The 46,187-nt window shown below is 63.8% G+C and carries 45 protein-coding genes and 1 pseudogene (1 of these 46 cut by a window edge); 20 read left to right on the top strand and 26 right to left on the bottom strand.

What is annotated here, in order from left to right; all coding sequences use genetic code 11:
- From ACFWZ3_RS15520 to ACFWZ3_RS15545, 6 genes and pseudogenes are all read left to right on the top strand, one after another.
- Window positions 1–1,406, top strand: the 3' portion of a protein-coding gene (locus tag ACFWZ3_RS15520; protein ID WP_439708583.1) for a DUF802 domain-containing protein. The gene continues 691 nt to the left of window position 1, outside the view; 1,406 of the gene's 2,097 nt are visible here — the last part of the coding sequence; the start codon falls outside the window, past its left edge; its stop codon occupies window positions 1,404–1,406.
- A 124-nt stretch (window positions 1,407–1,530) separates the two neighbouring features.
- On the top strand, window positions 1,531–2,184 hold the full coding sequence (locus tag ACFWZ3_RS15525) for an OmpA family protein (protein ID WP_439708584.1): 654 nt from the start codon (window positions 1,531–1,533) through the stop codon (window positions 2,182–2,184).
- On the top strand, window positions 2,174–2,692 hold the full coding sequence (locus ACFWZ3_RS15530) for a DUF2894 domain-containing protein (RefSeq protein ID WP_439708585.1): 519 nt from the start codon (window positions 2,174–2,176) through the stop codon (window positions 2,690–2,692). The genes ACFWZ3_RS15525 and ACFWZ3_RS15530 overlap by 11 nt, the downstream gene beginning before the upstream one ends.
- A gap of 58 nt (window positions 2,693–2,750) precedes the next feature.
- Window positions 2,751–3,023 (top strand): annotated as a pseudogene (locus ACFWZ3_RS15535) (alpha/beta hydrolase); the annotation flags it as partial.
- An 82-nt stretch (window positions 3,024–3,105) separates the two neighbouring features.
- Window positions 3,106–3,258, top strand: a complete 153-nt coding sequence (locus ACFWZ3_RS15540) for a hypothetical protein (protein ID WP_439708628.1) — start codon at window positions 3,106–3,108, stop codon at window positions 3,256–3,258.
- A 207-nt stretch (window positions 3,259–3,465) separates the two neighbouring features.
- Window positions 3,466–4,038 carry a hypothetical protein gene (locus tag ACFWZ3_RS15545; RefSeq protein ID WP_439708586.1) on the top strand — a complete coding sequence of 191 codons (573 nt, stop codon included), beginning with the start codon at window positions 3,466–3,468 and terminating at the stop codon, window positions 4,036–4,038.
- Window positions 4,039–4,402: 364 nt separating this feature from the next.
- Here ACFWZ3_RS15545 and ACFWZ3_RS15550 read toward each other — a convergent pair whose 3' ends face one another.
- Window positions 4,403–4,891 (bottom strand): SRPBCC family protein, encoded by a 489-nt coding sequence (locus tag ACFWZ3_RS15550; RefSeq protein WP_439708587.1) that lies wholly within the window; start codon window positions 4,889–4,891, stop codon window positions 4,403–4,405.
- Complete coding sequence (locus tag ACFWZ3_RS15555; protein ID WP_439708588.1) at window positions 4,888–5,229, bottom strand: ArsR/SmtB family transcription factor; 342 nt, start codon at window positions 5,227–5,229, stop codon at window positions 4,888–4,890. The genes ACFWZ3_RS15550 and ACFWZ3_RS15555 overlap by 4 nt, the downstream gene beginning before the upstream one ends.
- 564 nt (window positions 5,230–5,793) lie before the next feature.
- Between ACFWZ3_RS15555 and ACFWZ3_RS15560 the strand changes: the two genes are divergently transcribed.
- Entirely contained in the window at window positions 5,794–6,891 is a 1,098-nt protein-coding gene (locus tag ACFWZ3_RS15560; protein ID WP_439708589.1) for a right-handed parallel beta-helix repeat-containing protein, read from the top strand.
- A 171-nt stretch (window positions 6,892–7,062) separates the two neighbouring features.
- On the top strand, window positions 7,063–7,302 hold the full coding sequence (locus ACFWZ3_RS15565) for a hypothetical protein (protein WP_439708590.1): 240 nt from the start codon (window positions 7,063–7,065) through the stop codon (window positions 7,300–7,302).
- A 196-nt stretch (window positions 7,303–7,498) separates the two neighbouring features.
- On the opposite strand, the gene ACFWZ3_RS15570 is transcribed toward ACFWZ3_RS15565, so the two are convergent.
- Both ACFWZ3_RS15570 and ACFWZ3_RS15575 read right to left on the bottom strand, forming a co-directional pair.
- On the bottom strand, window positions 7,499–7,915 hold the full coding sequence (locus ACFWZ3_RS15570) for a VOC family protein (protein WP_439708591.1): 417 nt from the start codon (window positions 7,913–7,915) through the stop codon (window positions 7,499–7,501).
- Between the two features lie 184 nt (window positions 7,916–8,099).
- On the bottom strand, window positions 8,100–8,375 hold the full coding sequence (locus ACFWZ3_RS15575) for a hypothetical protein (RefSeq protein WP_439708592.1): 276 nt from the start codon (window positions 8,373–8,375) through the stop codon (window positions 8,100–8,102).
- A gap of 326 nt (window positions 8,376–8,701) precedes the next feature.
- Between ACFWZ3_RS15575 and ACFWZ3_RS15580 the strand changes: the two genes are divergently transcribed.
- On the top strand, window positions 8,702–9,187 hold the full coding sequence (locus ACFWZ3_RS15580; RefSeq protein ID WP_439708593.1) for a DUF805 domain-containing protein: 486 nt from the start codon (window positions 8,702–8,704) through the stop codon (window positions 9,185–9,187).
- A gap of 154 nt (window positions 9,188–9,341) precedes the next feature.
- On the top strand, window positions 9,342–9,839 hold the full coding sequence (locus tag ACFWZ3_RS15585) for a hypothetical protein (RefSeq protein ID WP_439708594.1): 498 nt from the start codon (window positions 9,342–9,344) through the stop codon (window positions 9,837–9,839).
- 114 nt (window positions 9,840–9,953) lie between these two features.
- Here ACFWZ3_RS15585 and ACFWZ3_RS15590 read toward each other — a convergent pair whose 3' ends face one another.
- Complete coding sequence (locus ACFWZ3_RS15590; protein WP_439708595.1) at window positions 9,954–10,325, bottom strand: hypothetical protein; 372 nt, start codon at window positions 10,323–10,325, stop codon at window positions 9,954–9,956.
- 182 nt (window positions 10,326–10,507) lie between these two features.
- Window positions 10,508–11,845, bottom strand: coding sequence for a hypothetical protein (locus ACFWZ3_RS15595; protein WP_439708596.1), 1,338 nt, complete (start codon window positions 11,843–11,845; stop codon window positions 10,508–10,510).
- Window positions 11,846–12,091: 246 nt separating this feature from the next.
- Between ACFWZ3_RS15595 and ACFWZ3_RS15600 the strand changes: the two genes are divergently transcribed.
- Window positions 12,092–12,814: a hypothetical protein gene (locus ACFWZ3_RS15600; protein WP_439708597.1), complete on the top strand. Its 723-nt coding sequence runs from the start codon at window positions 12,092–12,094 to the stop codon at window positions 12,812–12,814.
- A gap of 119 nt (window positions 12,815–12,933) precedes the next feature.
- On the opposite strand, the gene ACFWZ3_RS15605 is transcribed toward ACFWZ3_RS15600, so the two are convergent.
- From ACFWZ3_RS15605 to ACFWZ3_RS15615, 3 genes are all read right to left on the bottom strand, one after another.
- Window positions 12,934–13,512: a hypothetical protein gene (locus tag ACFWZ3_RS15605; RefSeq protein ID WP_439708598.1), complete on the bottom strand. Its 579-nt coding sequence runs from the start codon at window positions 13,510–13,512 to the stop codon at window positions 12,934–12,936.
- Window positions 13,513–14,027: 515 nt separating this feature from the next.
- Entirely contained in the window at window positions 14,028–14,453 is a 426-nt protein-coding gene (locus ACFWZ3_RS15610) for a hypothetical protein (protein ID WP_439708599.1), read from the bottom strand.
- A 29-nt stretch (window positions 14,454–14,482) separates the two neighbouring features.
- Window positions 14,483–15,187: a hypothetical protein gene (locus ACFWZ3_RS15615; protein ID WP_439708600.1), complete on the bottom strand. Its 705-nt coding sequence runs from the start codon at window positions 15,185–15,187 to the stop codon at window positions 14,483–14,485.
- 436 nt (window positions 15,188–15,623) lie between these two features.
- On the opposite strand from ACFWZ3_RS15615, the gene ACFWZ3_RS15620 reads away from it, so the two are divergent.
- A complete protein-coding gene (locus ACFWZ3_RS15620) occupies window positions 15,624–16,841 on the top strand; it encodes a PQQ-dependent sugar dehydrogenase (protein ID WP_439708601.1) in 1,218 nt (405 codons plus the stop codon).
- A gap of 59 nt (window positions 16,842–16,900) precedes the next feature.
- Window positions 16,901–17,155 (top strand): hypothetical protein, encoded by a 255-nt coding sequence (locus tag ACFWZ3_RS15625; protein WP_439708602.1) that lies wholly within the window; start codon window positions 16,901–16,903, stop codon window positions 17,153–17,155.
- A 152-nt stretch (window positions 17,156–17,307) separates the two neighbouring features.
- Here ACFWZ3_RS15625 and ACFWZ3_RS15630 read toward each other — a convergent pair whose 3' ends face one another.
- Together ACFWZ3_RS15630 and ACFWZ3_RS15635 are read right to left on the bottom strand one after the other, a co-directional pair.
- On the bottom strand, window positions 17,308–17,556 hold the full coding sequence (locus tag ACFWZ3_RS15630; RefSeq protein ID WP_439708603.1) for a hypothetical protein: 249 nt from the start codon (window positions 17,554–17,556) through the stop codon (window positions 17,308–17,310).
- A 174-nt stretch (window positions 17,557–17,730) separates the two neighbouring features.
- Window positions 17,731–19,122: a gamma-glutamyl-gamma-aminobutyrate hydrolase family protein gene (locus ACFWZ3_RS15635; RefSeq protein WP_439708604.1), complete on the bottom strand. Its 1,392-nt coding sequence runs from the start codon at window positions 19,120–19,122 to the stop codon at window positions 17,731–17,733.
- Between the two features lie 646 nt (window positions 19,123–19,768).
- Here ACFWZ3_RS15635 and ACFWZ3_RS15640 point away from each other — a divergent pair.
- The gene (locus ACFWZ3_RS15640; RefSeq protein ID WP_439708605.1) at window positions 19,769–20,842 is read left to right on the top strand and encodes a TolB family protein; all 1,074 of its coding nucleotides are present in this window, start codon (window positions 19,769–19,771) and stop codon (window positions 20,840–20,842) included.
- Between the two features lie 87 nt (window positions 20,843–20,929).
- Here ACFWZ3_RS15640 and ACFWZ3_RS15645 read toward each other — a convergent pair whose 3' ends face one another.
- The 4 genes from ACFWZ3_RS15645 to ACFWZ3_RS15660 form a co-directional block, all read right to left on the bottom strand.
- Window positions 20,930–21,430: a hypothetical protein gene (locus ACFWZ3_RS15645; protein ID WP_439708606.1), complete on the bottom strand. Its 501-nt coding sequence runs from the start codon at window positions 21,428–21,430 to the stop codon at window positions 20,930–20,932.
- 9 nt (window positions 21,431–21,439) lie between these two features.
- Window positions 21,440–22,339, bottom strand: coding sequence for a hypothetical protein (locus tag ACFWZ3_RS15650; protein WP_439708607.1), 900 nt, complete (start codon window positions 22,337–22,339; stop codon window positions 21,440–21,442).
- Between the two features lie 210 nt (window positions 22,340–22,549).
- Window positions 22,550–22,858 carry a hypothetical protein gene (locus tag ACFWZ3_RS15655; RefSeq protein ID WP_439708608.1) on the bottom strand — a complete coding sequence of 103 codons (309 nt, stop codon included), beginning with the start codon at window positions 22,856–22,858 and terminating at the stop codon, window positions 22,550–22,552.
- A gap of 746 nt (window positions 22,859–23,604) precedes the next feature.
- Window positions 23,605–24,174, bottom strand: a complete 570-nt coding sequence (locus ACFWZ3_RS15660; RefSeq protein WP_439708609.1) for a hypothetical protein — start codon at window positions 24,172–24,174, stop codon at window positions 23,605–23,607.
- Window positions 24,175–25,672: 1,498 nt separating this feature from the next.
- Here ACFWZ3_RS15660 and ACFWZ3_RS15665 point away from each other — a divergent pair.
- Window positions 25,673–26,788: a right-handed parallel beta-helix repeat-containing protein gene (locus ACFWZ3_RS15665; protein WP_439708610.1), complete on the top strand. Its 1,116-nt coding sequence runs from the start codon at window positions 25,673–25,675 to the stop codon at window positions 26,786–26,788.
- A 276-nt stretch (window positions 26,789–27,064) separates the two neighbouring features.
- On the opposite strand, the gene ACFWZ3_RS15670 is transcribed toward ACFWZ3_RS15665, so the two are convergent.
- From ACFWZ3_RS15670 to hutU, 7 genes are all read right to left on the bottom strand, one after another.
- A complete protein-coding gene (locus tag ACFWZ3_RS15670; RefSeq protein ID WP_439708611.1) occupies window positions 27,065–27,481 on the bottom strand; it encodes a hypothetical protein in 417 nt (138 codons plus the stop codon).
- A gap of 239 nt (window positions 27,482–27,720) precedes the next feature.
- Window positions 27,721–28,200, bottom strand: a complete 480-nt coding sequence (locus ACFWZ3_RS15675) for a hypothetical protein (RefSeq protein WP_439708612.1) — start codon at window positions 28,198–28,200, stop codon at window positions 27,721–27,723.
- 237 nt (window positions 28,201–28,437) lie between these two features.
- Window positions 28,438–28,752, bottom strand: coding sequence for a hypothetical protein (locus tag ACFWZ3_RS15680; RefSeq protein ID WP_439708613.1), 315 nt, complete (start codon window positions 28,750–28,752; stop codon window positions 28,438–28,440).
- Between the two features lie 135 nt (window positions 28,753–28,887).
- Window positions 28,888–29,625, bottom strand: a complete 738-nt coding sequence (locus ACFWZ3_RS15685) for a hypothetical protein (protein ID WP_439708614.1) — start codon at window positions 29,623–29,625, stop codon at window positions 28,888–28,890.
- A gap of 238 nt (window positions 29,626–29,863) precedes the next feature.
- Window positions 29,864–30,736 carry a hypothetical protein gene (locus ACFWZ3_RS15690; protein WP_439708615.1) on the bottom strand — a complete coding sequence of 291 codons (873 nt, stop codon included), beginning with the start codon at window positions 30,734–30,736 and terminating at the stop codon, window positions 29,864–29,866.
- 23 nt (window positions 30,737–30,759) lie between these two features.
- Window positions 30,760–32,235 carry an AAA family ATPase gene (locus ACFWZ3_RS15695; RefSeq protein ID WP_439708616.1) on the bottom strand — a complete coding sequence of 492 codons (1,476 nt, stop codon included), beginning with the start codon at window positions 32,233–32,235 and terminating at the stop codon, window positions 30,760–30,762.
- Between the two features lie 84 nt (window positions 32,236–32,319).
- Complete coding sequence (gene hutU / locus ACFWZ3_RS15700) at window positions 32,320–33,990, bottom strand: urocanate hydratase (protein ID WP_439708617.1); 1,671 nt, start codon at window positions 33,988–33,990, stop codon at window positions 32,320–32,322.
- 151 nt (window positions 33,991–34,141) lie between these two features.
- Between hutU and ACFWZ3_RS15705 the strand changes: the two genes are divergently transcribed.
- Window positions 34,142–35,452 (top strand): hypothetical protein, encoded by a 1,311-nt coding sequence (locus ACFWZ3_RS15705; RefSeq protein ID WP_439708618.1) that lies wholly within the window; start codon window positions 34,142–34,144, stop codon window positions 35,450–35,452.
- Window positions 35,453–36,009: 557 nt separating this feature from the next.
- Window positions 36,010–37,101, top strand: a complete 1,092-nt coding sequence (locus ACFWZ3_RS15710; protein ID WP_439708619.1) for a hypothetical protein — start codon at window positions 36,010–36,012, stop codon at window positions 37,099–37,101.
- Between the two features lie 259 nt (window positions 37,102–37,360).
- Here the strand turns inward: ACFWZ3_RS15710 and ACFWZ3_RS15715 are convergent, their stop codons facing one another.
- On the bottom strand, window positions 37,361–38,743 hold the full coding sequence (locus ACFWZ3_RS15715) for a class II fumarate hydratase (RefSeq protein ID WP_439708620.1): 1,383 nt from the start codon (window positions 38,741–38,743) through the stop codon (window positions 37,361–37,363).
- 217 nt (window positions 38,744–38,960) lie between these two features.
- On the opposite strand from ACFWZ3_RS15715, the gene purB reads away from it, so the two are divergent.
- The gene (gene purB, locus ACFWZ3_RS15720) at window positions 38,961–40,328 is read left to right on the top strand and encodes an adenylosuccinate lyase (protein ID WP_439708621.1); all 1,368 of its coding nucleotides are present in this window, start codon (window positions 38,961–38,963) and stop codon (window positions 40,326–40,328) included.
- A gap of 185 nt (window positions 40,329–40,513) precedes the next feature.
- Here purB and gstA read toward each other — a convergent pair whose 3' ends face one another.
- A complete protein-coding gene (gene gstA / locus ACFWZ3_RS15725; RefSeq protein ID WP_439708622.1) occupies window positions 40,514–41,140 on the bottom strand; it encodes a glutathione transferase GstA in 627 nt (208 codons plus the stop codon).
- Between the two features lie 139 nt (window positions 41,141–41,279).
- Here gstA and ACFWZ3_RS15730 point away from each other — a divergent pair, with 139 nt between their 5' ends.
- Complete coding sequence (locus tag ACFWZ3_RS15730; protein ID WP_439708623.1) at window positions 41,280–41,672, top strand: winged helix-turn-helix transcriptional regulator; 393 nt, start codon at window positions 41,280–41,282, stop codon at window positions 41,670–41,672.
- 313 nt (window positions 41,673–41,985) lie between these two features.
- On the opposite strand, the gene cysK is transcribed toward ACFWZ3_RS15730, so the two are convergent.
- Both cysK and cysG read right to left on the bottom strand, forming a co-directional pair.
- Window positions 41,986–42,966, bottom strand: a complete 981-nt coding sequence (gene cysK, locus ACFWZ3_RS15735; protein WP_439708624.1) for a cysteine synthase A — start codon at window positions 42,964–42,966, stop codon at window positions 41,986–41,988.
- A 45-nt stretch (window positions 42,967–43,011) separates the two neighbouring features.
- The gene (cysG, locus tag ACFWZ3_RS15740; RefSeq protein WP_439708625.1) at window positions 43,012–44,496 is read right to left on the bottom strand and encodes a siroheme synthase CysG; all 1,485 of its coding nucleotides are present in this window, start codon (window positions 44,494–44,496) and stop codon (window positions 43,012–43,014) included.
- 279 nt (window positions 44,497–44,775) lie between these two features.
- Between cysG and ACFWZ3_RS15745 the strand changes: the two genes are divergently transcribed.
- Window positions 44,776–45,768, top strand: coding sequence for a LysR substrate-binding domain-containing protein (locus ACFWZ3_RS15745; protein ID WP_439708626.1), 993 nt, complete (start codon window positions 44,776–44,778; stop codon window positions 45,766–45,768).
- Window positions 45,769–46,187: the final 419 nt, after the last annotated feature.

Raw genomic sequence — 46,187 nt, forward strand, 5'->3', positions numbered from 1 at the left:
CGATGGCCACGGCACTGGAGCAGCAAAGCGCGGCCGCCCACGAGCGCCAGCACGCCGACCGCGAGGCGTTCCACCGCCACACCGAGGAGGCGTACACGCGCCTGGCGCGTTCGGTCGAACAATCGCTGCAGGCGAGCGTGACCGACAACGCGCGCACCGCCGGCAGCGTGCTGCAACCGGTGGTCGAATCCACGCTGGCCAGCCTGGCCCGCGAGAGCGCCGCCATCCAGGCCAGCGTGGGCGAGGCCGTTCAGCGCCAGCTCGACGGACTCGCGAGCGGCTTCGACACCACGGCGCGGACGGTCACCGGCATCTGGAATGACGCGCTCGCACAGCATCGCCAGACCAATGAAGCCCATGCACAGGCACTGGGCGATGCCCTGGTCCGCTTCGCCGCCACGTTCGAGCAGCGCTCGTCCACCCTGCTCGATGGCGTTGCCGCGCGCCTGGATGCAAGCGCCGAGCGCACCGCCGAATCCTGGCAAAGCGCGCTTTCGAAACAGGACGCCGTCCATGCGGAACTGGCCGACCGCAACCGCCAGGCCTTGACCGCCGCCAGCGAAACATTCCAATCGCACGCGACCGCGCTGGTGCAGGCGGTCAACCGCTCCCACGTGGAACTGCAGTCGGCGCTGCAAGCGCGCGACGAGGAACGCCTGGCCGCCTGGGCGCAGAAACTCGATGCGCTCACCGCGGAACTCGGCGCCCGATGGCAAGCGGCCGGCGACGCCACCGCCAGCCGCCAGCAGGCCATCTGCGACACGTTGGAAGAAACCGCCGGCGCCATCGCAACGCAAACCCAGGCCGCCGCCAGCCAGACCCTGGCCGAGATCGCCCGCCTGGTCGAAGCCGCCTCCGAGGCACCGCGCGTGGCCGCCGAAGTCGTCGGCGAGCTGCGCCAGAAATTGTCTGACAGCATGGTCCGCGATACCGCCATGCTGGAAGAACGCAGCCGCCTGCTGGCCACGCTGGAAACCCTGCTCGATGCGGTCAACCATGCCTCCACCGAGCAACGCAGCGCGGTCGATGCGCTGGTCAGCACCTCGGCCGAGCTGCTCGACCGCGTCGGCACCCGCTTCGCCGCGCAGATCGAAACCGAAACCGGCAAGCTCGACACCGCGGCCGCGCAGGTCACCGCCAGCGCCGTCGAAGTCGCCAGCCTGGGCGAAGCCTTCGGCGCCGGCGTGGCGCAGTTCGGCGCAGCCAACGATGCATTGATGGAACGCCTGCAGCAGATCGCCGGCGCGCTCGACGCCTCGCTCGCACGCAACGACGAACAGCTTGCCTACTACGTGGCGCAGGCCAGGGAAGTGGTCGAGCTCAGCGTGCTCTCGCAACAGCAGATCATTGCCGACATGCAGCAGCTCGCCGGCCGCCGCGCGCCCGGCAAGGCGGCCAAGGCATGAACGCCCTTTCCCACCCCTGCAGGAACCCGCTTGCGGGCGATGCTCTCCTCACAGACCTGCGAAAATCATCGCCCGCAAGCGGGCTCCTGCAAGCATCCGCGAGGCGGTCGTCCGGCGGCATGCCATGAGCCACGAAGTCGAGTTCGAGGGCGAATCCACCGCTCCCATCTGGGCCTTCGGCGACCTGATGTCGGTACTGCTGGGCGCGTTCGTACTTATCCTGGTCGGCGTCATCGGCGTGCAGCTGCAGCTCTCGCACAAGCTGGAGGTGGCTGAGAAACAGCGCCTGGCCGAGCAGCAACGTCGCACCACGCTGGAACAGGCGCTGGCCACGCCGCTGGCACAGGGCCGCGTGACCCTGGTCAACGGCCGCATCGGCATCCGCGGCAACCTGCTGTTTGCGCTCAACTCCGACCAGTTGCAACCCGAAGGCCGCGAGCTCATCCGGAGCCTTGCCGCGCCGCTCGCGCAGTACCTGCAATCGCGCGACGAACTGCTGATGGTCAGCGGCTTCACCGACGACCAGCCGGTGCACGGCGACAACCGCCAGTTCGCCGACAACTGGGAGCTCTCCGCCCAGCGCGCACTGACCGTCACCCGCGCGCTGATCGCCGCCGGCGTGCCTGCCAACGCGGTGTTCGCCGCGGCCTTCGGCGCGCAGCAGCCGGTCAGCGCCAATGCCGACGAAACCGGACGGGCAAAAAACCGCCGCGTGGAAATCGCCCCGATCCCGCGCTCCTCGGCCGCCAACGCCACGCCGACCACCGATGCGCACTGACGCCACCGCCACCATCCACGCGCAGTTGATCGCGGCGCTGGAAAGGCGCGCCGCCGCCCTCGACGGTGAGGCGCGTCGCGCGCTGGAGGCGCGGCTGGCCGAGCTGCGTGCCGCCCCCACCGAGGCCCCCGATACCACCGCAGCCACGTCGCCCGCGGGCCCACTGCGCGAACTTCTCGACCACCTCGCCGACGGGACCTGCGCCGACCGCGCCGCCTATCCGGACATCCCCGCGCTCGCCGACTTCCGCCAGCTCTGGTCAACCCTTCGCGCCGAGAGCCAACTGCAGCAATCGGTGGCCCACGTCCCCACCGACGCCGGCCCGCTCAACTCCACCGCGCTCGCCAGCCGCGCCATCGCGCTGATGCGCGAGCTGTCGCCGGCTTACCTGAGGTCGTTCCTGGCCTATGTCGATGAGCTGTCGTGGCTGGACAACCTCGGCAGCGTGGGCGCTGCCGCCACCGCCGGCGCGCCGGCGACCAGGAAGCGTGCCCGCCGTAAGCCGTAACGTTCGGTGACGGCAGGGCCGACCGACCGCCTCCAGTCGCCCGATTTCCTCCAGTCGGGTGCGGAGTTGCACAGCGGTCGTCGCCTGGCCGACAGCTCGCGTCCGGCTCCCCGGCGTCTCGGATGCCGGCACCTACTGGGCCATCGGCGCCTCCACCCTGATCGACAAATGCCAGGATTGGCCGTGGCGACCGGCGCTCGATCGCGGGCTGGAGACGCGCACCCGGGTTCATGCGCTGATGGTGCAGAACGAGTTTGACCCGTCCACGCCTTATTCGGAGGCGTTCAAGGACAGGCACCAGGGTGGCCATGCGGTGCGCATGTTGCTGGTCGACAACGCCACCACCCACGCGGCCATGTTCGACAACAACCCCTGCACCACCGACGCAATCGGCCTATCTGAACACCGGCGTGATGCCCGCCCGCGACGTGATCTGCCAGGCCCAGCCGATGCACTCCTTCGCGATGCGGGACGCGGTGACCTACGAATACGGTCATTCGACGTTCGGCTGGTGGCTGCCGCCCCCGCCGAACGTCCATCAGGTGAGCTGGCGGCTGGTGCCCTGAGCCGACAACGGAAACCTTCCACGGGTGGAGGTCAGGATGGTGGCCTCCACCCACCTTCGCTGATTCGCCCCTTCAGAGTCAGATAACCGACTACGTCCTTTCGAGCCACCGACCATTCGGGCCAGTGCCATGGCCTTGTTAAACTCCTGCCCGCCCGCTGCGCGGCTTTCCGACGCGCATCCACGGCTGGATGACAGGAGGCGGGACGTGAAGGTCTGGGAACTGAAGAGCGGCTCAGTGAATGATTACGCGCCGCTGGTTTTTACCGAAGACCAGGACATCGAATCGGGAATGTTCGACGCCTCCGGCAAGGCAATGTCCTGGTCGAAGAAACCGAAGATCGAAGTATTCGTCGAGCCTGGAATGGGGAAGCCCAAACCACTGGCGGATATAAGCGCCCTGACCCCGGGCGCGCTCGCCATGAGCGACAAGGCAAAGGCGGCATTCGAGGTTTTTCTTTCTCGATTCGGGCAATTCCTGGAAATGGATTGCGACGGGAGCTCGCGCTGGTTCTATAACGTGACGAATGTCGTTTCCTGTATCGACAAGGCGCGATCGACCAAGCGTCCGAGCGGCTCGATCGTCAAGGAAGCATTCCGTGCGGGCCGGGTACCGGTCGGCGAAGCGGTCTTCAAGGATCCGCTGACGGCGGCCGCCTCCATCTACGTCAACGATCCGGGCAAGGCAGCCCTCGAAAGGATCATCACCGACGCCGCCATCATCGGCATGACCTTCGTGGAACCGGGGCCGCCGCCGAAAAAACCACGCCCCCGGGCCTGAGAAAGCCGGCCTCTCCGGGGGGAGAGGGGGCGGTTGCCGCCACAGAGACTGGCGTGAGGTTTCAACGTGGCCGGATCAGCGCCCTCTCCCATCTGGGAAGAGGGTTGGGGTGAGGGGCCGGGGCTCGCGGGAAGTACCCATTGTTGACTGTCGTGGGAGCGCACCTGGGGAGATGGCGGTCGCGCACAGGTGCGCTCCTACAGTGGCATCTCGGACACCCGAGGCAAGCCTGCCCTCACCCCGGAAATCAACGGACGAGATAACCAGACCGTACGGTTATCTCGTTTCCGTTTCCGCGCACGGGGTCGATGCGACTGCAACGCTGCAGCGGCCGTGGGGACAGCTAATCCAGTGCAATCGCAAACTACTTCATCGACGCAACGTGCTCGACCAATTGGTCGAGGGCGATATCGGTCCCCTCTTTCCAACCGGATTCCTTGTTGGCGGCCACATCGGCCTCGTTCCGGTGGAGCGCCGTGAAGACGTAGCGCGTCCCCTTTCCCTTCGGCTCCAGCGTCATGATCGCGGTAATCGGAACGTCGTCGAAGACGGCCGGGCGATAGCCGGGGAACAACATGGACGTCCAGACCAATCGCTCCATCGGGACGACGTCAAGGAAACAGCCGAGGTTGGGCACCTCCCGACCGTCCCCGACTGCGATGTCGATGCCGAAGACGCCGCCCGGACGCAGGTCCATCTCGCAGCGCGCCACGCGTCCCCAGGCCTTGGGCATGTACCACTCCTTGACGTGCTCCGGCTGGGTCAAGGCCTCCCACACCAGTCGCGGCGGTGCGTCGACGAACCGTTCGAAGACGATGTCGAGCGTGGGATCGAATGCAGATGGCTTGCTCATGCTTGCGATTCCTTTTCCTTGAGTTGTCTGACGTACAGGTCGAATCGGTCGAGACGGGATTCCCACAACTGACGCCGCTCGGCGAGCCAGTCCTCGGCGGCCTTGAACTTCTCCGGTGCGATCTCGTAGGTCCGCACCCTTCCCTGCTTGCTCGATCTCACCAGGCGGCTGCGTTCGAGCACGGACAGGTGCTGCACGAACGAGGGGAGCTTCATGTCGAACGGCGCGGCCAGCTCGCTGACCGTCGCAGGGCCACTGAACAACTGCTCCAGGACCTTTCGTCGGGTCGCGTTGGACAGGGCGTAAAACACGTCGTCAACCGCGGCAGCTTGGGTCATCTCGATGCGGCACCTAATGGGCGGATCCGGTCCGGCGGCCGCAGTCTGGCAGCCGCCTTTACTTAGGTCAACACCTAAGTTTTAGCTCGACCCACTCGTGAGCCAGGCCCAGCCGCGGCCCAGTTCAACCGCTCCGTTTACGCGTGGCCATGCCGTGGATCGGTACGCCTTCAGCCACGGAAGCGCTGGTCGATAGCATCAGACACTTCCCGTCAACCGCGTAGGGGAAATTCCCGTCCCGTGCAGGATGTGACCGCCAACGCGTTCGCCTGCCCGAGCACATCGGGTTTTTGTGTGACGTAGTTCGCATCGCCCTCGTCGAATGCGTCGGGCCATTCGGCCTTTTCTGCCAACGTGGTCATAAATCTGCGGTTCAGGCGCTCCTGTCGAGCTTGCTCAGGCATGTGAAGGCTGTGCATTTTTGTCGTGAGCTTCGCGTGACGAAGTTTGCCCGACAAAACGACCTGAGACCTGCCTAAAATGAACGTTTCCGTTAAGAATCAAAAGATTGCGACCGCCTCTCGTACGTCCGTCACCGCAAAGCGCTTTGTGAAGAAGCCGTTGATGCTGGCGTTCGCTGCCCTGGCCCTTTCGGCCGTCGCCGCCCCCTCGTTTGCCGCCAACTGGTGGAACCCCAAGCCGCACACCGTCATCGGCGGCGCCTATGTGAACGTGCACCAGAAGGGTGCCCTGGGCAACGGCGTGCATGACGACACCGCCGCCATCCAGGCCGCGGTCGACTCGCTGCCGACCTCCGGCGGCACGGTGTTCGTCCCGGCCGGCCACTACATGGTCAACGCCACCAAGCCGATCAAGCTGCGCTCGCACACCCGCCTGAAGCTCGACCCGGCGGCCACCCTGGAAGTGATCCCGACCAGCGCCGGCCGCTACATGGTCATCCAGATCTACAACGCTACCGACGTGCGCGTGGTCGGCGGCAACCTGGTCGGTGACCGCGTCAAGCACAAGGGCACCACGGGCGAGTGGGGCTACGGCATCAACGTCACCGCCTCGAAGAACGTGGTGCTGAAGAACATCAACCTGTCCAACTTCTGGGGCGACGGCATCTGGGTCGGCGCCAAGGACGTCGGTCGCGAGCACGTGCGTTCGGACTACGTGACCATCAACGGCATCGTGTCCAGCAACAACCGCCGCCAGGGCATGTCGATCGGCCCGTCGCAGCACGTCTACATCGTCAACAGCACGTTCCAGAACACCAAAGGCACGCTGCCCGAGGCGGGCGTCGACATCGAGCCGATGAGCGAAGGCCTGACCAACACCATCCGCCTGGAGAACAACAAGTTCCTCGGCAACAACGGCAACGGCATCGAGATGCACGCCCACATCTCCGACATCGCCATCGTCGGCAACACGATGAAGGGCAACCGCGGCTTCGGCGTGCTCGGCGTGTCCGCCCCGGGCGTGACCGTCACCGGCAACACCATGACCGAGAACGGCCTGGCCGGCGTGCGCCCGAGCGGCAAGTCGCATGACTGGTCGATCACCGGCAACACGCTCAAGTACAACAGCACCCGCTACATGTCGGCGACCAAGAGCGGCGGTTCGCTCAGCCGCGACCTGCAGTTCGGCGCCAACACCTACAACATCAAGGTGTCGAACAACCTCTTCTCCAACGCCAAGTACAACACCTACACCCGCTAAGCATCAGCTGGGTACTCCGCGGGGCAGCCTTCTGGCTGCCCCTTTTTTTTTGCGCTTCGCGTCGCACGAGCCGGACCATGCGATCGGCCTGACCAGGATCAAGGCGGTCATCGACGGGGTAAGAAAACATCGCGCACGTCAAAGCGATACGCCTGAAAGGGGCCCGTAACGATGGAATTCCATATCGCACTCACCGATGCCAGCCCCCGCCCCGAGGTCGTTCAGGACGCCATGTTCGATATCGACCCGAGCGCACTGGTCGACCTGGACATGAGCGGACTGGTCATGCGGATCTCGTCCTGGGTTCCCGTGCGGGACCTGGTCGAGGTACTGCAGCACACCGGCTGGGCGGTGACGCAGGAACAGGTGGTGCAGTTGCCCAGCATCTGTTGCGGTGGCTGTTCGGGCTGACGACGGACGGGTTCTGCTTCGGGCTCTTTGCAGGAGCGCACCTGTGCGCGACCACCATGCCGGGCCTCGCGGCACCACCGAACATGGCGGTCGCGCACGGGTGCGCTCCTACAAGTGAGGTTTCGCGGCACGCGTTGCCTTTACCTCCTCGGCCATGTCCGGCTTGCAGACCGGTAACGTGCCCTGGCCGCAAGCCTCACCCGGCAGCCGCTTCCATCGCCTTCGACATATCCATCCAGAACGGCCCCCAGACATGCCCGTCGGGATCGGTCAGGTCGCGGCCGTACATGAAACCCAGGTCTTGCACCGGGTTGGCGTCGGCCGTACCACCGTGACCCGCAGCCGCCTCGACCATGGCATCGACCGCCTCCCGGTCGTCCAGCGCGAGCGCGAGCGACACCTCGCTCGACGTGCGCGGGCAAATGGGGCGGTCGGTGAACGTGCGCCACTTCTCGTGCGTCAGCAGCATCACGTAGATCGCCTCGCTCCACACCATGCAGGCGGCCGTCGCGTCGGTGAACTGCGGATTGTTGGTGAAGCCCAGCGCCTCGTAGAACGCCACGGAGGCCGGCAGACTGGACACCGGAAGGTTGATGAAGATCGAGCGGGACATGGCGGGCACCTCTTCGGTTGGTGTCAGCACGACGAACGATCGCGGCGCGATTCGACGAGCGCGATTTCCTTTCGCCAGAACGCGCAGCTGTAGGCCAGTCGGCTTCGTCACAAGGCGATCGGCGGGCCCGGCAGTCGGCTTGGCGCACGTCCCGGCAGCCAACCGACGTTCGTTTCGTCGAACGTCAGGGTGATCGAAGCCGGAAAGGCCGGACCAGGTCGTCGAACGCGGGCAGCTGTGTCCCCGCCTTCAGGCCTTCTTCGTACTCCTCGCGCAGCGCTTGGAGAATGCTTTCGTATTGCCCGAGCATGTCCTGGATCTGCATGTGGTCGCTCAAGGCCTCGTCCGTCGGCTCACCCTCGCGCGCCTGGCCTGCGCGCAGCTCGAGGGTAAGGTCGCGGATCTTGGCCGCGAGCAGCGGGATCACCACCGCCAGATCACGTTCGCTGATGGCTCGCATGGCGCCGCCCTTCAAATGAGGAAAATGACCGCGCCCCGCTCGGCGTGAACCGACATCATCAGCGCATTTTTTCTTATGTCTAGCAATTTCAATCCCTTGCGTGCGAGCCCTATGGCGCGCCGTCCCTGCTTCCCTCGCTCTCTTTGCCGTCTGACAGCCCGCCACCGGGCTCGTGTCGTGCCCGTGTCGGGCCGCTGTCGTCACGCAGAATGACTTGCGGCAGGATGATGGCGCAGACCGAGCACCTTACAACGGGGAACATTCATGCAGATCAATAGCGCCCGACTCCGCGAGCTGCGCACCGCCCGCCAGTGGTGCAGGAGCAGGTGGCCGAACTGAGCGGTCTGAACCTGCGTACCATCCAGCGCCTCGAATCGGGCGCCAAGGTTTCCACCGAATCGCTGCGGGCACTGGCCGCCGTGTTCGACGTGCCGGCCGAGAGCCTGCTGGTCGGCGACCCGGCCCCCAGCCAGCCAGCGATCAAGGCGATACGTGAAGGCGTGTTGCGCGGCCTGGAATTCACCGGCACGACCCCGCGCGCGGCGTTCTGGTGGTTCGCACTCGCCTTGGCGATGGTGCTGGCCTTCGCCCAACTGGTTTCCGAAGTGACCGGCCCGCTTCCGCTGCAGATCGCCTCCCTCATCGTGCTGCTGCCGTGGATCGCGGCATGCACCCGGCGCCTTCGCGACGCCGGTCTCAGCCCCTGGTGGCAACTCATCAGCCTGGTGCCGGTGGGCGGCATCCTGGTGCTGCTCTACCTGCTCACCTACCCGACCAGGGCCGCGGATCCAGTCAAGGCGACGGCAGGCTGAGCGATCACCGATCCGGGGTCGTTCGCCCCGCCCAACCGCTTGATTCGACGAAAAGGCCGAGGCCGCCTTCATCGAGGTTCGGCGCACGGCTCACACGGCTCCGACCGCGGGTTACGCAGTCTTGGCGCACATGCCATACGTGGGAGGCTGGTCGATGGAAATGCGAACGAGCGGGAAGACAGGCCACACTCTCCTCCCCGCCAGCGCCCTGGTCACCGGTACCGTAGCGAGCCTCGCTTCGGCGGCCGCCCTGGCGCTGCTGGCCAGGCTTGAAGACAAAAGCGCCCTGCAGCCGATCAACGCGACGAGCCATTGGCTGCATGGCGAGAAAGCCGCCAAGTGCGACGAGCTCGATGTCACGCACACCCTGATCGGCTTCGCGACCCACTACGCATCGGCCGTGTTCTGGGCGCTGCCCTTTGAGATCTGGCGAGCCAGGCGCCGGCCGGTGTCGGCCAGCACCCTCTTGCGTGGCGCCTCGACGACGGCGGCGGTCGCCGCAGTCATCGACTACGGCGTCACCCCGAAGCGGTTCACTCCCGGATGGGAGCTCGTGCTTAGCAAGCGCTCCATGGTGATTGCCTATGCCGCACTGGCGCTTGGCCTGGCCTCCGGCGGGAAGCTCGCGGAGTGTCTGACTGGCGGCCATTGAACCGTTTGCGGCACCGGGTATCACCCTGGAATCCAAGGAGTGAGCTGCCCTGTGTCTGGCGGCCCCGCCCTGTTTGGCGTTCCCTACCAAAGTCCGGCTCAAAAGCCATGGGTACTAGCCGCTTACACCGAAGAACTCGCGGGCGCGCTCCTTTTCTGCCGCGGTGGGCCGATACTCGTGCCAGTTATCGGTAGCGTTTGCCTTGTAGCGAATGACGCCGTTCTCGGCGTCGATTTCGTAGTAAGGAAACACGCCACGCAGGTTGAAAAACGCTGCCGGCGCAAAAAGCAGGATATCGGCAGCCAGTCGGCCGCCGTGGAAGCGCAGCGGGAGGATGCCGTAAAGCGGGTCATGGCCAGGGCTTTCGGCCTTGAACTCATAGTTGCCGAAGCTGGTGTCTTTCAGGCGCACTGTCGAAGGCACCGCGGGTGCTTCGTGTTTCACCGCCAGCCGTGTGTCCGGTGCCGTCGAGCTGATATGCGTCATCGTCGAGCACGCTGCGAGTGCAACCACCAGGCATCCGACGCCCGCGGTCCTTACGAAAGAATACATGTTGTCCCCTGTATTTGACGGCACCTGTCGATGCCGCTACCCACTATAGGGGATGCTTCCGGACCAAACCACACGGAAACAAGTTCACTCGCACAGCTGCAGTCGGGTCCCAGGTTTCAGTGGACCCGGCGATACACCCTCGCGGCAACGTGATTCGGATCGCCGCTGAGTGAACCGATTTCGATCATGTAGTTGCGGGCGTGGAGCAAAAAGCGCGCGCGATCCGTATCGTCCGACTCCGCGCCTTTACACTGCATCAGCACTTGCTTGTAGCGTTTGCTTGGATCGAGTTCAGCGAGCACCTTATCCGCGTACTTGCCGGTGTAACCAGCGAGCGCGGTGTATTGCGTTCTACCCGGATCTGGCACGTAGGTCACGCCGCCGCTGTAGCGCAACGTGCAATTGGAAACGTCAGGAAACACCATCAAAGCCGTGGCCGCCACCGTGTTGATGACCATGCCCCCGTGACGATAGCGGATCACCGCACGCCCCTTCACCGGCTGCAAGGGCTGGTTCCAGTCAGGCGTTTGCGCGATAAGTTTCCAACGCCCGAGCCATACGGAGTTGAGCCGCCCGGTGGTGGTCGTCATGCCTTCGGGCACCCACTCGTAATGGCCGATGCGGTGGAGAAGAAACACGGCCCAGCGAGGATCACGCCTCAGCCATTTGTCCATTGCCGTGTCGAGCGCGTTGAATGTGGAGGCCCATTCCTTGCGGTGATCGGCAATACCTATCGCCGGGTCCCAAAGCTTAGATCCGCCACGATAGTAGCTTTCAGGTCCAAAGGTCAGGTAACCCGGTGTCAGCGGCTGGCGATTCAACCGCAACTTGGCCAAAGCCTCAAATGCCTGAGAAAAATTATCGAAGCCGTTATTGAGGTACCGCAAATCGACAGTGAAGGCGCGCGGCGCGTTCTGCAACACTTTGCTGGGTACAAAAAACGGTACCAGGCTGCGCGTATGGTTGGGAACGGCCGGCATAAAGCCGATTGAGCGAAGGCGCGCGATGGCGGCGTTCCTTTTGTCCGAGTCGGTGTCACACGTTGCCCCGATGTCGTGGCGGTCGAGAACGGGTGTCGTGTCACAGTTGCGCATGATCACTTCGGCGATCGGATCGCCCAATTGCATCGAACGCAAGATCACCGGGCGCCAGGCACGATTGAATGCAGCGTCAACCCTTTCCGAGACCGCCTTCAAACGATCGAAGTGCTTCCTGCACCGTTCGTACGCACGCTCCTCGGCTTTGGTTTCGCCAGAATGCCCTGTAAACCTGTATTCGCATGGGCTTATGGCAGCGTAGTAGTGTGACTCGGCGCGTGCCACGTCGCGACGCAGCCGCCACACATCGATGAAGCCGCGCGCGTCGGTTTTCGGCGCGAATCGCATCGGCTTGGCCGCGGCGCATGGTGCAAAGGCGATTAGCAGGGCAGCGATCGTCGTAAGGCGTACCTGCATGTTTTTAATGCCTTGAGCTAAAACAAGGCGTCCATTTTGGCATACCCATCGACTTGATTATCGACACCGCCAGCGCGCATGCGTGGTGTCACCAAATTGCGCCTGCGCAAACTAACGGACAGATGGATCTGCACCACGCTGGCACCTGCATGCGTGAGTGCTGTACCGTCGAAAAACTGCGCCCGCACGGCGGCAGCTACATCACCGCCCCGACGCAGCCTCCCCCACAGTGAAGGAAAACGCCGCATGTCCGATTCGAACGACGTTCGCATGGAAGATTGGAGCCGCCTGCAACGGGAGGTAGCGCGCTTGCGCGTCCTGGTCATCCTCGCCCTGCTGGCGGTCATTGCGCTGGCCGCTCTTTCGCTATGGCGCAAGCCGGGTACCTCGACGCGGACGGACACGATCCTCCGCGCACAAGGCCTGGTGATCACCGACGCCAAGGGACACGACCGCATCCTGATCGGCGCGCCGGTGCCGGCCAGCAACGACCGCACGCGCAAGGACGATGCCTCCGACGGCATCATCTTCCTTGGCGCGACCGGCGCCGATCGCCTGGCGCTCGGGCAACTCCCTTCGCTGCACATCGGCGGCAAGACCTATAAGCGCCACGGTGGCGACAGCTACGGAGTGACGCTCTACGACGACAAGGGCAGCGAGCGTGGCGGCATGGCATACATGGGTTCGGGGCGCGTTGGCATCGCGCTCGACCGCGGCGCGCCTCCCTACGAGGCCGTTGGCCTGATGGTCGACGACACCCGCAACTTCGCCGGCATGTACATCAGCTACGGTGACCCCAAGGCGCGCGGCCCAGCCTTCGAGCTGGGCACCGATGCCGGCAGCGTCCATGCCCAGTTCGGCGGCAAGGACGGCCTGCCCCGCGCCCGGTTGAACGTCGACGGCACGGCCAAGCCCGCGTGGCAGTTCAACGATGCCGCGCAGGCCACTAAAGTCGCGCAGAACCCGTAGGCGCCGCCCCATCGGTGCCCGATGCCCAGCGACCGGCTGCGCATCGGGCATCGCCCAAGGTGACGCAACCTGGACAGGGCCCGGTTCGTCTCCACCAATCCAGCAAGCGCCCCTGGCACTTATCCCGGAAAGCGGCAGAAGCGACAGCCGCACGGTTGCTCACGCGTCGGTCGAGCCATATCCACGCGAACCCGCGTGCCAAGCACCCTGGGCAAAAGGTCCATGGCCAGCTGCACGTCTTCGACGGAACTCAGCCCAAGGCGGAGCTTCCCCAACTTCCGATGGCGAATGTGCAGCAAAGCCTGGTGGCTGTGATCGGAATAGGCACGCGCGTGATGATCGGAGCGCGCGCCGATGCGCACCTCCTGGAAACCACCGGTATGGAGCCGCACGTTGGCCGGATGATCGGCGATCAGGCGCGCAAGCGGCGTGCGGTCCAACTGCTGACCGCGGACTTCATTCTGCCGAGCCGGATCGAGCCTGCGCTCCAGGCCTTTCCCCAGCGCGCGCGACAAAAGCCCCTCGACCCCCACCGCCCCGGCACGCGCACGGGATACAAACCTTGCCCCCGCCATGCCCTCGCCACCCTTCCCTGCCCAGATAAAGACAAGCTCATGGCGGCACACGTAGATGCGGTAAAGCCGGTTGGCCTTGCATGCAAACGTGGCCAGCGCGTGGAAATAAGGCACCTCTTCCAATGCAGCCTCCCAGAGTTGTCGAGCGGTGGTGCGGCGGTGTCCATGTTAGGACTCGAGCCAGTTTTTTTACCTTGTTATCGCGTCCCAAAAAATGTTCCGGAAAGAGGCGCTAATCGGCGAATCAGCGGCCGGGACAAAAGGGCTTTGAACCCTTGCTCCGAAGGCGCGCGCCTATCGGCGCATACCGCTCAGCAAGCTGGTCGCGAGCGAATGCAGATCGCTCACAAAAAGCTGAAGCAATATCCCGCGCCGCAAGAATTTACGTGGCGATCGAGCCCAGCAGAAGCGCCCGCATTCGCGGGGCCGGACCCAGACCGCTCGAACCGGATCAGGGGACTACCGGCTGGGAGGGCAGGCGTTCACACGGGACGCCTCCTGGAGGAGTTCCCCCTTACGTAGGCTGCACCGGACGGTGCGTCTGAAGTAGACGGGTCAGGTTCTTTCATCGAAGGGAAAAGAAGAACCTGGCCCCGTTTCAGTCGAGTTTCTATCGTCGTCCCTGGCTGGAGCCCGCATCACACCTCTTTTTCCAGATCCAGCCACGCCTTGCACAACAACGGTCGCTTGCGCCGTGCCGGGAACGCATTGCCCCAGAGCCGCCACCGGGGCGTATCGGCAATCTCCAGCCGCCAGCGCTCGTGACTGTCGAAGAACGAGAAGGCCAAGGCATTGGCGGCGACTACCGCAACATGATCGAGCACGCCTGCCGTATAGGGAGCGGAAAGCTCGATGCTGTCGAGCAGGCGCAGTTCACCGTCCAGGTAATGGACGTGGAGCGCTTCTTCGTAGGGATTGCCCTCGGTAAGCAGCAGCAGATGCCTGTCGCCGAACCGGTACTGGCGCTCGATCACCTTGCCGGCCACCCGCGCCGTGCGTCCCAAACCGGCGCTCTCGACCCATGCGGTCACCGGTTGCCCGGGCATCTGCAGTACACGGGCCACCCGGATCGAACCTGCCGGCTCGAGCATCTTCAGAACGCCCACCCGAAGGCGACATCCGCACCCATGGCGCCGAGCGCGCCACCGATAAACACACCGATGGTCACGCAGACCGGCGCCCCGGGACCACAGGCCAGCCCCGCCAGTGCGCCACCCGCCGCACCACCAGCAAAGCCGCCGCCGAAGACCACTCCTTCCCTGGCGATGGCCCTGGGCTTGTCCTTCGCCTCGGCGACGTTGTACACGGCTACCCCGATGGAAACGATCACCAGCCCGCGCCCCAGCCGACCGAGCCGGGTCGCCGCGACGTTGACTCCTGGTCGTGCCCGGCCCGCGCTTTCGATGATCTCCAGATAGACCTGATTCCTGCTCGCCTCGGGCAGCGACTCGAAAGCAACGCCGAATCGGGAGCGGGCGTATTTCTCCGTCAGCTCCAGCAACGTCAGCCCTTCCTTCTTCAGGCCAACCGCCTTCGCCAGTCCGATGTCGCTCGACTGGAGACGCTGCGCCGCCAGGATCTGGTTTCGAAGCGCATGCACCTGCTGCGCCGCGGCCTCGGGCGGGACGGTCCCGGCGGCAACCATGGCCCGGTATTCGCGGCTCAGGCGCTGCGTCTGCTGGATGTAGTTGGCCCTCACCTTCGCGTCCTTGATGAATCGGGTCGCGAAATTCAGCGTTTCAGACTCGAGCAACGACAGTTCCGCGTCGAGGGCTCTGTTCCGGGAGTTCGGGTTCATCCCTGATCCTTCATGCCTGTCAGATGAGTAAAAAGTGGGGTTCAGAACCGAGTTTGAAGTGCACGGGAACAATGCATATCGATGATAAAGCCGGGAACCGACCCAGACGAAAAGGATATCGCTTACGCCCGACGCCTAGAAATCTAATGGCGGCGCCGGCCTTTGGGGCGCAAGTGAGGCGTCCAGGAAGAAACCGATGGACTCGCCAAGTTGCTGTCCGGCCCCCTTCCCCGCCCCTTCCGAGAGCACGATCAACTCCCAGACTGCCCTGGTCTGGCGCGACATTGGCGCAGGTGTCCGAACACAACGGCGTCGGGACAAACCGTTTCCTTTCGCTTCTTTTGGAGCTCCGCTGTCCAGATCGGCCCCGTCACGCCACCACGGCAGCCTGACACTAAGATGCTTCCGGTCGCTCGAATAAGGAACCGTGCAGATGATGAAGCTGGCAACCGGGGTCTTCCTTGCAGCCCTGCTGACAGGCGCCGTCCATGCGCAGACCAACGCAGGGGAACAGAAATCCGATCCCGGCCTGCCCTTCACCATGACGAAGGTGGCGAGCTTCGATCTGCCTTGGCGCATCGCATTCCTGCCCGATGGCCGCATGCTGGTGACCGAGAAGGTCGGCCGCGTCGACCTGGTCACCCCGCAGGGTGCCAAGACCCGGATCGGGGGCGTGCCGCCCTCCTATGTGGAAGGCCAGAACGGCATGCTGGGCGTCTTCCTCTCGCCCCATTACGCCACCGACCACAACGTCTACCTCACCTATGTCGCCCCGGGCGACTACGGCGGCGGCCTGACGCTGGGCCGCGGGCGACTCGTGCTGGATGACAAGCAGCCCCGGCTCGACGGCTTCAAGGTGCTGTGGCGCCAGCTGCCCACCGGCAAGGGTGGCCAGGCCGGCGCCCAGATCGCCTTCTCGCCGGACGGCAAGTACCTGTTCCTCACAGTAGGCGACCGCCAGCGCTTCACCCCCGCGCAGGATCCCGACCAGCCCGTCGGCAAGATCCTGCGGCTGACGCTGGAGGGCAAACCCGCGCCCGGCAACCCGTGGGCAGGCAAGGTCGGCGCCCGCACCATTGGGCTGATCGACCCGGCAGAGGACACCGAGAAAGCCAAGACGGCACCGGTGGTCAGCACCTATACGTTCCCCGACCCCAACCTGACGCCGGCCGAAACCTGGACCACCGGCCACCGCACACCGTATGGCCTCGCCTTCGCGCCCGACGGGCGGCTGTGGGAAGTCGAGCATGGCCCGCGCGGCGGCGACGAACTGAACCTGATTCAACGCGGAAAGAACTACGGCTGGCCGTTGGTCTCCTATGGCGTCAACTACAACGGCGTGCCCATTCCCCGCCCGGATACACGCCCGGACCTCGCCAAGCCGGCGATCTATTGGGTGCCGGTGATCGCGCCGGGCAATCTGATGTTCTACAAAGGCGACGCTTTCCCGCACTGGAAAGGCAGCGCCCTGATCAGCGCCCTTGCCGCCGAGGCGATCGTCCGCGTCACGTTCGACGGCAAGGGCGGTGCAAAAGCGGTCCAGCGCTGGAACATCGGCAAACGCGTCCGCGATATCGAAGAAGCGCCCGACGGCTCGCTCTGGATGCTGGAAGACGCCGCACCGGGCGGCCTGTACCACCTCAAGCCGAAATAAGCCGGCAACTCAGGTAGCCTGTCGCACTCCCTGACCACTTCCAGAGCGGAACCACCACCATGGCCGAGCGCGAGTTCGACAACTACCTTGCCCGCTCCGGCGCCACGCTGGAAGGCTCGCGCTACGCCGCCTGGCTTGCCATCACGCCGCGCGGCCATGGCTTTCCGGCGTACTACGCCATCTGCGAAAACCGCAGCTTCCGCGACAGGGACACCGCCGAAGCCGCCGCCGCCAAGGCGCTGGCCGACATGACGGGCCTGGAGCCGGACGGCACGCCGATCTTCCCCGAGGACTACACCGGCTTCGACGACTAGGCGCGCCGATGGACGATGTCCAACCACGGCCTACCGGGCAGCTCGCGCAAGCGTTCCACCGGCACGGCCGCGAACCCGATCGTGGCTGCCTTCTTTCCCTCGCGGATCAGGTCGGCACGACGAGGAGCAACAGCTCACGCTCCGTTAGTTCTTCATGACGTTCCAGACGAGAATTCCTGGCCCATGAGGTCGGAGTAGGCAGGCAAGCCGCTGCCTTGCAAGCGAGCTTGCTCGTACACGTCTCGCAGTTCCGCGGCTGCAAGCTCGTACGCTTCGATGATTTCATCGTAATCGGCTTGGTCCGGGCCGACTGCCGACGCTCGATCGATGCCGAGTTGCCGCGTTGCGAAACGGATGGCCTGAACCGACATCATCAATGCGCTTTCGCTGATTTCCAACATATTCATCCCTGGCAGACAGGTGCGTCTATTGCGCGCCGGCTGGCTCCGGGCTCATTCGCTCGCACAATGCAGTTCCGAGTGGGACTCTCCAACGCTCCGCGCAAGGCATTCGCCCTCAACTCGCCAGCGGGCGCGTGAAGGCGGGCACGAAGCCGCCTTCAACTTTGCCGAGCATCAGATCATGATGCCCACTTGCCGTAGTTTCGAAGACGCGTCGCGATAAAGCTCGAACGCTCCAACGGGCTTCGTCGAACCAAGTCTGGCGGATTCAAGGAGCGTGTCGACCGCCTCCGCCACCGCGCGCATCCTCAGCGACCACTTCGGTGCGGCCAGCAACCTTTCGGCGCGCTCCATGGCGTTCTGGCATTTCAACGAGTTGCCATCCGCAGCCGCCTTCGCGGCTTCACGCATGGCGGCAAAGGCAGCGTTTTCCTCGCGGAGGATCATCGCGATACCCGCTTTGCGGCTCTTCGCCGCCATGGCCGTGGAGACCAGGAACATGAAGAGCTGTTTCGCCTGCATGCGCCCCTCGGGCGATCCCTGCGTCTCTCCAGGCATGCCCGGCAAGTACGTTTCCGGGTGCCATTGGATACCGATCGTGGGAGCGCCATAGCGGGACTCGAAGGCCTCGACCGTGGCTGCCAGCGAGTCATCCGCCATTGCAGCAATTTCGATCAGCGTGTCGGGATCAGCCACGTTGGGGTTGATCGCCTCCAGCGCGAACTCCTTCCGCTTGGCGTTGTAGCGCATACACGCCACCGCCCAGTGCGTGGAATTGACCTCGGCCATCCGGCCGTCGGCCGGACCGGTCGATTTCACGATGCCGCCGGGCTTGGTCGACAGGTTGACGCCGTGCGTCAGCCCCCAGGTCGCGGCCGCACCAGGCTGCGTGGCCTTGTGCTTGGCGCGCTGCGTGATCGGCAGCGTGCGGACCTTGCCGCCATAGCTTTCCAGCAACCGCCACGAGCCCGCGCAAATCGCCAGGATCGGAATCCCGCGCGTCCGGGCGATCTCGATCAAGCGCAGTTCATACGGCGCCCGGCTTGCGAACTCGTTGAACTCGCGCAGCTGGCGATCGTATTTTTCGCCACTGTTCTTGCCGGCCGGCCGGGCGCCAGTCGGGGCGGTCTTGCGGTTGAAATCCCGCTCTTCCACCGAGCCGCCGGTCGTACTTACCTGGCTTGTCGGTGCCGCAGGCGCTCCGGGGATGTAGAGCAGGTCGATGCCTTCCAGATCATCGAACGCGGCCGCGCGGTGAGGGGTCACCGGACCGCTCGCCCCGCGCGGAAGGGCCACGACACGCACCCGGCAAGGCGGCGCCGGCACGAGATCGTTGATCGCCAGAAGACCTTTCACGTCGTGGTCCTGGTGGGCGCTGCCCCCGGCGTCCGTACGAAAGGTGACTCCGATGGTGACTTCAGCCGTGACCGCATCGGCGGCTGTGGCCTTCTTGCTCCAACGCGGGTCTGCGACCTGCTCCCGGGCTTTGGTAACCCATCCCTGCTCGCGCAACTTGTCCAGCTCGCGCCGCGTCACATCCGCCCGGGTTTCGAACTTGTCGACCATCTGCCAACTCCTTGACTCGAGAAAAGAACCAGACCAGCCAGCACGCAAAAGCAGAAGGACACCGATGTCGGCCGAAGCCCTTGTCACGCCTTTCGGCAACTTCAACCCTGGGCGGCTTCGAGCATCTCCTGGGTCTTCATGGAGACTTCCATCGCCTCGTCGGCTGGCTCGCTCTCACGCGCCTGGCTGGCGCGCAGTTAGACGCTAAGGTCGCGGGTCTTGGCCGCCAGCAGCGGGAGACGCAGTCCTTCAGATGCATCAGGGCAGCCCAGCGCCCTTTGCAAAGGCAGCGATCGCATGCCCCTTCCATGGCTAAGTGCGTAAAGAAGCAAAATTCCTGGTCATGACGGTCGTCGACCATCGTTTGCGAAACCAGGGCGAAACGGAGCAGGTTCAGTACCTGGATTGCCGACAATGAACCTGACCGCGTTATTTGGTTCCTGGTCTGCGATCGGCAGCTCGCGGCTGATCAACAACAGCTCGCCATCGTCGTCCGCAATTAGCTCAGCCCAAACCATTTCTGAATCTTCACGTAACGGGGCGCAAGATTTTGCGCGCAGGGGCTACCGGGGGTAACACCGTCACCTTTCTGCGGGCGTCGTACCCGTATGGGCGAGTGTTGCCCAAGGGGACCATGGAGCATCCCATGAAACGCCGAGCGATCCTTTCGCTTCTTGCAGTCATTGCCGCTGTATCCGTAGCACCGGCGGGCGTTGCCCAGACAACATCTACCGCCTCGATTCTGTTCTCCCGCACATACGCCGCAGGAGACGGTTCGGCCTACTCCTCGGTGTTCCGGGTGAAACCATCCGGCGAGAACGCCGTGCCGCTGACATCAGCGGAGGTGGGTATCAACTACCAGGGCGCAACGTGGTCGCCTGGTGGCAGCGCCGTCGTCTTTGAGCACCTTCGCGCGGATCGGCCCGACCGTTCGCAACTGTTTGTCGTGAACCGGCAAGGAGCATCGCTGCGTCGCGTCACGTCGGGCGCATACAAGCACCAGCAGCCATCCTGGGGCCCAGGAATCATCGGCTATATCTCTGACAGGGGACACCACGACCTTTGTTTCTCGGTGGTCCACGCAGATGGCACGGGCCAGCGAGACGTGTTCTGCCCGCAGATCGAGAACCGGCCCAGCGAGCCTATGACGCTTTCCATCTTGCGATGGACCGCCGATGGCACGAGCGTCGTTCTCGAAGCCGGTGCATACACGGACAACCTGGAAGGCGTTTGGTGGTCACACCTGTATCGCGTGAATGTCGCCAGCGGGGCTGCCGTCAAGATTTCCCAGATGATGATTGGCGACACCAGCGTCCTTGCGCTTTCGCCCGATGAAACCCACGGGATCTATGCCTACTCGTACGTGGGCAGAGACCCCGGCTGGAAAATGAGGCTGGCAGACTTTTCCGCGGGAACACTTACGGAAGTGATCCAAGGGCAGTGGCCCCAATATTCGCGAGACGGCAGCAAGATCGCGTTCGATCGCCTGCAACGGATCTATGTCATGAACGCCGACGGTACCGACATACACGAGGTGATATCGGCCCCGGATCCGGACGCTGTGTATTCCCTTGCCGACTGGTCGTGGGATGGCACGCGCCTCCTGATCAATAAAACGAGTGGCGATCAGACCACGATGCAAATCGTCGACCTAGCTACAGGAGCGATGGCAGATGTGGCCGAAGGAACAGCCGCCGAGCATGGCTGGTACCACTTCTAGCTGCAATAAAGGGGACCAATAAAGGGGGACGGAGGCAATTATCGCGATTTAATTCCCTCCGTCCCCCTTTGCCGCTTTTTTTGCCGCTCAAAGGCCGCGCAGCGACCAGTGCTCGCGAACTCGATCGACGAGCGTCGTGTCCAGGACGCCTGAACGTGCGAAGAGCAAGCGCGGCTGATGTTTTCCTTCGCCTGGACCAGCGTCGATTTTCTGCATTTCCTTCAAGCGAACGGGGCGCATCAGCACGCTATCGCCATCGTCGAATGTCCACCACGTGCCGCGATAGGTACGTAATTCCTCGAACACCCTGGCATCGTCCGGGGAAAGCGCGATGGCCTTGCGGCGCCTGGCGTTCACGCGGTCGCGATTGAAGGCAACGTCTTCCGGGTTTTCGCACTCCAGGAAGCTACGACTATCGTTTCCTGGGGCGTCCATACGGAAATACGCCTCATCGAACGTGCCGCCTCCTGCATCGCCAAAGTACAGGCCGCGAACCTCGCCATGCTCTCCCACGGAGAAAAAAAGTGACACGGGGACCACCGCAAGGTCGGGGAAGTAGAAAACGAGATACTGGAAGGCACCTTCCATGGGTGAACCCTAAAGCACGCTGCATTCGGCAGCCGCCTGGACAACCGGAGGCGACGGACGATGCGCGCGCCATCCGACAGGCAACCATTTCAACGAACGCTCCAGCCACCTCCCGACCTCCGGCCTGTCCGCCAACCATTGGCGGACCCCATGTCGCGTGATCCATCGCTCACGACAGCAGCCGACAGCGTTGGGCACCTCATCGTCGAGCGAGATCAGCAGGTTATGAGGGTCGGCGTTGAGCCAGCGCACGAGCTGCTCCTTGTCTGCCTTGGCGGACAGCTTCAACTGCACGTTCAACACCCGGTCCGCAGGCAGCGGGATCAACGCGCCTGCCTCGGCCCCTTCCGTGTAGACATATAGGTCGACGTCCTTCATGACCCCGCCGCGATAGGCCGGCACGAAGCAACCGTCGGCCTCGAACAGCTTGGCGACCAGCGTCTCGAACTCCACCGCCGAGAGGCACTCGAGCGGATCGACGGCAAAGCCCTCACCGGTTTCCTCCAGCGCTGCCTTGATGGCAGCGATATTGCCCCTGTAGCGGTCGAACTCGCCCCCGAGGATTTCGGTGAAGGTGTTCCTCGAAAACGCCTGGTTGACCTTCATGGTGGACAGGATGAGAGGGACAGCCGAAGCCGGGATTCCGCGGCGGTCGACCAGAGGCCTCACCTCGTACCCTTTGACCAGAATGCCCTCCGGCTCTCCGGAAAAGCCGGGGATCAGTCCGTACTCGTGCGGTCCGGCCGTGGGCTCATAGATCCAGACCCTGCCCTCGTCGATGGTGAGGATCACGGGCTGGAAACCGTCCGCCCTCGCCGAACCAAGCAAATCGAGGAATTGTTGCGCCTCCCTCAATTCCTTCGAGCGCAGCCCGCTCCCACCCAACGCGGAGTCGCGCAACTCGTCCACGGTCCGCCTCCCGTAGAAGATGGGCGCCCGCGGCGGTCCCTCACCGGCCAGGAACCGGCCGGCACGCCACCTCTCATCCTTGTGACGGATGTTGAGGTTGAAATACCTGCGAGGCAAAGCGCTCTTCATGGAAACGGATCTCTCCCCAGTAGGGCCCTGGCCCCGCTCCTCGGAAACGGGTGTCTCCTCAGATTGGGGCCCGGTGCCCGTTCAGTGTTGCCTCTGCAAAGCATTGAGCCCCGTCGACAGATCGTTCTGGCGTACCAGCAACGCCTTCAGGCCCAAGCCGTCGTCGTCTTCAAAGCGCTCAACCAGAATAAGGGCGCTACCACCGGGCGCTACCGAACCGCAAAGAGTAAACGCCCGAGGGGCGTAATCGCCAGGTACTGCAAACACGAGCCGATAAGAATGCTGCTTCGCGGAGACGACCAGCGGAAACCGCTCAACCCTGCTGCGGTGCCCCCTGGCGCGAACCTCAAGCGAACCGCGCCCCTTGTCGTTGATCTGCAGGCGAAGCAAGGCGCCGGATTCATCGGGCCCTACCCAGATCCCTGCGAGATCCGAAATAGTGGGCGGCGCCGGCAGTTTGACGGCAAGCGCGCCTTTGCAGCACAGCGCCCAGAGAAGTCCGACAGCAACTGTACTCAGCCACGGGCTTCGTCAGTCCCCCTTCTTTTCCCAGACGACGCCGCAAAGCCTACGCGCGATCCTACGGTCCGCCCCGCCGTGGGCTCAACCTCCTGATGTACGCGGTTCGCCCTGCGGGGCGGGCCCCAGCCGACATCCGGTTTGGCCAAAAGCCAAAGTTGTCGAAGCCTCCAGGATCAATGCGCGAAACCGCGCCCGATCCGGTCACCGCCCCCTTCCAGCCAAACGGCGCCAGCTCAACCTGGACCTGTTTTGACCTTGCGCTCCCTCGACAGGTAAGCCGATCGGCACAACCCGTTGCCCCGGTTTTTCCCACTCCGTATGACGTGCCGGACCGAACCACGGAGCTGGCAGCTCTCAGAACACAGGGAACCGCAAACAAAGTAGGCAGGTTCATTAACCCGTTTGCGAGTCGTTTGCGAGTCAAGGTGCCAGGGACACTTTCATGCGCAGGCTCTTTAATTGTCCCTGACACCTTTGTTTGCAGGCTCTTTAATTGTCCCTGACACCTTTGTTTGTTTGTGTTTGTGTTTGGGACACCTTTGTTGTTCTCTGACACCTTTGTTGTGTTGTATTGAGCCCTGCAGCAAAATGGTGCCCCCTTTTTTTTGCGGACGTCAGTTTTGTGGCCGCGTATCGACGTCTGGAGGGCATCTTGAGCGTCCCCCTGGGTCGTTGGCGATACAACGCCGTGCGACCTCTTGTAGGTCGGAACAGCTCGCGAAACTATGCCCTGCGAAGCGCACAGGAATAACGTCGGTGGCCGCAGTTTGATCGTTAACCCCATTCAACAATATCCGCGGTTGCTCGAAACATTCGCCACGCAGCCGATGTGCTGTAGAATGAGGGGGCCCGTTATCGGGGGCTGCGGGCGGAAAAAACACTTTAACCTGTTTAACAACCTGGGCATCCGAGAGAATTACTAGTTTATCGTTCGGTCTCGCATCTTCAACTGTGAAATCCTCTGAACCATCGACAGACAAAGTGACAAGCTCATCCCTCTTGACCGTTACATTCCCGTGAAGGTTTCCACCTGTTTTAGAGGAGATGGAGTACTTTGCGTCTACATAACCCCGGACGACCGAAACTGGCTGGCCGACCACCGAGGACAGGCACTCTGGTGTTTGAAGGACGTCCGCCGTCTGGTCTTCCGCAATAACGGTTACAACAGGATCGATGATTTTCACGCTCAGAGTGGGCCCTAAGCTCAGGCCTGCATGGAGCTTTGATCCCTCCCCTAGAAGGACGGCCGCATAGGATCCCGCGTCCAGGGAAGCGCTTATAGTGCGCGTACTTGTTATGGATGGAATGTTGGGCCCAGGGAGCGCGCTGGGAAGCACGTCCGCAAATCTGCACTTTGAAGAAACAACGCTCTGCGTCCCCCGTCGCAGAACCGACCCGATTGGATATGCTATTCCAACCGGCGCGAAATGCATGTTGTTTCCATCCCCGTAGTTCTGGTTAAACCATGAGGCGACGTCCGCTTCAAACTTACTCCATGAAGACAAAGACGGTTTCGGCTGCGGCCCGCAACCAGCGGAGGTACAAGCCACAACTAATACGACTATGAGTTTAGTCTTAGCCATTTATCCCCTCCTGAGTTACCGGAGCAAAGGGGCCAGATTCATTTTTCGATGCCAGAAATTGAACTGCGTCCATTTTTGAGAACCCGACCCCATTGTTGATATACTGGATCCATTTAACGATACGCGAAAATGCCCCCCCCTTTTGGTTACCCGTATACTCTTCCCACCTAACCTGCCCGCGCGCCAGCTGGGTTTGAGTCATTCCAGCCCTTCCAACGTGTAAATATAGTCTAGTCTAGTCAAGGTGCCAGGGACACTTTCATGCGCAGGCTCTTTAATTGTCCATGACCCCTTAGTTTGTGTTTAACAAAGGGGTCAGGTTCATTCACCTTCAGCGAGAAAATGAGCCGACCCTTTTCCCTTAATTGTCCCTGACACCTTTGTTTGTTACAAGTTCACGCCCTTTTTTCCTAACGCGAGCCACACCTTGGCCCGCAAACCAGCACAGCGCCTAGACCAGCGCAACGCGGAACGGGCTCTGACCCTGTTCTTGCGTCCATGCCGTGTTGGCGGCAAGGATGGCCTACCCCGCGCGAAGTCGAGCGTCGACGGGGCGAACAAACCTTCCTAGCAGTTCGACGATACCGAGACCGAGTCGAGGTGCCAGGGGCACTTTCATGCGCAGGCTCTTTAATTGTCCCTGACACCTTTGTTTGCCGCACGCCGATCTTCCCTAAGGACTACACCGGTTTGACGACCAGGCACGCCGGCGGACGATGTCCGCCCCACGGCGTAGCCGCAAACTTCATCCACCGCGGCGCCCCGAGTCTTCGTAGCGGTCTCTACCGGGCGACAACCCGGGGGCCTAGCTGCCCCCTGCCTGTGTGCTCTCCAGCCCGGGTGTGATGCGGTTCCCAACCGCTCGGGCGGGCCTCCCGGGCCACCCAGGCACTTTCTGCCAACACCGTCAAGAATCCGTCACCACAAGGATCTGTCGAGCTTGCTCAGGCGCGTGACGATCGCGCATTTTTGTCGTGAGCTTCGCGTGATGAAGCCCCCGCCCGACAACGACCTGAGATCCGCCCAAAAAATGAACATTTCCCTTAAGAAGCACAAGCTTGCGGCGGTTGCTCGCAGGTCTGTCAACGCGAAGAACCTCGTGAAGAAGCCGTTGATGCTGGCGTTCGCCGCGCTGGCGCTCTCCGCCGTCGCCGCGCCCTCGTTCGCCGCCGATTGGTGGACCGCCATGCCCAAGCCGGTGATCGGCCAGACCGCGACCGTCGACGTGCGCACCAAGGGCGCCCTGGGCAACGGCGTGCATGACGACACCGCCGCCATCCAGGCCGCGGTCGACTCGCTGCCGACCTCCGGCGGCACGGTGTTCGTCCCGGCCGGCCACTACATGGTCAACGCCACCAAGCCCATCAAGCTGCGCTCGCACACCAGCCTTGTGATGGACCCGATGGCGACCCTGGAAGTGATCCCGACCAGCGCCAGCCGGTACATGATGTTCCGGGTCTACAACGTGACCGACGTGAGCATCTCCGGCGGCAACCTGGTCGGTGACCGCACCAGGCACATCGGCACGACCGGCGAGTGGGGCTTCGGCGTCCACATCACGGCCTCGACCAACGTGCTCCTGCAGAAGGTCAACCTCTCCAACTTCTGGGGCGACGGCGTCTGGATCGGCGCCAAGGACGTCAACAAGATCCACGTGCGTTCCGATTACGTGACCGTCGACGGCGTCGTGTCCAGCAACAACCGCCGCCAGGGCCTGTCGATCGGTCCGTCGCAGCACGTCTACATCGTCAACAGCACCTTCCAGAACACGAACGGCACGCTGCCGGAGGCCGGCATCGACATCGAGCCGATGACCGAGGGCCAGACCAACGCCATCCGCCTGGAGAACAACACGTTCGCCAACAACCACGGCAACGGCATCGAGCTGCACGCCAACATCGCCGACATCGCCATCGTCGGCAACACGATGAAGGGCAACTACGGCTTCGGCGTGATGGGCATCGGCGCCCCGTACGTCACCGTCACCGGCAACTTCATGACCGAGAACGGCCTGGCGGGCGTGCGCCCGAGCGGCAAGTCGCACGACTGGCTGATCACCGGCAACACGCTCAAGTACAACAGCACCCGCTACATGTCGGCGACCAAGGAAGGCGGTTCGCTGAGCCGCGACATCCAGTTCAGCAAGGGCTCGTACAACATCACCGTCTACGACAACGTCTACTCGAACGCCAAGTACAACACCTACACCCGCTGAGCCCATCGGCTGGGTACTCCCGGGGCAGCCTTCTGGCTGCCCCTTTTTTTTCACTCGCTTTTTGGGCCTACCGCATCCTCTCGTCCGTACTCCGCTCTCGCCTGTTCTCCCGCGCCCTGCGCGCAAATGTCCGGTTGCAATGGACCCGACCGTCGGTGGTACGGCGCAGCGCAGGGCACCTCGCCAACCCGAGGCTCGGAGTCTTTCGAAGCGCGAACTTCGGAAAGTGCACTCTGACCCGCATTTTTCGAGCAACCAAGAGGGGGCCGGGCATCGTCATCTTTGTTCGACAACCACATGGTCTGGAGTCAACCGGATCGTCGCGCGTGGGTACGAACCCAAGCTCAGGCGGGGCTGGCCGGCGGGGGCGAGGTAGCTCACATATGCATACACGGCCACGGCCCTCCGGGAACGTGCGGGCAACGCAACGTTTAGCACCGTCCCAGGTGGAAGCTCCATTGAAACCACGTCGATTGCTGCACCCAGGGTTTGCTGATAGACAACCCTGCGCGCGAACCATTCTGCTCCAGTGAGCGGCAAGACTGGCCCGACCTGCTGTTCATAAACGAACACCACGTCGAGCGCGGTCGCTGCATCACCGTTCGCGCCTGCCTCGGCCACTACTCCAAGCTGGCTCAGCACACTCGTCGGCTGCGGTCTGGTCATCCCGCAGCCGACGAGTGCGAGCAGCATGAACGCCAGCCAAGAGGGAGCGCTACGCACGGGCATCGGTTTCAGTTTCGACAAGCGCACGGTGACCTCGGACTTAATTCGAAAACAAAAGGGTCATGCCCATGCAACGGCGAGAGAAATGCCCCTTTCCCCCTTTTGGCGGAGTTTGGAGAAATTGTCCTGGCACCTTTGTTTTTTCTGCCTTTAATTGTCCCTGACACCTTTGTTGACTTTGTTGTGTTTGCTCTTCTCCAACGCAGCTACCGGCAGGAGGGGTGCGATCCCGCGCTCCCACAAGTGCGCTGCTTCAAGTGCGTGATCTTCCCCAAAGCTTCGGCAAGCCGGAGATCAATTTCGGCCCGATACTTGGTCGTCGACACACCGCCATAGGGATTGCGGTTTTCCTGCTCCAACACCCCCGGAATGGTCAGGTCGACCACGCCGTCGTGCCGCCGGACATCCAGGGCAGGTCCGGAGGGGACGAACCGGGACGAAAACGTCGCCGCGCCCGTCTCGTCCTGCCATCCGTCCAGCTTCTTCATGAATTCGGCCCACCCACCCGGGGTGAACTGGCTCTTCGCATCGAGAAGGCTCGCCAGATCACCTTGGGTGAACTGGAGTGCACGAAGGGAAACCGTGGTCGCCTGCTGTACCAGCTTCGCCTGATCCCGGGCCAGCTCCTGCGCAAAGGACTGCGAAGTCACGAAGGCGGCTAAAACGATGCTTGCGGTGAAACGCATTGGGTCTCCTGGGTCGTTACGCCTCGAGCTGCGGTCCAATCGAACGTGGGAGAACGGCGTCAGGTTCACTTTCACACGCGTCAAACAATTGAAACCGGGCATTTAATTAGCCACGCCCCCTTATTCCTTGCACACGCCGTTTGTTAGACAAGAATGTGGCAATTTTTGGATTACCCCATAGACACCAAAAGTCGGGTCAGAGACGACTTTAAAAGTGCACTCTGACCCCAGTTTTCGTTAGCGGGTCAGCAACCAGACGATTCCGTGATACTCCGCAGCGATGCAGCAGAGCGATCCCAGCCCGAACAGCAACAACCTCAAGACCGCATACAACGCATCCACCTCTCTATCCGGTGGTGGCCGCCACCCGAATCTGTAACCGTACATCTCGAGGCTGTAATTGACGATACCGATACTGGACACGCAGTTGAAGAAGTCACGCCAACCTTTGAAGAAGACGCGCCCCAGAAAGATATACGTGGGGATATTGGCCACGATGAGCACCAGAACGAGCAACAGCGGGAACTGGAAATCCGTGGTTTTCGCGTGCATATCCATCCCTTGTCTGATCTTTGTTTTAGCCCACGAACGGGGTCAGGTTCAGTTCTTGACTCCAGATAAGTGAACCTGACCCCGTTTCTGGTTCTGAATCGACTTTTAGAAGTGCACTCTGACCCGCCCTTTTTTTTAACCGCCTTCGCCGGCGAACATCTGCGCCTCGACACGTGGCCAGGTCGAAAAGGCCTGGATGATCCGCGCTTCGCCATGTAAATTGACGATGGCCTGCAATGCGCCGCTGATGTCCATCAGGTTCTCGGGCCAGTCAGGCAGCTTGCCGGTGTACGTCACCTGGCCGCCGGCGACCGAGAATATATCGGTCGACCGGTTGCCGTCGTGATCCTTGCCATGCGCCACGAACACAAGCGTCCGGTCCTTGCCGTCGGCAGCCTTGGCACGGCCAAGCTCGGCGGCCGTGATATGAACGCCAGCCGCGGCAGCGGCATCCTCCGACATCGTGTCGCGCTCCGGCTCCTTCAGTGCGCGCAGCGCGGCATTGCGCGTCGGCTTGGCCGATACCAGGTAATAGCCGACAGGCGCGGACCTGATCGCATCCTGTGCGATTTCGAGCTGGATCGCGGAGCCGTTCTCCACCGCCTCCGCGTGCAGGCAGGTAATCGCCTGGTTATTGATCCAGATGTGCCTGCCATGCGAGCAGGCATTGATGAATGCTGCCGACGTGTGCGGCGTGACCGCGAACGAGCGCAGCGCCATATGGTCGTGGACGATGTCGGAAGAGAGGGAGAGGAAGGCGCCATCGAAGCTGGATTCGCCGTCGGTATCCGCGGCTCGCAGGATTCCGGCGCCCATCGCCCATGCCATGGCGAGCGAGCATCGCACTAGTTGCCGTCTGATCCTGCCTGCCACGAATACGCTCCTTGAGAAAGCCCGACGCTGCGTCACCGGATCTGTTCACCCGCTTCACCCACAGGTCGCGCTGCGCCGCTAAAAGGGGGGCAGGCTGACCTATCGCCCGGTGAACGGCCCAGAAACGGGGCCAGGTTCACTTCTTGAAATTCTTTTTACCGAGTCGAGGCAAGGTGCCAGGGACACTTTCATGCGCAGGCTCTTTAATTGTCCCTGACACCTTTCCTGTTTAATTCCTTTAATTCCCATTTTCTGCCCACCGATTCATGTGCGCAAAAAGAGGCTCTTCCAAAAGCTCATCCGACTCCACGCCTAAAGCGACCAGGGAGTTCATGACAACATCCTCTTCGACTGACCTCCGAGGGCCAATCGTCAACGCTCGCAGCGCATACATTAATAGCCACGCCAAATCGTGGCCGTTGATTTTCTGTAGCGGATCCGCTTCGGCTAATTCTCTACATACTTGAGCAACAGCCTCTTGAACTTGAGGTAGCGAACCCCTAACTGGCCTGCACTGAGAAACGTAACTTGGCAAATTAAGCGAAAGAATACTTCCGTCCAAGCTCAAGGAGCTCTCGGACCGGTGGAGCTTAATCTCCCAATCTGGTCTGCGCTCATTCACCACACGCACAGCGGTAAGTTTCGCGCAAGAGTCGTTGAGACTTTCGTATAACCGGGCTGCATGTCGACTATCCGAAAGAGAGTCCGCTTTGAAAACCTTCGCAACATGCTTCAGGCTCTCCGGGGACCACAGGTAAACCTCAAAACACGAATGATCAGTGTAGCTCAGTAAGTTCGATTCGAAGTTGAGCCCGAGAAAGCTGTCCAAGTCTCGATCAACGACACCCAAAAAGCCGCCGGCAGCCCCCAGCATTTCAAGCTCACGAGAAATCGCGACCACTCGTTGCTTCTCGCCTGTTCCCGGCACTGCATGCTTAGCCAACAAAGCCGCGGGAGCATTGACATCCGCAGGCGTCATCACGTCGAGCCTAGATAACGACCTTGAGCCGTTCTCGGCTTGAAGCAGCCGCAAGAATCGTCTGTCGAACTCGCCCTCAACAAAAAGAGTCGGGATCTTTGCCAGAGCCCACCTTGCTAGTAGCTCTTCCAACTCTCGTCTTATTGGCGAACCCATCAGTTCACCGCTTCATTCAAAACCACAACACTATCACGGTGCTTAGTTAGCAATTCGATGGAGTGAGAGGCCATTACAAACTGTAGATTTGCAGCACTATCAAGCTGGAGCAGAGCGTCAACCAAGCGCCGCTGCCATTTGATGTTCAAGGAAATTTCGGGTTCGTCAATTATAAAAATTCCGCCCGAATCGTGCGCGATAGTTATGTGGCAAAACAAAAGTAGAAGCTGCTGCTCACCTGACGAGAGATCACTAGGCTCGAGAATATCGCCTTTCAGATCCGTTACATTCAGCCCGTTAGCAGGCGAAAAATTTATCGTCTTTTCAAATAGAAAATCATTTACGGTACAAAGAAGCGTATTAATCGCAGCGTATGCCTTGCCGATGCTTTTTGCCTGACGATCCAAGCTATCGACGTAAGTATCGAGAACCTTCCTGATGGCAAGCGCCCTATTGGACGGGACACCGCGCACAGCCGCAACTAAGGATTCGCCGTCTATCCTAGGCGCGAGCCCGTACTTCTCATATTCCGTAAACGCTTCCGATAGATGCAACAGCAATTTTTCTATTTCAGCCGTTGATTTGACGGCCTTATCCCTCCCCCCCTCCTGAGAAGCAGCCGCCATATTTTTTATCAATTCTTGATATATGCTATGGGCAGACCTCGACCCCTGGCGAGTCGCCTCGAAACTCAAGTAGGACAGATGCTGGGAGGCTAGAGTAATCGCACGACTTAGGGACCTTTCACGACCTTTAGATACCATCTCTTCCGGCCGCAACCTTGCATTCTCCGGCGCGTATACCTGATCCCGCGAGACGAAGTCCGAACTAAGGGTTCGTTCGGCGGTCATGAAATAGATCGGCGGCACGTTTTCTCGCAGAGCAGATAAAAAAGCCTCCTCCCGCATCAAGGGATCGGCCTCTTTATTGACAACATCCATCCAAGCCCTTAGAAAAATTTCACGTGCAGCCCGGGTGTTAGAATTACTAGCACTGGCTAATTGGGCCGGAGAGATATCTTTCAGCCAATCCCTTACACTTTCACTTTGAGCCGTCTCTCGCGGCGACCAATCCCACCCCCCGATCAATTGACGCACGCCTGATGCATCACGGAAGACGCGTAACTGCAACAGACCATCGAGCCGCCCTTCCTTGCGCTCGGCACTAACCACGGTCGAATTAGAAAGCAAAATTTCGACGCTTTGGAACTTTATTTTTCCTAGCGCGCTTCTGTGCCCTCCATTTCCGGCCGGCGACAGGAGGTGAAAAATTATTTTTAGGATGTTGGTTTTACCAAGCCCATTTTCGCCATAAAAGATAGGCGCGCGCCCCGGGGTCCCGGCGGGAATAGTGATGTTGTAATCATATGATCCAAATAGCTTGAGGATCCGAATTTTGATGATGCGCACGCCGCGCAAACGCTCGACTGATTTCAGCCGCCCCGTTTGGGACATTAGCTCTTTCTGATCTTCCATATCCTCTTCCTAGTTTCGTTCCGAGATGAGCTGTTTCGAGCGCATTCTTCCAGCAAAGACTGCCGTTCGAAGTAGCTTTGGCGCCTAGGCCATCGGCAGCTTCAACCCTTGCTCCTTAGCACACTCGACCGCGATGTCGTAGCCCGCATCCGCATGCCGCATAACCCCCGTCCCCGGGTCATTCCACAACACCCGCGCAATCCGCTTATCCGCCGCCTCGCTGCCATCACACACGATCACCACCCCCGAGTGCTGGCTGTAACCCATCCCCACGCCACCACCATGATGCAGTGAGACCCATGTCGCGCCACCCGCGGTGTTGAGCATCGCATTGAGCAACGGCCAATCCGACACCGCATCACTTCCATCCTTCATCGCCTCGGTCTCGCGGTTCGGACTCGCCACCGACCCCGAATCCAGGTGATCCCGCCCAATAACAACAGGCGCCTTCAACTCCCCCTTCCGCAGCATCTCATTGAACGCCAACCCCAGCTTGTGCCGCTGCCCCAGCCCCACCCAGCAGATCCTTGCCGGCAACCCCTGAAAGCTGATGCGCTGCTCGGCCATGTCGAGCCAGTTGTGCAGGTGCTTGTCGTCCGGAATCAGCTCCTTGACCTTCTGGTCGGTCTTGTAGATGTCCTCCGGGTCGCCCGATAGCGCGACCCAGCGGAACGGCCCGATCCCGCGGCAGAACAGCGGCCGCACGAACGCAGGCACGAACCCCGGAAAGGCAAAGGCGTTCTCGCAGCCTTCGTCCTTGGCCATCTGGCGGATGTTGTTGCCGTAGTCGAAGGTCGGGATGCCCTTGGCGTGGAAGGCGAGCATGGCTTCCACGTGCTGCTTCATCGAGCGCTTGGCGGCGTCGCGGGTGCCGTTGGGATCGCTCTTGCGGCGCTCGAACCACTCCTCCACCGTCCAGCCGAGCGGCAGGTAGCCGTTGACCGGGTCGTGCGCGCTGGTCTGGTCGGTGACGGCGTCGGGGCGCACGCCGCGACGGACCAGTTCGGGTAGCACGTCGGCGGCGTTGCCCAGCAGCGCGATGGATTTGGCTTCGCCGGCCTTGGTGTACTTCTCGATGCGCGCCAGCGCGTCGTCCAGGTCGGTGGCCTGCTCGTCGACGTAGCGGGTCTTCAGGCGGAAGTCGATGCGGCTCTGCTGGCATTCGATGGTGAGCGAGCAGGCGCCGGCCAGGCTCGCGGCCAGCGGCTGCGCACCGCCCATGCCGCCGAGGCCCGCAGTGAGAATCCACTTGCCCTTGAGGCTGCCGTGGTAGTGCTGGCGGCCCATCTCCACGAAGGTCTCGTAGGTGCCCTGCACGATGCCCTGCGAGCCGATGTAGATCCAGCTGCCGGCCGTCATCTGGCCGTACATCATCAGGCCCTTCTTATCGAGCTCGTTGAAGTGCTCCCAGTTGGCCCAGGCCGGCACCAGGTTGGAGTTGGCGATGAGCACGCGCGGGGCGTCGGGGTGGGTCGGGAACACGCCGACCGGCTTGCCGGACTGCACCAGCAGGGTTTCGTCGTCGTTGAGCTCGCGCAGGGAGCGCAGGATGGCGTCGAAGCACTCCCAGTTGCGCGCGGCGCGGCCGATGCCGCCGTAGACCACCAGCTCGGCCGGGTTTTCCGCCACCTCGGGGTCGAGGTTGTTCTGGATCATCCGGTACGGCGCCTCGGTGAGCCAGCTCTTGCAGGTCAGCTCGCTGCCGCGCGGGGCGCGGATGGTGCGGGTGGTGTCGATGCGGGTGGGGGCGTTCATGGCCATGGGCTCCTTGGAGGGCAGAGGGCGAGTATAGCCACGGGCCTGCGGGCCTCGCGGGCGGGGATGACGCTTGGCACGGTGGGTGGCCGGAGCGGGGCGATAGACTCGCGCGGCAAGCTGTCGAGGGTTCCTTCCGGGAGATGCAGGCATGTCGATTCGACCCGCTTTGCCTTGGCTCGCGCTGGCACTGGCGCCCGCCGCGATGGGTGCCGATGCGCCGACGATCGACCCTGCCCTCGCCGGCCGCTATTTCAAGGAGGCCGCGCAGCTTTGCCACGCCGATGGTGGCCGCCTGTGGGGCAAGTCGCTGTGCGGACCGACCCTGCTGGTGGAACCGGCCTCGCGCCGGGTGGCCGCCAACCAGGCGGATGCCGAGGGCAGGCTACGCCCCGAAGGTGGCGTGTATGTGGGTGTGTTGCCCACCGACCAGGCGATTGCCAACACCGCCGTGGACTGGGCGGGCGTGCACTGGACGGAGATGCTCTGGCCGTTGAAGGAGGACGCGGCCCGGCGCCATACGATCATGGCGCACGAGGCGTTCCATCGCGTGCAGGACAGCCTTGGCCTGGCCGCGCACGAGAGCAACAACGCGCATCTGGATACGCTTGAAGGCCGTTACACGCTGCAGCTGGAATGGCGCGCGCTGGACGCGGCGCTTGCCGCCAGCATCGATACCGAACGGCGCGCGCGAGTGGCCGATGCGCTGGCCTTCCGCGCCGCGCGTTACCGGCGCTTCCCGGCCGCGGAAAAGGCCGAGACGGCGGTCGAACGCAACGAGGGGCTGGCCGAGTACACCGGCGTGATGGTGGGCAATCGCACGCCCGCCGCGCAGGTGGCGATGGCGCGCTGGGACCTGGCCTGGCATCCGGAGAACGACACCAGCTTCGTGCGCTCGTTCGCCTACGCCACCGGCCCGGCGTACGGTCTTTTGCTGGACCGCTACCGGCCCGGCTGGCGCAAGGCGATCGTGTCCGGTGGCTCGCCGGCGCGCATGCTGGCGACCGCGTTGCATGTCGACATGGCGGCCGAGCCGGAGGTCGACAAATTAGCCGCGCGCTATGACGGCCCTGCCCTGTTGGCCAGCGAGCACGCGCGGGCCGAGGCGCGGTCGCGCCAGATGGCGAAGTACCAGGCGCAACTGGTGACCGGACCAGTGCTCAAGCTGCCGCTCAAGCACATGAAGGTGCAGTTCAACCCGAGCAACCTGGTGCCGCTGGGCGATGCGGGAACGGTGTATCCGACGATGCACGTGATCGACGACTGGGGATCGGTCACCGTCGATGGCGGCGCATTGATGGCGCCCGACTGGTCGCAGTTGACCGTGGCGGCACCCGAGGGCGGTGCCGATGGCAGCGAGCTGCACGGCAAGGGCTGGACGATGAAGCTGGCGGCGGGTTGGCGTCTGGCGCGCGGTTCCCGTATGGGTGACTGGACGGTTGCTTCGGAGGGCGGCCAGTAGCTGATCGCGGTGATGTGCGTGGGTCGCGGGGTGGGCTTTAGTCCACCCCGCATTCTCGCGGGAGTGCTGGTGGGCTGAAGCCCACCCTACTGATCGTGGTCGCGCATGCTGCGCGGCCGGGGTGAGCCCGCACCGGGCTGGTGGTGCCGGCTGGGAGCAAGGTGACCCTACGATCGACCGGGGCGACAAGCGCGAGCCCATGGCCGCTTGATCGCCGGTACTGCCATGACGATGGCTGTCATCGAACCCTTCCATTGAAGGCGGCTTTCTGCCGCGCGTAATGGCGCCCGCGGACCGGCGATTTCCTTGTGCATCACGGTCTGCCCGCGGGACCAGGAACCGCGTCTGTCGCCAGCCGGGCTGCTGTTCGGCCGCGAACCTGTCGAGACAGCGAGCTGGGCATGAACGTACGCAAAACGCTCACGAAAATTGAAGCAATATTCCGCGCCGCCAGAACACCCGTGGCGATCGAGCCCAACAGGGAGCCCGCGTTTTCCAGCGGGCTGGACCAGACCGCACGAGCCGAATCAGGGGGACTTCCGTCAGGAGCATCACCCATGAAAAACCATAAGCTTGCCGGCTCCATCTGTGCCCTGCTGCTCACTGCCCTGGGCGCGTCGACCGCGGTCGCACAGACCTCCACCGCCTCGATCCTCGTCACGCGGACGATCTTCCGGTTTGACTTCACCTATGGGTCCCAGCTGTACCGGGTGTCGCCATCGGGCCAGGACCTTACGACGCTGGTCCCCGTGAATTATGGCTACGACATCCTCGCCAGCAGTTGGTCGCCCGGCGGCGGCTCGGTCGTGTACGAACTGGGCAGGCAGGGGAGCAACCGGGGCATTTATGCGGAAACGCAACTCTACGTCGTCGACCGGCAGGGCGGCGCGGCGCGCCAGATCACCTCGGACGATAGCGAGCATTCCGATCCCTTGTGGGGGCCCAACGGCCTCATCGCCTATGTCACCACCAGTGGCCACGGCCAGTGCCTTGCGACGGTCCGCGCCGATGGCACCAACCGGCACATCGTGTTCTGCCCCCATGGCGAGTCGGGCGAGTCCTGGAGCATCGCTGTCAAGCTGTCGCAGTGGACGGCCAGCGGCAACGGGATCCTGCTGGTCGCCAGCGCCCCCGAAGGCGGGCTCGAGCCGGAAAAGAACTATACGGACGCCTATCGGGTCAACGTTTCCACCGGATCGGCGGTCAAGCTCACCGCGCAGGTGTTCGATGACAGCGAAGGTGACCTGGTGATTTCCCCCGATCGCAAGCACGGCGTGTTTGCCGGGGGCCAGATGTACCTGATCGACTTCAACACCAACCTGCTCACGCCGCTCTCGATCACCGGCAGGGATCCGGTCTATTCGCCCGATGGCTCGAAGATCGCCTTCCTGCACTCCGATACCCTGGGCGGGAACGTGCGCATCTACATCATGCGTGCCGATGGGAGCAACGTTCACCTGGCGCCTGCGCAGACGACGAACCCTGATGTCTACATGCCTTCGATCTCCGGCTGGTCGTCCGACGGCACGCGCCTGTTGTTCAACCAAGTAGGGAACAACCAATGGGTGCGGAGGATCGACCTGCGCAACAAGACCTCCAGGAACGTCACCAACGGCGTCGCGGGCAAGCACGCCTGGTTCCATCCGTAAAGTCGATCGCGCGGGGCGGCCATTGCGCCGCCCCGTTTCGTGTCCCGCGCGGGCAAGCGACGGCGTTACGTCCTTCCTGCCGTGGACGGGTTTGTGTAGGAGCGCACCTGTGCGCGACCGCGGGCGTCACGTTCCGGACCGATCGCGCACAGGCCTCTCCCGCCGGGCGCGGGCTCCTGTAGGAGCACACCCTGTGCGCGACCATGGAGATTGCGGTCGCGCACAGGTGCGCTCCTACAGGAGGCGGCTGGAGAGGGGATTATTCGCCGTGGATGCCGCCGCGGGTGAGTGCGGTGGGATCGAGGAGCTTTTTCAGCTCGTCCTTCGACAGCCCGGTGGTTTCCAGCGCCACGTCCATGATCGGGCGCTTTTCCTTGTAGGCCTGCTTGGCGGTGGCGGCGCCCTTTTCGTAGCCGATCACCGGATTGAGCGCGGTGACAAGGATCGGGTTCATCGCCAGCGCCTGGTTGACGCGCTCGCGGTTGACCTTGAAGCCCGCGATGGCCTTGTCCGCGAGCAGGCGGCTGACGTTGCCGAGGATGTCGATCGACTGCAGCAGGTTGTAGGCGATCATCGGCAGCATCACGTTGAGCTGGAAGTTGCCCGACTGGCCGCCAAGGGTGATCGCCGCATCGTTGCCGATGACCTGCGCGGCGACCATCGCGGTGGCTTCGGGGATCACCGGGTTGACCTTGCCCGGCATGATCGAAGAGCCCGGCTGCAATGCGAGAAGCTCGATTTCGCCCAGGCCGGCCAAGGGGCCTGAATTCATCCAGCGCAGGTCGTTGGCGATCTTCATCAACGCGACGGCCAGCGTCTTGAGCGCGCCTGAGAGTTCGACCGCGGCGTCCTGCGAAGCCATGCCCTCGAAGAAGTTTTCCGCTGATTCGAAACGCACGCCGGTGAGAGTCTTCAGTTCGCGCGCCACCGCCGGGCCGAACTTCGGGTCGGCGTTGATGCCGGTGCCGACCGCGGTGCCGCCCTGCGGCAGGCGGCGCATGCGCTTCAAGGCATCCTCGATGCGCTCGATGGCCGAACCGATCTGCGCTGACCAGCCGGAGAGTTCCTGGCCGAAGGTCACCGGCATCGCGTCCATCAGGTGGGTGCGGCCGGTCTTGGGGACGCTCTTCAGCTCGCGCGCGCGCTTGTCGATGGTCTTCTTCAGGTGTTTCAGCGCCGGCAGCAGGCGTTCGCTGGTGGCCAGCGTGGCGCTCACGTGGATCGCCGTGGGGATGACGTCGTTGGAGCTCTGGCCGTAATTGACGTGGTCGTTGGGGTGCACCTTGGCGCCGCCCTGTGCGGCGAGATGGGCGATCACCTCGTTGGCGTTCATGTTGGTGCTGGTGCCGGAGCCGGTCTGGAACACGTCGATCGGGAACTGGGCGTCGTACCGCCCTTCGGCCACCGCCAGCGCGGCCTTGCGGATGGCGGCCGACTGGCCCTTCTTCAGATGGCCCAGCGCCAGGTTGGCCGACGCCGCGGCGGCCTTGATCAGGCCGAGCGCGCGGATGAAGTCGCGCGGCAGGGCCAGGCCGGAGATCGGGAAGTTGTCGATCGCGCGCTGGGTCTGGGCGCCGTAGAGCGCATCGGCGGGGACCTTGAGCTCGCCCATGCTGTCGTGTTCGGTGCGGAAGTCGGCCATGGTCAATTCCTCGGGAAGTCAGGCCACTATAGGTTGGGCCGCGTGGAGTCGGGCACAACAACCCTGGACAAACACCGGGCCCTGTAGCGCCCTTGGGCGCGACCGCCATCCAGGTCGCGCCCAAGGGCGCTCCTACAGACGCGAGGGGAAGAACCGCGGGCACCCATGGAAAGCGGGATGTAAAATGCCCCGTTTCCCCTTGCCGGAACCCATGCCGATGTCCACCCACGCCCTTACCGCCCTGTCGCCGCTGGATGGCCGTTACGCCGGCAAGGTCGAGGCGCTGCGCCCGATCTTCAGCGAGTTCGGCTTGATGCACCGGCGCGTGCAGGTAGAGATCGAATGGTTGCTGGCGCTGGCCGCCGAGGGCGCCATCGTCGAGCTGCCGCCCTTCTCCGGCGCCCAGGTCGATCAGCTGCGCGCGATTGCCAATGACTTCAGCGTGGCCGACGGCGAGCGGGTGAAGGCGATCGAGGCGACCACCAACCACGACGTCAAGGCGATCGAGTACTTCATCAAGGAGCGCATCGGCGCGGACCCGGCACTGGCCCAGGCCAAGGAGTTCGTGCATTTCGCCTGCACCAGCGAGGACATCAACAACTTGTCCTACGCGCTGATGCTGCGCGATGCGCGCGAGGGCGTGCTGCTGCCGATGTTCGATCGCCTCATCGCCCGCCTGCGCGAGCTGGCGCACGCCAACGCCGGCCTGCCGATGCTCTCGCGCACGCACGGCCAGACCGCCTCGCCCAGCACGCTCGGCAAGGAGCTGGCGAACGTGGTGGCGCGCCTGCAGCGCCAGCGCGCGCAGCTGGCGGCGATCGAGATTCCGGGCAAGATCAACGGCGCGGTAGGCAACTACAACGCCCATGCGATCACCTACCCCGAGCTGGACTGGCGGGCGTTCTCGCGGCGTTTCGTGGAGAGCCTGGGGCTCGATTACAACGCCTACACCACGCAGATCGAGCCGCATGACGGCGTGGCCGAGTACTGCGATGCGGTGCGCCGCGCCAACATCATCCTGATCGACCTGGCGCGCGACATCTGGGGCTACATCTCGCTGGGCTACTTCAAGCAGGCGTTGAAGGCGGGCGAGGTCGGCTCCTCGACCATGCCGCACAAGGTCAACCCGATCGACTTCGAGAATGCCGAGGGCAACTTCGGGCTGGCCAATGCGTTGCTGGGGCATTTTGCCGAGAAGCTGCCGATCAGCCGGTGGCAGCGCGATCTGACCGATTCGACCGTGTTGCGCGCGTTGGGAACGGCGTTCGGGCACACGCTGGTGGCGCTGGAGTCGCTGCAGAAGGGCCTGGGCAAGTTGACGGTGAATGCGGACCGCCTGGCTGCCGATCTCGATGCGAGCTGGGAAGTGCTGGCCGAGGCGGTGCAGACCGTCATGCGCCGGTACGGGTTGCCGGAACCGTATGAGCAGTTGAAGGCGCTCACGCGTGGGCAGGGGATCACGCGCGAATCGATGCGTACCTTTATCGAGGGTCTCGCGTTGCCCGCGGAGGCGAAACAGCGATTGCTGGAACTGACGCCGGGTGGTTACGTGGGCCTGGCCGAAGGGTTGGCTCGCGAGGTTTGATCTGCGCGGTCCCGCTAGCGCGTGGATCGTCCCGCGGGGCGATCAACCGCCCTTTCTGAAGGCGGGCAAAAAAAAACCTCTCCCGTCGGGAGAGGTTTTTTTTGCGAGGGGCGCGCAAGAACCGACCGTTCGCCCTGCGCGTCGCGCAGCGAAGTCGAAGGGCTGCGCCCCTCGACCCGCATGCCTCAGGCAGCGGCCGTCGCCCGACGCGCCAGCCCTTCGTCGTCCATCACCGCCTGCACCGCCGGCCGCTCCAGCATGCGGTGCTGGAACGCCTGGATCGCCGGGAAGTCGGACAGGTCGAGGTCCACGTGCCGCGCCCAGTTGGTCACCGTAAACAGGTAGGCGTCGGCCGCGGTGAACTGATCGCCGAGCAGCCACGGATGCGTGGCCAGCGAACTCTCCAGCAACGCGTAGCGCTTGCGCAGGTACTCCTTGCGCTCCTGCCGCGTCGCCTCGGGCGTGTCCGGCTTGAACAGCGGGCTGTAGGACTTGTGGATCTCGGAGTTGATGTAGCCCAGCACCTCCTGCAGGCGGTAGCGCGCCAGCGTGCCATTGGCGGGCGCCAGGCCCGAGGCGGGCTTGAGGTCGGCCAGGTACTGCACGATCGCCGGGCCTTCGGTGAGCAGCTGGCCATCGTCCAGCTCCAGCGCGGGCACGTAGCCCTTGGGGTTGATCGCCAGGAAATCGGCACCGTCCTCGGTGCGCTTGGTCTTGCCGTCGACCTTCACCAACTGAAGGTCGATGCCGGCCTCGCGCGCGACGATGTGCGGGGAAAGCGAGCAGGCGCCGGGCATGTAGTAGAGCTTCATGGGTGACTCTCCTTCGTGGGGGTGGGACGTCCTTGGACGTGGCGCGCATCCTAGCCCTTGAAGGTTACTGATGGATACCACCTAACCATGGATTAGTGCCAGAATGTGGTATCTCCACGGTTACCGAGGACACGCCTCCATGGGCCTGCCCGTACGCAAGAGCAAGGTCGCCGCGCCGCCGCCGGCGTGCCCGCTCACCGAAAGCCTGGCGCTGCTACGGGGCGCGTGGGCGCCCAACGTGATCTGGTATCTGAGCGCCGAGCCGCGGCGCTTCGGCGAGTTGCGCCACGACATCCCGCGCATCTCCGCGCGCGTGCTCAGTGCGCGTCTGCGCGAGCTGGAATCGCGTGGGCTGGTGACGCGGCGGGTGCTCGATACTTCGCCGCCCTCGGCCGAGTACGCGCTTACGCCGCTGGGACGCGAGCTGCTGCCGGCGATCGAAGCGCTGGCGCATGTGGGGCGCAAGTTGATTGACCAGTGGGCGCTGGGCCGACAGGCGCCGCGGGCCGCGAGGGTGCGGCGGATGGCCTAGATGAGGGTGCGCGTTCCGGTCGCCCCCATCCGCCCTTCGGGCACCTTCCCCCGTGGAACGGGGGAAGGCCCACTTGCTGCTTCCGGTTCGTGATTCTTCCCACCTTCGATGAGAGAAGGGCCCATTTGCCGGATTCCGGTTCGTGATCCTTCCCCGCTTCGACCGGGGAGGCCCACTTGCCGGATTCTGGTTCGTGACCCCTCCCCGTTCGACGGGGAGGCCCACTTGCGGTGTTCCCGTTCGTGATCCTTCCCCCGTTCCACGGGGGGAAGGTGCCCGGCAGGGCGGATGGGGGAAGCCTTTCCTCAAACCCTCAAACGGTCGCGGCCTTCTGCCCCAGCGACGAACTCGGCTGCTCCACCTCATCCGAGCCCTCGTTGACCCCCTCGAACAGGAACGTCGAGAGGTAACGCTCGCCGGTATCGGGCAGCATCGCCAGCAACACCGAGCCTTCCGGCGCCTCCTTGGCCGCCTGCAGCGCCGCCGCCAGCGTGGCGCCGGACGAGAGGCCCACGAAGATGCCTTCCTGCTCCGCCAGCTGGCGCGAGGTATCGCGGGCGAGCGTGTCGTCCACCGGCAGGACCTGGTCGACCACGTCGCGGTTGAGCACGCCGGGGATGAAGTCCGGGGTCCAGCCCTGGATCTTGTGCGGCTGCCACTCCTTGCCCGAAAGCATGGCCGCACCCGCCGGTTCGCTGGCGATGATCTTCACCTCGGGACGGGCGACCTTGAGCACCTCGCCCACGCCGGTCAGCGTGCCGCCGGTGCCCCAGCCGGTGACGAAGTAGTCCAGCCGGCGACCGGCGAAGTCGCGCAGGATCTCGGCCGCCGTGGTGCTGCGGTGGTAGGCCGGGTTGGCCGGGTTCTCGAACTGGCTGGCGAGGAACCAGCCGTGCTTCTTCGCGAGCTCGGCCGCCTTCTCCACCATGCCGGTGCCGCGGGCCGCCGCCGGCGTGAGCACGACCTTGCCGCCATAGGCGCGGATCAGCTTGCGCCGCTCGATCGAGAAGGTTTCGGTCATCACCGCCACGAACGGATAGCCACGCGCCGCGCATACCGCCGCCAGCGCCACGCCGGTGTTGCCGGAGGTCGCCTCGATCACGGTCTGGCCGGGCTTGAGCGTGCCGCGCTGCTCGGCGTCCAGGATGATCGCCAGCGCCAGGCGGTCCTTCACCGAGCCGGCGGGATTGAAGGCCTCGACCTTCACGTAGAGCTCGACGTTTTTCGGGGCGAGCCGGTGCAGCTTGACGATCGGCGTGTTGCCGATCGTGTCGAGGATGCTGTCGTAGATCATGGGTACTGACTCCTGGAAGGGTACCGGCGAGCGCCGGCGAATGGGTCATGCCTGGTGGAGCGCGGCGAGCACGTCGTCCTGGCGTGCCGGTGGGCGAACGCGGGCCGCCCTGCCGGCCTCGCCGATGTCGTGGACGCTCGCCCCCAACGGAGGCGCACCGAACCACGCCAGCGAACCCGCCAGCGTGGCGACCTCGCCGAGTATCAGCACTGCGGGTGAACGAACCGCATGGGCCTGGGCGCGCTCGACGAGCTGGGCCAGCGTGCCGGTCACCACGCGCTGTCCGGCGCGCGAGCCGTTCTCCACCAGGGCGAACGGGGTGGCCGGCGCGCGGCCGTGCTCGAGCAGTTTCGACTGCAGCGTGGCCAGCTCGCCGACGCCCATGTAGACCGCCAGCGTCTGCTTCTCCTGCGCCAGCGCGGACCAGTCGAGCGTGTCGCGCGAGGCCTGGCAGTGCGCGGTGAGCAGGCGCACCGACTGCGCGTGTTCGCGGTGGGTCAGCGGCACGCCGGCGTAGGCGGCGCAGGCCAGCGCGGCGGTGATGCCGGGGACGACCTCGTAGGGAATGCCATGGGCACGCAGGAACTCCAGTTCCTCGCCGCCGCGGCCGAACACGAACGGGTCGCCGCCCTTCAGCCGCACGACGCGGCGGCCGGCGCCGGCGTGTTCGAGCATCAGGTCGTGGATCTGCGACTGCGTGGCGTGGTGGTTGCCCGCCTGCTTGCCAACCTCGATGCGTACCGCGTCGCGACGCGCCAGCGCCAGTACCTCGGCGCTGACCAGGCGGTCGTGCAGGATCACGTCCGCCTCGTTGAGCGCGCGCAGGCCGCGCAGGGTGAGCAGGCCCGGATCGCCGGGACCGGCGCCGACGAGCACCACGGATCCGGTGGAAGTTCCGGGCTCCCCGGCCAACGCACGCTCGGCGGCAAGGCGCGCCTCGGCCTCGCGGCCCTGGCGCAACAGGGTCGCCACCGGGCCGGCAAACAGCGTCTCGTAGAAGCGCCGCCGCGCGGCCGGCTGCTTGAAGCGCAAGCGGATGCGCGGTCGCAGCCACGCCGCCAGCGTGGCCAGTGCGCCCAGCGAGTGGTCCAGCAGGGTTTCCAGCCGCTCGCGCAGCAGGCGCGCGAGCATGGGCGCCTGGCCGCCGCTGGAGATCGCGATGGTCAACGGCGCGCGGTCGATCACCGCCGGCACGTGGAAGCTGGACAATTGCGCGTCGTCCACCACGTTGACGAACAAGCGCCGCAGGCCAGCCAGCTCGGCGATCAGGGCATTGGTCGCGCGGTCGGAGGTGGCCGCGACCACCAGCCACACGCGGTCGAACCAGGTCTCGCGGAAGGCTTCCGGACGGTGGGCTACAACGCCCCGTTCCACCCATTGGCGCAGTAGCGGCGTCAGCGCGGGGGCGTTCACCGTCACCTGCGCACCGGCATCCAGCAACGCCGCCACCTTGCGCTCGGCCACGGCACCGCCGCCGATCACGAGGACGGCGCGATGCGAAAGGTCGGCAAACAGCGGGTAGAGCTTCAAGTGGGCGGCCTGCGGGGGAGTCCGGCCACGCTAGGCGGGCGCTTCGGAGGCGACAAATGATTTGTGCCGGGCTGCATATGCCTTCACGGCATGTGGACCGGAGCGGCGGCTACATTGCCTTGACACAGTGCAGCATTGGACGTATAGACGTCCAAATATGTCAAACGAACGACAGCCACCACGCAATCACCACGACCCGCGCCTGCGAGCGTCCGGGCGATGTAGCCGTGATTCGTCCGCATCCATCCCTGCTGACCGAACGAACACGGATACCCCGCCATGACCCTCGTCCAACTCCGTTGCCTGGTCGCGATCGCCGACGCCGGGCTCAACATCACCCTGGCCGCCGAGCGCGTCCATGCCACGCAGCCCGGCCTCAGCAAGCAGCTCAAGCAGCTAGAGGATGAACTCGGCTTCAAGCTTTTCGTGCGCAAGGGCAAGAGCCTGGATTCGGTCACCCACGCCGGCCGCCAGGTGCTCGAGCGTGCGCGGGTGATCCTGGCCGAGGCGGCCAACATCCGGTCGATCGCCGCCAACCTGCGCAACGAGGCGCACGGCGAGTTGCGCATTGCCACCACGCACACCCAGGCGCGCTTCGCCCTGCCCGGCTCGATCGCCGCGCTCAACCTCGCCTATCCCCAGGTCAGCGTGCACCTGCAGCCTGGCCAGGACGCCGATGTGCTGGCGCAGCTGGAAGCCGGGCGGGTGGACCTGGCGGTGATCAGCACCGCCGGCGCGCCGCCCGCGGTGGGCATTGCCCTGCCCGCGTACCGCTGGCATCGGGTGGTCGTGGCGCCCAGCGGCCACGTCCTGGCGCGGCGTGCGCTACCACCCACGCTGGTCGAACTCGCCGCGGAGCCACTGATCAGCTACGACTCTTCGCTGAAACCCGAGTCCTCGCTGCGCCGCGTGTTCGAAACGGCGGGGCTGGAACCGCAGATCGCGATGACCGCGGGCGATGCCGATCTGATCAAGACGTACGTGCGCGCGGGCATGGGCGTGGGGGTGCTCGCCGAGATGGCCATGCTGGCGACTGACGCGGATCTGCACGTGCTTCCGGCCGATCACCTGTTCCCGCAATGCACGACGTGGATCGTGCTGCGGCGGGAAGCGGTGGTGCGGGAGTTCGTGCTTGAGTTCATCCGGCAGTTTGCGCCGCACCTGGACCGGCGGGATGTGGCGCGTGCGCTGGCCGGCGACGAAGCGCCGGCCCAATGGCCACAGGCGCCGCACTGGCGCGAGCGGGCCGCGGTACTTCCGGACGCAGCCTGAAGTTCAATTCGCCCGACACGCTCCCGCTCCCTCTCCGCGGCGGGGAGAGGGAGCCAGGTTTACGGCGCGGGGGATGCCGCACGCGCAAGCCGCAGTTCCGCATTCCGCCTGAGCCGCCACCCCGCAGACAACCTCCTGCTCCCTCTCACCTCCGGGGAGAGGGAGCCCGGTTTACGGCGTGGCGGATGCCGCATGCGCAACCCGCAGTTCCGCATACCGCCTGAGCCACCGCCCCGCAGACAACCTCCGGCTCCCTCTCCCCGGAGGGGAGAGGGAGCGAGTTACGGCACGGCGGATGCCGCTCGCGCAAGCCGCAGCTCCCCATACCGCCTGAGCCGCCACCCCGCAGACAACCTCCTGCTCCCTCTCCCCTCCGGGGAGAGGGTTGGGGTGAGGGGCGGGGCTCGCGAAGATGTGGA

Origin of the sequence: Frateuria sp. GZRR35 (assembly GCF_051900415.1) — a bacterium.
In the GTDB taxonomy this organism is placed as follows: domain Bacteria; phylum Pseudomonadota; class Gammaproteobacteria; order Xanthomonadales; family Rhodanobacteraceae; genus Frateuria_A.

What these genes read in the sequence shown, in the direction of transcription:
- ACFWZ3_RS15525 (WP_439708584.1), top strand. Translation starts at nt 1,531, where the DNA reads ATGAGCCACGAAGTCGAGTTCGAGGGCGAATCCACCGCTCCCATCTGG.
- ACFWZ3_RS15530 (WP_439708585.1), top strand. Translation starts at nt 2,174, where the DNA reads ATGCGCACTGACGCCACCGCCACCATCCACGCGCAGTTGATCGCGGCG.
- ACFWZ3_RS15540 (WP_439708628.1), top strand. Translation starts at nt 3,106, where the DNA reads ATGCCCGCCCGCGACGTGATCTGCCAGGCCCAGCCGATGCACTCCTTC.
- ACFWZ3_RS15550 (WP_439708587.1), bottom strand. Translation starts at nt 4,891, where the DNA reads ATGAGCAAGCCATCTGCATTCGATCCCACGCTCGACATCGTCTTCGAA.
- ACFWZ3_RS15555 (WP_439708588.1), bottom strand. Translation starts at nt 5,229, where the DNA reads ATGACCCAAGCTGCCGCGGTTGACGACGTGTTTTACGCCCTGTCCAAC.
- ACFWZ3_RS15560 (WP_439708589.1), top strand. Translation starts at nt 5,794, where the DNA reads ATGCTGGCGTTCGCTGCCCTGGCCCTTTCGGCCGTCGCCGCCCCCTCG.
- ACFWZ3_RS15565 (WP_439708590.1), top strand. Translation starts at nt 7,063, where the DNA reads ATGGAATTCCATATCGCACTCACCGATGCCAGCCCCCGCCCCGAGGTC.
- ACFWZ3_RS15570 (WP_439708591.1), bottom strand. Translation starts at nt 7,915, where the DNA reads ATGTCCCGCTCGATCTTCATCAACCTTCCGGTGTCCAGTCTGCCGGCC.
- ACFWZ3_RS15575 (WP_439708592.1), bottom strand. Translation starts at nt 8,375, where the DNA reads ATGCGAGCCATCAGCGAACGTGATCTGGCGGTGGTGATCCCGCTGCTC.
- ACFWZ3_RS15585 (WP_439708594.1), top strand. Translation starts at nt 9,342, where the DNA reads ATGGAAATGCGAACGAGCGGGAAGACAGGCCACACTCTCCTCCCCGCC.
- ACFWZ3_RS15590 (WP_439708595.1), bottom strand. Translation starts at nt 10,325, where the DNA reads ATGACGCATATCAGCTCGACGGCACCGGACACACGGCTGGCGGTGAAA.
- ACFWZ3_RS15595 (WP_439708596.1), bottom strand. Translation starts at nt 11,845, where the DNA reads ATGCAGGTACGCCTTACGACGATCGCTGCCCTGCTAATCGCCTTTGCA.
- ACFWZ3_RS15600 (WP_439708597.1), top strand. Translation starts at nt 12,092, where the DNA reads ATGTCCGATTCGAACGACGTTCGCATGGAAGATTGGAGCCGCCTGCAA.
- ACFWZ3_RS15615 (WP_439708600.1), bottom strand. Translation starts at nt 15,187, where the DNA reads ATGAACCCGAACTCCCGGAACAGAGCCCTCGACGCGGAACTGTCGTTG.
- ACFWZ3_RS15620 (WP_439708601.1), top strand. Translation starts at nt 15,624, where the DNA reads ATGAAGCTGGCAACCGGGGTCTTCCTTGCAGCCCTGCTGACAGGCGCC.
- ACFWZ3_RS15625 (WP_439708602.1), top strand. Translation starts at nt 16,901, where the DNA reads ATGGCCGAGCGCGAGTTCGACAACTACCTTGCCCGCTCCGGCGCCACG.
- ACFWZ3_RS15630 (WP_439708603.1), bottom strand. Translation starts at nt 17,556, where the DNA reads ATGTTGGAAATCAGCGAAAGCGCATTGATGATGTCGGTTCAGGCCATC.
- ACFWZ3_RS15635 (WP_439708604.1), bottom strand. Translation starts at nt 19,122, where the DNA reads ATGGTCGACAAGTTCGAAACCCGGGCGGATGTGACGCGGCGCGAGCTG.
- ACFWZ3_RS15640 (WP_439708605.1), top strand. Translation starts at nt 19,769, where the DNA reads ATGAAACGCCGAGCGATCCTTTCGCTTCTTGCAGTCATTGCCGCTGTA.
- ACFWZ3_RS15645 (WP_439708606.1), bottom strand. Translation starts at nt 21,430, where the DNA reads ATGGAAGGTGCCTTCCAGTATCTCGTTTTCTACTTCCCCGACCTTGCG.
- ACFWZ3_RS15670 (WP_439708611.1), bottom strand. Translation starts at nt 27,481, where the DNA reads ATGCTGCTCGCACTCGTCGGCTGCGGGATGACCAGACCGCAGCCGACG.
- ACFWZ3_RS15675 (WP_439708612.1), bottom strand. Translation starts at nt 28,200, where the DNA reads ATGCGTTTCACCGCAAGCATCGTTTTAGCCGCCTTCGTGACTTCGCAG.
- ACFWZ3_RS15680 (WP_439708613.1), bottom strand. Translation starts at nt 28,752, where the DNA reads ATGCACGCGAAAACCACGGATTTCCAGTTCCCGCTGTTGCTCGTTCTG.
- ACFWZ3_RS15695 (WP_439708616.1), bottom strand. Translation starts at nt 32,235, where the DNA reads ATGGAAGATCAGAAAGAGCTAATGTCCCAAACGGGGCGGCTGAAATCA.
- hutU (WP_439708617.1), bottom strand. Translation starts at nt 33,990, where the DNA reads ATGAACGCCCCCACCCGCATCGACACCACCCGCACCATCCGCGCCCCG.
- ACFWZ3_RS15705 (WP_439708618.1), top strand. Translation starts at nt 34,142, where the DNA reads ATGTCGATTCGACCCGCTTTGCCTTGGCTCGCGCTGGCACTGGCGCCC.
- ACFWZ3_RS15710 (WP_439708619.1), top strand. Translation starts at nt 36,010, where the DNA reads ATGAAAAACCATAAGCTTGCCGGCTCCATCTGTGCCCTGCTGCTCACT.
- ACFWZ3_RS15715 (WP_439708620.1), bottom strand. Translation starts at nt 38,743, where the DNA reads ATGGCCGACTTCCGCACCGAACACGACAGCATGGGCGAGCTCAAGGTC.
- purB (WP_439708621.1), top strand. Translation starts at nt 38,961, where the DNA reads ATGTCCACCCACGCCCTTACCGCCCTGTCGCCGCTGGATGGCCGTTAC.
- gstA (WP_439708622.1), bottom strand. Translation starts at nt 41,140, where the DNA reads ATGAAGCTCTACTACATGCCCGGCGCCTGCTCGCTTTCCCCGCACATC.
- ACFWZ3_RS15730 (WP_439708623.1), top strand. Translation starts at nt 41,280, where the DNA reads ATGGGCCTGCCCGTACGCAAGAGCAAGGTCGCCGCGCCGCCGCCGGCG.
- cysK (WP_439708624.1), bottom strand. Translation starts at nt 42,966, where the DNA reads ATGATCTACGACAGCATCCTCGACACGATCGGCAACACGCCGATCGTC.
- ACFWZ3_RS15745 (WP_439708626.1), top strand. Translation starts at nt 44,776, where the DNA reads ATGACCCTCGTCCAACTCCGTTGCCTGGTCGCGATCGCCGACGCCGGG.